Here is a 56,456-nt window from a genome sequence, read left to right on the forward strand (position 1 = left end):
ATTACGGGACAACCTTTAGGACGGCTCATGCCACGAATGATGCCACGAAATGCCATGCCGATGCGGATCATGGCCTGCTGACCTGGCGCCCTCGGCAGGATTCGAACCTGCGACACCTGCTTCCGGAGAGCAGTGCTCTATCCACTGAGCTACGAGGGCTTGCCTGGGTGAGCTTACAGCACGGGGTAGTGCGCTTCCGAAGGGGTTCTTGTTAGGCTAGCCTTAGCAATATTGCACACATGCGCACTTCGCTATATGTTGCTGGTGAACGGAGGTGCGGCTATGGGGCACGGGCATGGCCACGGTGCGGGGATGAGTGCTTCGGGGCAGTATGTCCGGCCGCTCGCGCTTTCGTTCGGGGTGACGGCGGCGTTCATGGTGCTGGAGCTGGTCACGGGTGCGCTGACGGGTTCGCTCGCCCTGATCTCGGATGCGGCGCACATGCTGACGGACGTGGTCGGCGTGGGTATGGCGTTGGCGGCGATCATGCTGGCGAAGCGGGCGCGCCGCTCGGCGACGAAGACGTTCGGCATGTACCGGGCGGAGGTGCTCGCCGCGCTGCTGAACGCGGTGCTGTTGTTCGGGGTCGCCGCTTATGTGACCTATGAGGCGGTGGGGAAGTTCCGCGCGCCGGAGGGGGTGCCAGGTCTTCCGGTCCTGATCGTGGGCTTCGCCGGTCTGTTGGCGAATGTGTTCTCGTTCCTTCTGTTGCGCCGGGGTGCGCAGGAGAGCCTGAATGTGCGCGGGGCGTATCTGGAGGTGCTCTCGGATCTGCTGGGCTCGATCGGTGTGCTGGTCTCGGGGGCGATCACGCTGTGGACGGGCTGGCCGTATGCGGACCCGATCATCGGTGTCGCGATCGGGCTGTTCGTGCTGCCGCGCGCGTGGAGTCTGGGACGCAATGCCTTGCGCATTCTGTTTCAGCATGCGCCCGCGAAGCTCGATGTGGACGGGGTCGCGGCGAGTCTCGGCGAGGTGGCCGGGGTGGGCGAGGTGCACGATATCCACATCTGGACGCTGACCTCGGGGATGGAGGTGGCCTCGGCGCATCTCGCGGTGACCGCGGATGCGGACCCGGGTGTGGTGCTGGCGGCGGCGCAGCGGTTGCTGAAGGCGGAGTACGACATCGACCACGCGACCCTGCAGGTGGAGACGCCGAATGTGCGCTGCGCGGAACTGAGCTGGTAGTGGGTAGTGCGTGACCTGCGGCACATGCCCTGGCGGGCGTCGCCGCGTTCATGGCCAGCGATAGACTCACGCGGGTGACCCCAGCAGCTCTCGCAACCACCGTCCGGGACGCGGCCCTCGAGGTCCTGCGCGCCCGTGAGCTCGACGAATCCGTGCTTCCCGAGCAGGTCGTTGTGGAGCGTCCGCGCAATCCGGAGCACGGCGATTACGCGACGAATCTCGCGCTGCAGATCGGCAAGCGCCTCGGGGTGGCGCCGCGCGAACTGGCGGGCTGGCTCGCCGATGCGCTCGCGCAGAGCGATTCGATCGATTCGGCGGAGATCGCGGGGCCGGGCTTCGTGAATCTGCGGCTCGCCGCGGACGCGCAGGGCGGCATCGTGGCGAAGGTGCTCGAGGAGGGCGCGGGCTACGGGCAGGGCGAGCAGCTTGCGGGTACCCGGATCAACCTGGAGTTCGTCTCGGCGAACCCGACCGGTCCGGTGCACCTCGGCGGGGCGCGCTGGGCCGCGGCGGGCGACGCGCTCGGCAGGGTGCTCGAGGCGCAGGGTGCGGATGTCACGCGGGAGTACTACTTCAACGACGCGGGCGCGCAGATCGACCGGTTCGTGAACTCGCTGATGGCCGCCGCGAAGGGAGAGCCGACTCCGGAGGACGGCTACGGCGGGGCCTACATCGGTGAGGTGGCGAACGCGGTACTGACGCAGCAGCCGGACGCGCTGGAGCGCGAGGATGCGGCCGAGGTGTTCCGGCAGATCGGCGTCGGGCTGATGTTCGACGAGGTCAAGCGCTCGCTGCACGAATTCGGCACGGACTTCGACGTGTTCTTCCACGAGGACTCGCTGCACCAGTCGGGCGCGGTCGGCGAACTGGTCGAGCGGCTGAAGAACTCGGACAACCTGTACTTCTCCGATGGCGCGTGGTGGTTGCGCAGCAAGGAGTTCGGGGATGACAAGGACAGGGTGGTCATCAAGACCGACGGCGCGCCGGCCTACATAGCCGGGGACATCGCGTACTTCGCGGACAAGCGCGCGCGGGGATTCGACCTCTGCATCTACATGCTCGGCGCCGATCATCACGGCTACATCGCGCGGCTGAAGGCGGCCGCCGCGGCGCTCGGCGATGATCCGGCCACGGTCGAGGTGCTGATCGGGCAGATGGTGAACCTGGTCTCGAACGGTGAGCCGGTGCGGATGAGCAAGCGCGCGGGCACCGTGCTCCGGATGGAGGACCTGGTGGACGTGGTCGGCGTGGACGCGGCCCGCTACTCGATGATCCGCTCCTCGATCGATGCGAGCCTGGACATCGACCTCGACCTGTATGCCAAGCGCACCAACGAAAATCCGGTCTTCTACGTGCAGTACGCGCATGCGCGGCTGTGCTCGATCGCGCGCAACGCCGAAGATCTCGGTATCGCCGCGGCCGGTCGGTCCGAACTCGGACTGCTCACGCACGAGCGCGAGGGCGAGCTGATCCGCACCATCGGAGAGTTCCCCGGCGTCGTCAAGGCAAGCGCGGATCTGCGGGAACCGCACCGCATCGCGCGTTACCTGGAATCGCTCGCCGCCGCGTACCACCGCTTCTACGACTCCTGTCGCGTGCTGCCGATGGGCGATGAGCCCGCGACGGAGCTGACGGGCGCGCGGCTCGCCCTGTGCACGGCGGCGCGGCACGTGCTCGCCAACGGACTGCGCCTGCTCGGCGTGGCCGCACCGGAACGGATGTAAGACCACAATGCGCGCTCACCCAGCAGGCCCGAGGCACGCCGATGTGCTCGCACCTGGCGATACCGCGGGACCGCAACCGTCCACACTGGACACCCTGGACGAACTGCCCGCGCTGGTGTGGCCGCGCGGCAGCTCCCGGGGCGAACGCGGATCGGTCGCGTTCGCCGGTGTGGAAGTCGCCGATCTCGTCGAGGAATACGGCACCCCGCTGTTCGTGGTGGACGAGGAGGATTTCCGCTCCCGCTGCCGCGAATACGCCCAGGCCTTCGGATCCGCCACCTCGGTGCACTATGCGGCGAAGGCGTTCCTCTCGGTCAAGGTGGCGCGCTGGGTGGCCGATGAGGGCCTCTCGCTCGACGTGTGCAGCGGTGGCGAGCTCGCCATCGCGTTGCGCGCGGGTTTCCCGGTCGAGCGGATCGCCTTGCACGGCAACAACAAGACCGAGCAGGAGCTGGCCGAGGCAGTCACCGCCGGGGTCGGCACCATCGTGCTCGACTCGTACCTGGAGATCGCGCGGCTGGATCAGATCGCCCGCGAACACGGGGTCGTGCAGCCGGTCATGGTCCGGGTGACCGTCGGCGTCGAGGCGCACACCCACGAATTCATCGCGACCGCGCACGAGGACCAGAAGTTCGGCTTCTCGCTCTCGGCCGGTGGCGCGGAGGAAGCCGTTCGCCGGGTGCTCAACTGCGCGAATCTCCGGTTGATCGGTCTGCACAGCCATATCGGCTCGCAGATCTTCGACACGGCCGGATTCGAGGTCGCCGCGCACCGGGTGATCGATCTGCTGTCGCGGATCAACGAGGAGCACGGTGCCGACCGCCTCGCCGATCTGTCCACAGTGGACCTCGGTGGCGGACTGGGGATCGCCTACACCGAGGGCGATGACCCGATGCCGGTGGACACGCTCGCCGAGGGGCTGCACCGGATCGTGGCCAAGGAATGCGAACAGGCCGGGCTCGCGGTGCCCACGATCGCGGTCGAACCGGGGCGCGCGATCGCCGGTCCGGGAACGGTGACGCTCTACCGGGTCGGCACGGTGAAGCCGATCGAGCTCGATGCGGGCCTGGTGCGCACCTACGTCTCGGTCGACGGCGGGATGAGTGACAACATCCGCACCGCGCTCTACGACTCGGTGTACGACTGTCGGCTCGTCTCCCGGAGGGCCGAGGCCGATTCCGCGCTGTGCCGCATCGTCGGCAAACACTGCGAGTCCGGTGACGTCGTGGTGCGCGATGCCTGGCTGCCCGCCGATATCGCGCCCGGCGACCTGATCGCGGTGGCCGCGACCGGCGCCTACTGCTACTCGATGGCCAGCAACTACAACCGGGTTCCCCGGCCTGCGGTGGTGGCGGTCCGCGACGGTTCCGTGCAACCCTTGCTGCGCAGGGAAACCACCGAGGATCTACTCAGGCTGGAGGCGTGATGAAGGCGTTGCGGGTCGCGCTACTCGGGTGCGGCACGGTCGGCACCGAGGTCGCCAGGCTGCTCACCGAAGAGGGCGCGGAACTCGCCGCCCGGATCGGTGCGCCGCTCGAACTCGCCGGGATTGCGGTACGCCGCCCGGCGCGGCATCCGGAAGTTCCGCAGGATCTGCTCACCACCGACGCCGAAGGCCTGCTGCGCTCGGACATCGACCTGATCGTCGAGGTGATCGGCGGGATCGAGCCCGCGCGCACGCTGCTGCGGGACGCGCTGAGCCGCGGGATCAGCGTGGTCACGGCGAACAAGAATCTACTCGCCGAATGCGGTCCGGAATTGTACGAAGCGGCCGATGAATCGGGTGCGGACATCTATTTCGAGGCCGCGGTTGCCGGGGCTATTCCGCTGCTGCGCCCGATTCGGGAATCGCTTTCCGGGGACCGGATAAACCGGGTCACCGGAATCGTGAACGGCACGACGAACTTCATTCTCTCCGCGATGGACGAGACCGGGGCCGGATACACCGAAACCCTCGAGGAGGCGGGAAGGCTCGGGTACGCCGAGGCGGATCCCAGTTCCGATGTGGACGGTTTCGACGCGGCGGCGAAAGCGGCCATTCTCGCCTCGCTCGCCTTCCATACCCGGGTGGGCGCGCACGATGTGCACCGCGAAGGAATTTCCGAGGTGAGCAGCGCGGATATCGCGGCCGCCAGGGAACTGGGACGCACCGTGAAACTGCTCGCGATCTGCGAAAGGGTGCGCGGGGAATCCGGCGAGGAATCGGTTTCCGCGCGGGTCTACCCGGCGATGATTCCGCGCAGCCATCAGCTGGCCGGGGTCGGCGGTGCGTTCAACGCGGTCTACGTCGAAGCCGATGCCGCAGGTTCGCTGATGTTCTTCGGTCAGGGTGCGGGCGGGGTGCCCACGGCGAGCGCGGTGCTCGGTGATCTGGTCACCGCGGCGCGCAACCGGATCGCGGGCGGCTTCGGCCCGCGGGAGTCCGCGCACGCCGCGCTGCGCGTGCAGCCGATGGGCGAGACTCCGACGCGGTACCACATCAGCCTGGATGTCGCCGATGTCGCCGGGGTTCTGGAACAGGTGGCCGCGGTGTTCGCCAAGCACGAGGTGTCCATCGCCGTCGTCCGCCAGGAAGGGCGCACCGCGGACGCGAACCTCGTGATCGTCACCCATTCCGCGCCGGATCGCGCTTTGCGGGCGACCGTGGACGCCATCGCCGGCCTCGATGTCGTCCATGCGGTGACCAGCGTCATGCGCGTAGAAGGAGAGTCCACATGAGCCACTGGCGCGGGGTCATCGACGCCTATTCCGAGCGGATCGCCATCCCCGAAGGGGCGCGCGTCATCACGCTGCACGAGGGCGGAACTCCGCTGCTCGAGGCGCCCTATCTCAGTGAGCGGACCGGTGCGCGGGTACTGCTCAAGATCGAGGGAGCCAACCCGACCGGTTCGTTCAAGGACCGCGGACTGACCGTGGCGATCACCGACGCGCTGGCCAGCGGTGCGGAAGCGGTGATCTGCGCGTCCACCGGGAACACCTCGGCCTCGGCCGCCGCCTATGCCGCGCGCGCCGGGATGCGCTGCGCGGTTCTGGTGCCCAGCGGGAAGATCGCACTCGGCAAGCTCGCCCAGGCCGTCGCCTACGGTGCCCGGATTCTCCAGGTCGACGGAAATTTCGACGATTGTCTCGAGCTGGCCAGGAAAACCTCCGCCGAATATCCCATCGCATTGGTGAATTCGGTGAACAAGGTGCGCATCGAGGGCCAGAAAACCGCGGCCTTCGAGATCTGCGATGTGCTCGGGCAGGCCCCGGACATTCACCTGCTCCCGGTCGGGAACGCGGGCAATATCACCGCGTACTGGAAGGGGTACCGGGAGTACGCCGAGGACAGGATCATCGAGCGGACCCCGCGAATGTTCGGTGTGCAGGCCGAGGGCGCGGCCCCGCTGGTGCGCGGTGAACCGGTCGCCGAACCGGACACCGTGGCCACCGCCATCCGGATCGGCAGCCCGGCCTCCTGGCGTGGTGCCACCAACGCGGTCGAGCAGTCGGACGGCCAGTTCAGCGCGGTGGACGATGACCGTATCCTCTCCGCGTACCGCCAGCTCGCCGCGCACGAGGGCGTCTTCGTGGAGCCCGCCTCGGCGGCCAGCGTCGCCGGTCTGCTCGGCTGCGCCGAGGAAGGCCGGATCCCGCGCGGATCGCTGGTGGTCTGCACGGTGACCGGGCACGGGCTCAAGGACCCGCAGACCGCGCTCGCCGAGGTCAGCGAGGACGTGGAGGTGCTGCCGGTGGAGCCGACCGCGATCGCGAAGGCACTGGAACTCTCGTGAAGCAGCGGGTACGCATCCGGGTTCCCGGATCCTCGGCCAATCTCGGTCCGGGATTCGACGCGCTCGGGCTCGCCCTCGGCATCCACGACACGCTGGAGGTCAGCCGCGCCGACCGGCTCGAGGTGACGGTTTCCGGAGAGGCCGCGCAGGAGGTGCCGCGCGATGAAGGGCACCTCGTGCTGCGCGCGATGCGGGCCGCCGAGGATCGGCTCGGTGTCCGCATTGGACCGGTAAAACTGAGCTGTGCCAACGAAATCCCGCACGCGCGCGGTCTCGGTTCCTCCGCGGCGGCGATCGTCGCGGGGATTGCCGCGGTCTACGGACTGCTCGATCGCGAGCTCGATGGCCAGGCGCTGCAACTGGCCGCGGAATTCGAGCGGCACGCGGACAACGTCGCGGCCAGCCTGTTCGGCGGGCTGCAGCTGACCTGGGAACGGGACGGTCAGTACCGAGGCGTCGGATTCGCCACACATCCGAAGGTGTGTCCGATCGCACTCGTGCCGGAGCTCCAGTCCTCGACACACGCCACCCGTGGGCTGCTTCCGGAAACGGTGCCGCACGCCGATGCCGCGTTCGCCGCCGGGCACACCGCCCTCGTGGTGCACGCGCTGACCTCGGACCCGGAACTCCTGCTCGAGGCAACCGCGGACCGGCTGCATCAGGAGTACCGCAAATCGGCCTGGCCCTCGAGCCTCGATCTGCTGCATGACCTGCGGGAACAGGGGATCGCGGCGACCATATCCGGCGCCGGTCCCACGGTGCTCGCCTTCGGTGAACCGCCTGCCGGGCTCGTCCCCGAAGGCTTCCGCGCGGTGCCGCTCGCGGTCGACGAACACGGTGTCCGAGTCGAATCCGAGTGACATGCGAGGACGCGCCGGGGGTGGTTGTTGCGTTGCCGAACGGCTGCGGTTACCCTCGGAGGTGTTCAGTCATCGCGCGCTGGGACGCCGGTGCGAAGTTCTCCGGTCTGTCCGGGGTGGCCCCCACTTCTTTGGTGGGACACACAGTGCGTTGATTGACGGTTTCCCGTTGCTTCCAGTCATGGATTTCATGTCAGCCGTCCCGAACAGGATGGGGCACGACGGGGGTTAGAGGACGCATGGATTGGGGTTGTCGCCGACAAGCGGACATCGCCCGTTCCGCGCGGACTCCTGCTGGGTCGTCCGGCGTTTCATCCGGCGACGAGGTCCGCTGGCACGCGGAGGACGCGTTGGCCGGTCAGGAAGGACATGTGTGACCAATACAGAATTGTTGAGCGGTAGCGAAACCGAATCCACCGCTTCACAAGGCGAAGGGGACAAGGCGCGCGCCGCGACCAAGAGCACGACGGCACGCCGCAAGACCGGTGGCCTTTCCGGAATGGTGCTCGCCGAGCTTCGTGAGCTCGCCGGGGAACTGGGGATCACCGGCACCACGGGAATGCGCAAGGGCGACCTGATCGCCGCGATCAAGGAGCGCCAGGGCGGTGGCTCCCAGGCGAGCGCCGCGACGAGCACCGCCTCGGCGGGCACCGCGAAGCGCACCCGCAAGACGACCGGCTCGGACGGCGCGCAGCTCCCGTTCGGTGAGGAACCGGCGCAGGCCGAGAAGCCGCGCGAGTCCGAAGCGGGCAAGAACGGTTCCACCGGCGATGCCGCGCCGAAGGCCGAGAAACCGGAATCGCCGAAGGCCGAATCGCCGAAGTCTGAATCGAAAGCTGAATCGCTGAAGACCGATTCGCCGAAGACCGATTCGAAGGCCGAACCGCAGTCGGCGAACGGAAAACCGGTCGAATCGGCCACGCGTCAGGACGGCGGTGAGCGTTCCGAGGGCGGCGGCCGTCGCAGGCGGCGCTCCGGCCGGGGCGGTGGCGGTGGCGAGGCCACCGGCAACGAAGGCGGCAACCGCGAGAACAACAATCGCGAGAACGGCAACCGCGACAACAACAACCGCGACGGTAACCGGGACAACAACCGGGACAACGGCGGTAATCGCGACAATCGCGACAACAACAAGAACAACAACAACTCCGCGAAGGTCGAGGACGACGAGGACGGCGGCGGTCGCCGCGGTCGCCGGTACCGCGACCGCAGGCGGGGCCGTAACCGCGGCGAGGGCGGCGGCAACCCGGACACCGAGATCCGCGAGGACGACGTGCTGCTCCCGGTCGCCGGGATCCTCGACGTGCTGGACAACTACGCGTTCGTGCGGACCTCCGGCTACCTGCCGGGCCCCAACGACGTGTACGTCTCGCTCTCGCTGGTCCGCCGCTTCGGCATGCGCCGGGGCGACGCGATCACCGGTGTGATCAAGCAGCCGCGTGAGGGCGAGCAGCAGCGCCAGAAGTTCAACCCGCTGGTGCGCGTGGACACGGTCAACGGCGTCGAGCCCGACCAGGCCAAGCGCCGCCCGGAGTTCGGCAAGCTCACCCCGCTGTACCCGAACGAGCGGATCCGGCTCGAGACCGAGCAGAACAAGCTCACCACCCGGGTGATCGACCTGATCATGCCGGTCGGGAAGGGGCAGCGTGCGCTGATCCAGGCGCCGCCGAAGGCAGGAAAGACCACGATCCTGCAGGACATCGCGAACGCGATCGCCACCAACAACCCGGAGTGCTATCTGATGGTCGTGCTCGTCGACGAGCGGCCGGAAGAAGTCACCGATATGCAGCGATCCATCAAGGGCGAGGTCATCGCGTCCACGTTCGACCGTCCGCCGTCCGACCACACCTCGGTCGCGGAACTGTCCATCGAGCGCGCGAAGCGGCTCGTCGAGATGGGCAACGACGTGGTCGTCATGCTCGACTCGATCACCCGGCTCGGGCGTGCGTACAACAACTCCTCCCCGGCGAGCGGGCGCATCCTCTCCGGTGGTGTCGACTCGACCGCGCTGTACCCGCCGAAGCGGTTCCTCGGCGCCGCGCGCAACATCGAGGACGGCGGCTCGCTGACCATCTTCGCGACCGCGATGGTGGAAACCGGGTCCACCGGTGACACGGTGATCTTCGAGGAGTTCAAGGGCACCGGTAACGCCGAGCTCAAGCTGGACCGCAAGATCGCCGAGCGGCGGCTGTTCCCCGCGGTGGACGTCATCCCGTCCGGTACCCGCAAGGACGAACTGCTGCTGTCCCCGGACGAGTACGCGGTGAACCAGAAGCTGCGCCGGGTCCTCGGTGCGCTCGACTCGCAGCAGGCCATCGACACCCTGCTGCACCAGCTGCGCAAGACGCGCAACAACGTCGAGTTCCTGCTCCAGATCTCCAAGACGACACCTGGAATGGACAACGACTGAGGCGGACAGCCAGAAAAGGGCCGGCCGGGAACATTCCCGGCCGGCCCTTTTCGTTGGTTTCAGTACAGCCGGTTCCCGCAGGAAGCCATCCCGAGCCAGGTGTGCGGGTTGCCCGCCCAGCACCAGCCCAGCTTCGGTGCCTTCTGGCTGATCCACAGCGCGGGCACCCGGCGGTCGCCGCAGCGTGAACCGCCGAGCGAGAAGCACTTGTTGCGCTCCAGCAGCTCCGGGTGCGTGGTCAACAGTGCGATTCCCTCGGCGATCGTCAGCGGGGTCCGGCCCCGTTCGGCGACGGTGAGCATGGCCTTGTCCGGCACCCAGCCACAGAACTCCTCGCCCCGCTCTACCGTGCTGACCAGGTAAAACGATGGGAGCTCGCCCACTTCCTCGATCGGGGCGAACTTCTCCACATCGGGCAGCAGCCGGTCCACGAACCCCGGCCGCGAGCCGAGCGCGGTCCTCGGCATCGATTCGCGCGGGGGAACCGGGGTCACCAAGGCGAACCGCGCGCCCGGCCGCTCCGGTTCGGTCACGATCCGCTCCGCGAGCGCGCGCAGGGGTTCGGTGCGCGCCCGGAATTCCGGTTCCGAGTACCCGAGCAGGCTCGGGTACTCCCGTTGTACGAGGACATCCACCTGGCGGTCGAACTCGGTCATGCCACCTCGCTTCTGGTCGTACATTGTACGGAATTCATCGTACAGCGTACGGGCAAGGTTTGCCAGGAAGTTCGTGCGGTAGGTGAACGGCCCGGTCCCGCTGTCTCGCGGGGCCGGGCCGTCACTGCCAGGGGCTTGACTCGTGGTGAGCGATCAGTGGCTCGGCTTGGCTCCCGGGGTCCAGCCGAGGTAGTTGCTGAAGTAGCCGTAGCCACCGCCTGCCTTGGTGACATGGCCGATCTTGCCGCCGACACTGGTCGCCCAGAAGCCGCCCTTGCCGTCCGAGACGCCGACGTGGCCGTACTGCGAGATCTTCCAGTAGACGAAGGCGCCGAGCGGCGGGTTCTTGTCGCCGGAGTGCTTGGGGCTCGCGCCGTTCCAGTGCGCGATCGCCGAGGCCCACACGCCGGTGGTGCCGTAGGCGTTCTCCGCGGCCTTCTCGCAGTAGTGCTCCCATCCGGTGCTCCCAGCGTGGCTGGAGTACCAGGCGACGGCGCCCGCGGGGGACCCGTCGGCTGCGGATCTGACGCTGACCTGCTGCTGCGCCGGGGCGGTATCCGCGAACGAGACCGGGGCACCCACGCCGAGGGCGATGGCGGAGCCGGCGAGAACAGTGAGGACCTTCTTGGTGAATGTACGCATGGCGCTGACGGTATGACCCCGGGTGACGGCGCGATAGGGCCGACTGTCGGGAATGCCTGTTCATGCAGGTGCGTTGAAATACCTGCCAACCGGTCTGGCAAACTATAGGGCTGGACCATCAGGTTCCGGTTCACCCCGCCATCGGGGACCCGGCGACCGTCGATCGAAAGGCGATGCAGTGAAGAGCGGAATTCACCCGGAGTACGTCGAGACCTCGGTTACCTGCAGCTGCGGGAACCAGTTCAACACGAAGAGCACCAAGCAGACGGGGCAGATCAGCGTCGAGGTCTGCTCGAAGTGCCACCCGTTCTACACGGGCAAGCAGAAGATCCTCGACACCGGTGGTCGCGTCGCCCGTTTCGAGGCGCGCTACGGCAAGCGCAACCGCTAGCTGTTCGACCGGCGCCCGTTCCCGACCTGGAAGACCAGGCTCGGGGCGGGCGCCGTTTTCGTGCACGCCAGCTCGAGGATCAGGAGAAGACCGTGGATATCGCCAGCCTTGCCGCGCTCGCCGATGAGCACGCCGAGCTCGAGCGCAAGCTCGCCGATCCCGAGGTGCACTCCGATCCGAGCCTGGCGCGCAAGCTGTCCCGCCGGTACGCCGAGCTCGGCCCGGTGGTCAAGACGCTCAACGAACTGCGTGCGGTGCGCGAGGACCTGGAGACCGCCGAGGAACTCGCCAGTGAGGATGCCGCGTTCGCCGAGGAGGCCGAGGGCCTGCGCGAGCGGGTCCCCGCGCTCGAGGCGAAGCTGACCCACCTGCTGCTGCCGCGCGATCCGCACGATGCCTCCGATGTGCTCATGGAGATCAAGTCCGGTGAGGGCGGCGAGGAATCCGCGCTGTTCGCGGGGGATCTGCTGCGGATGTACACCCGCTACGCGGAGCATCGCGGCTGGCGCGTCACCGTGCTCGGCGGGACCGATTCGGACCTCGGCGGCTACAAGGATGTGACGGTGAGCTTCGCGGGCCGGGGCACCGATCCGGACGACGGGGTCTGGTCCTGGCTGAAGTTCGAGGGCGGGGTGCACCGGGTGCAGCGGGTCCCGGTGACCGAATCGCAGGGCCGGATCCACACCTCCGCGGCCGGGGTACTGGTGTTCCCCGAGGTCGAGGACGATGTCGAGGTCGAGGTGGACGAGAAGGACCTGCGCATCGACGTGTACCGGTCCTCGGGCAAGGGCGGCCAGGGCGTGAACACCACCGACTCGGCGGTGCGCATCACCCACCTGCCGACCGGGATCGTGGTCTCCTGCCAGAACGAGCGCTCGCAGTTGCAGAACAAGGCGCGGGCGATGCAGGTGCTCACCGCGCGGTTGCAGGCGGCAGCCGAGGAGAAGGCCGCGGAACAGGCCTCGGACGCGCGCCGTTCGCAGATCCGCACCGTGGACCGGTCCGAGCGGGTGCGCACCTACAACTACCCGGAGAACCGCATCTCCGATCACCGGGTGAACTTCAAGGCCTACAACCTGGATCACGTGCTCGACGGCGAGCTCAACGCCGTGCTCAGCGCGCTGCGCGAGGCCGACTCGGCCGAGCGGCTCGAGGCGGCGTCCCATGGATGAGCCGATCTTGTGTCTACAGTGATGTCGTGACCCGACAACCCCTGCGGCTTGCCATCCTCGAGGCCGCGCGCATCCTGGCGGACGCCGGTGTGCCGAGCCCGCGCGTGGACGCCGAGGAACTGGCCGCGCATGTGCTCGGGGTGCGCAGGGACCGGCTCGCGCTCACCCCGCTCGCCGACACCGGCGATATCGAGCGGTTGCGCAAACTCGTCGAACAGCGAGCCAAACGTATTCCGCTGCAACACATCCTCGGTACCGCGGCGATGGGCTCGATCGAGGTGGCGGTGGGCAACGGTGTTTTCGTCCCGCGCCCGGAGACCGAGCAGCTGCTCGACTGGGCGCTGCGCAGGATCGCCGAGGTTCCCCAGCCACTGGTGTTCGACCTGTGCACCGGTTCGGGCGCGCTCGCGCTGGCCATCGCGCACGAGCGTCCGGACGCGCGGGTGTGCGCACTCGAACTGGACAAGGTGGCGCTGGCCTGGGCTCGGCACAATGCGGATGCCTGCGCCGCCGCGGGAGACCGCAGGGTGGAACTGTACGCGGGCGATGTGTCCAATCCGCGGTTGTTCACCGAGTTCGAGGGGATGGCGGACCTCGTGGTGTGCAATCCGCCCTACATTCCCGAGGGTGCCGAGCTCGAACCCGAGGTGCGCCACGATCCCACGCAGGCCCTGTTCGCCGGGGCCGACGGGCTCGAGGTGATCCGCTCGGTGGTGCGGGTGGCCGCGCGGCTGCTGCGCGAGGGCGGGGCGCTGGCCATCGAACACGACGACAGCAACGGGGACGGTGTCGCCGGGCTGCTCTCCGCGCGCCGGGTACTCACCGAAGTCACTGGGCACACCGATCTCGCCGGCAAACCCCGGTTCGTGACGGCGATCCGGACCACGAGCACGTAACCTGGCCGGGTGGCACAACCCAGTCTGCTTGCGGTCAGCGATCTGCACATCGGGCACAAGGAGAACCGGCAGCTCTGCGAACAGATTCTCCCGCGCGATCGGAACGACTGGCTCATCGTCGCCGGGGATGTCGGCGAACGGATCTCCGACATCGAATGGGCACTCGGCCTGCTCGCCGATCGGTTCGCCGAGGTGATCTGGGTCCCCGGTAACCATGAGCTGTGGACGCATCCGAGCGAGGAGAGCGAGCTGCGCGGACTCGCCCGGTACGAACGGCTCGTCGAGCTCTGCCGCGGGCTCGGCGTGCACACGCCCGAGGACCCCTTCCTGGTGTTCGAAGGGTGCACCGTCGCGCCGCTGTTCACCCTCTACGACTACAGCTTCCGTCCCCAGGGCGCGCGGGACAGCGAAGAGGGGCTGGCGATCGCACACAAGGCGGGAGTGGTGTGCACCGACGAATATCTGCTGCACCCCGACCCCTATCCGAGCCGCGCGGGGTGGTGCGCCGACCGGATCGAGTACTCCGAAAAACGCCTTGCCGAGATCGACGGCCCCACTGTGCTGGTGAACCACTGGCCGCTGGTGCGCGAACCCACGGATGTGTTGTGGTACCCCGAATTCGCGCAGTGGTGCGGAACAACCGAGAGCCGCGACTGGGCGCGCCGGTTCGATGCCCGCGCGGTGGTTTACGGGCACCTGCACATTCCGCGCACCATCACCGTGGACGGAGTGCCGCACGTCGAGGCCTCGCTCGGGTATCCACGCGAGTGGCGCCGCCACGGGATGCGCCCCGAGCTGTACGTGGACGTGTTCGATCCGGTCCGCCCCAACCTGGAAACGGTGGGCGCCCGGGTTTCCGGTTAGCCACCTCCGCGTGAATGGTCCATTCACGCGGCCGCCTATCTTGATGGTGTCATTAATGGCACCATAATGGTGATGTGTCCAGTGTTGCTTCGAACGTGCGGTTCGCCGACGTGTGGAAGGTGGGCGTGCATTACTTCGGCATGCCGAGGCCGGGTGATCCGCGGGTGAACGTGCAGAACTTCCGCGGCATGGCGAAGCCTTACCAGGTGAAGCAGGTGTTGCGGGCGATCGAGCGATCGGAGGCGCAGGAGTGAGTGAGGTACGGATCGACATCACCCACTACACCTACCGGGTGAGCTGGTCGCCCGAGGACGGCGAGTTCGTCGGAACCTGTGTCGAGCTGCCCTCGCTTTCCTGGCTCGCCGATACGCAGCAGGCGGCGTTGTCCGGAGTCGAGCAGGCGGTGGCCGAGGCGATCGAGGACATGCTCGCCGGCGGTGAGGAGGTGCCGACTCCGCTCGCCGAACGGCGTTATTCGGGCCGGTTCAACGTGCGGGTCCCGGAAAGCCTGCATCGGAGGCTGGCCATGGAGGCGGCCGAGCAGGACATCAGCTTGAACCGGTTGATCAGCGACCGGCTCTCCAAGGCCTGAGTTCTAGGCGGGCATCCAGGACCCGTCGAGCGCGATACCGGCTTCCGCGGCGATCCGATCCCGGGACGCCAGAAGTCGCTCGGACAGCGCGGCCAGGTCGAGGCCGAGCAGTCGTCCGCCCCGTTTGACGGCCTTGCCTGCGATGAAGACGCTGTCCACGAGGCCGGGATGACCGGCGGCGAGGATGGCACCCGCCGGGTTGTTGACCGGGAAGATCGCGGGATCTTCGGCGTCGAGCAGCAGCAGGTCGGCGTCCTTGCCGACGGTGATGCTGCCGGTGCGGGCTTCGCGTCCGCACGCGCGGGCGCCGTCCACGGTGGCGAAGGCGAGGAAGTCCCGCGCGCTGAGCCCGCCGTCGACGCCGCGCTGGATGGCGAAGGCCGTGCGCATCGTGGCGAACATGTCGCCGCCCGCGGAAGCGCAGTCGTCGATGGACAGCGAGGGGCGGATCCCGGCGTCGAGCATGCGCCCGCACTCGGGCCAGCCGAAGCCCATTTTCGCCTCGACATCCGGGCTGATGGAGACCGAACAGCCCGCATCGGCCAGCATCGCCACTTCCTCGTCGGGGATTCCGTTGGCGTGCACGAAAGTGGTGCGCTCGTCGAGCAGCCCGCGCTCGTGCATCCCGGCGACGGGGCAGCGGCCATCGGGCCAGCTGAGGGTGGCGTGCACGTGCACGCTCACCCGCAGCCCGAGTTCCCGCGCCAGCGCGATATCGGCGGCCGTGGTGTCCATTGTGGTCAGTTGTGGCCCGCGCAGGCCGAGCATCATCTCCGCGCCGGGCAATTCCGCGCGCACGCGCCGGATCTCGGGACCGATGTCCGACTCGCCGCCGAGTCCCGCGCCATAACAGAAGATCGAGTGCCCTGGTGCTTCGCGCAGCGCCTGGATCGCGGCATCGGCGTTCTCGGCGGTGTCCGAGCAGTGGAACCAGTCGAGCAAGGTCGTGACGCCCGAGTTGACCGCCTCGATCCGGCCGAGCAGATTGCCCAGGTACACATCCTCGGGCCGGTAAAGCGGGCGCAGCGTGCCGTGCATGCCCGCGCGGTACTGCTCGAAGGTCCAGTCCGCGCCGATGCCCCGGAACGCGGTCTGCCAGGTGTGCCGGTGGGTGTCCACGAAACCGGGCAGCACGATCTTGCCCGCGGCGTCCACGATCTCGGCGTCCGCGGCCTCGATGGCGCCGGAAACCGCCGTGATCCGGCCGTCCTCGATGAGCACGTCACCGCGCGGGAGATCCCCGACGGCCGGATCCATGCTGATGACCGCGCCACCGCGCAGCAGTGTTCTCATCGCGAACCCGCCTTCCCTGGAGTTGACGTATCAACTCTAGGGTCCGCAAAGTTGATGCGTCAACTCGTTACGATCCCGTCATGGCGCAGACCGGCACACTGGGGCCCGAGGAGTGGGAGCTCTGGCAGCTCTGGACGCACGCGTACCACCTGCTCGTCCGGGAGCTCGACCGCGGCCTGCAGCGGGACTGCGGCATTTCGAAGGCCGAGTTCAGTGTGCTGATGGCGCTGTCAAAGGCACCGGGGCGCGAGCTGAACGTCGCCGAGCTCGTCGCCGAGCTCGACTGGGAGAAGAGCCGCGTCTCGCATCAGCTCACCCGGATGGAGAACCGGGGTTTCGTCCAGCGCATCCAGCACGGGGCAACCGGGCGCCGCATCCGGGTCGGGCTGACCAGCACGGGGCAGCGCACCACGCAGAACGCGGTCCGTGCGCACGGCGCCAACATCCGCCGCTGTTTTTTCGACTCGCTCACCCCCGAACAGGCCGCGACGCTGCGGGCGTGGAGCGAACAGGTCGTCGAGGGCATCGAACCGCGCCAGTAGTGGGTACCCGCACGGCCTGGAGCGCGCGGTGCGAGAATTCGGCGCATGAGCGTGGTTTATGACTGCTCCGTCCAAGAGACCAGGGAAGCGGGCATCGCGAGCGCGGCGAGCGTGCTCCGGTCCGGGCGGCTGGTCGTCTTCCCGACCGACACCGTCTACGGCATCGGCGCGGACGCGTTCAATCCGGATGCGGTGCGTTCCCTGCTCTCGGTGAAGGGACGCGGCGGGAACATGCCCGCCTCGGTGCTCGTCGGTTCCTGGACGACCATCGACGGGCTGGTGCTCTCGGTCCCGGACATCGCGCGCTCGCTGATCGAGGCGTTCTGGCCCGGCGCGCTCTCCCTGATCCTGACCGCGGCGCCCTCGCTGGCCTGGGACCTCGGCGACACCCGCGGCACGGTGATGCTGCGCATGCCGCTGCACCCGGTCGCGATCGAGCTGCTGCGCGAGGTCGGCCCGATCGCCCAGTCGAGCGCCAACCGCACCGGTGTCGCACCGGCCGCCGACGTGGAGAACGCCCGCGATCAGCTCGGTGACGCCATCGGTGCCTACCTGGACGGTGGGCCGAGCGGGGAAGCGGTTCCCTCCACCATCATCGACCTCACCGGCGAGGATCCGCTGGTGCTGCGCGAAGGCGCGGTGAGCCTTGCCGAACTCGGCGAGGTGCTCGGTCACGGGGTCTCGGTGGCGCGGTAGCCTCAGGCCGTGAACGCAGGCGGCTTCGGGCTCGGTGTACCCGTCAAGGAGTTCACCCTCGTCGCGCTCACCACCGCGGTCGTCACGCTGCTGCTGACCGGACTCGTCCGGTTGCTCGCGTTCAAGATCGGCGCGGTCGCGGTTCCCCGGGCGCGCGATGTGCACGCCAAGCCGATGCCGCGGATGGGCGGCGTCGCGATGTACGGCGGCGTGTGCGCGGGAATGTTGCTCGCCCACCAGCTTCCGGTACTGCGCCGGGCCTTCGACTACGCACTCGATCCGGAGGCGGTACTGGTCGGCGGCGGGCTGATCGTGCTCGTCGGGATGCTCGACGACCGCTTCGAACTCGATTCGCTCACCAAGGCGGCCGGGCAGATCGCCGCTGCCGGGGTGCTCGTGCTTTTCGGTGTGCAGTGGCTGATGTTCTGGGTTCCCTGGGGCGGGACCGGGCACGGTTCGGTGCTGGTGCTGGACCAGAACATGGGCGGGGTGCTGGTCATCCTGCTGACCTTCGCGCTGGTCAACGCGCTGAACTTCGTGGACGGGCTGGATGGCCTCGCCGCCGGGATCGGGCTGATCGCCGCGGTGGCCACGGGGATGTTCGCCCTGGTGCTGCTCGCCAAGAACGGCGGCGATGTGAGCAGCTACCCGCCCGCGCTGATCGCGGCCACCCTCGCCGGGGCCTGCCTCGGTTTCCTCCCGCACAATTTCCAGCCCGCCAAGATCTTCATGGGTGACTCGGGGTCGATGCTGATCGGCCTGATGCTCGCGGCCGCGGCCACCTCGGCCTCGGGAAGGGTGAATTACCAGAGTTTCGGCGCCGGGGACGCGGTCGGCCTGCTCTCCCCGGTGATCGTGGTCGTCGCGGTGCTGCTCATCCCGCTGCTCGACCTGATCATGGCCGTGATCCGACGGGTGCGGAACGGCACGAGCTGGGCAAAACCCGACAAAATGCACCTGCATCACCGGCTGCTGGAGATCGGCCATTCGCAGCGGCGTGCGGTGCTGTTGATCTATTTGTGGGCGGGCGTGCTCGCGTTCGGCGCGGTCGCGCTCACCGTTTTCGACGTGTTCCTGGTGGCCGGGCTGATGGTGCTGTGCCTGCTCATCGCGCTGCTGGTGTCCGCGATTCCCCGGCTGCGGGCCAGCCGTGGCCGACACTCCGCGTAGACCCGGGTCACTGTGATGGAACCGAAACCGACATACCGGTAACGCTCATCACCATTTTTGCAGGTAGGCAGCTCTAGATAGGGCCACCCGTCGGTGTGATAGCGTCACGGTCATACCCGCCTCGACGCGGGTCACGCCGGCCGTGGCAGCCGTCGATCTCTCTCTTTGATTGCGCTGTCCTCATGACCGACAAAGGAGCCGCACATGAGTGATACCCACTCAGAACCGACCAGGTAGTCCGGCTCCATGGCGTCCTCAGGACCAGGGCTTCGTGAACTGCTCGGGATGGGCAGCACGATAGCCGTGATGGTTGCCGGAGGACTGGGTCTGGGAATGTTTCTGGACGGCCGTGTAGTAACTTCCCCTTTGTTCACGCTTGTCGGTCTCGGTGTCGGCGTACTCGCCGCATCCGTGTACCTGTACTCCATCGCCAAGAAGTACTGGAAAGAGTGAGGTCGAAGCTTTGTCCGCGATTGGCTCCGCAGCACAGAACGTGCCTGCCGCGAAGCTGATCAGCCTGCGCCTGCCGCTGATCATCTGCTCCGTGCTCGCCGCGGGCGGCATCGTCGCGGGCGCACTGCTCGACCACCTCGTGATGGGGATCCTGTTCGCCGTCGGCATGGGGATGGGGCTATATAACGCCCGGCTGATGCAGAAGCAGGTGCTGCGGGTGATTTCCGGGGAGAACCCGACCAAGCGTGCGATCGTCGGCTCCTCCACTCAGCGCCTGATCGTGCTGACGGTCATCGCGCTCGCCCTCGGCTTCTTCATGAAGCCTGACGGGCTCGGCGTGTTCGTCGGTCTTGCCGTGTTCCAGTTGGTCTTTATGGGCAACACGATGTTGCCGGTGATGAAGGAGTACCGCCGCCAGTGATTGATCGCGTCCATCAAGCCATGACTTCGACCCTTGCCGCGGATAGTCAGATCCAGGTCGGCGAGTACGGGCAGACCGAGGTTCTCGGCATCACGCTTAACATGACCACCATCCTCGGCACGCTCGTCGCAGCCGTCATTCTCCTCGCGGTCGGCTTCTTCGTGCGCGCGAAACTCGTGGCGAGCGCGAATTCCGGTGCCAAGGTGCCCGGTGGAACGCAGCTGTTCCTCGAGACGATCGTGAAACACTTCCGCGACCAGATCCAGTCCTTCGTCGGGATCAAGGTCGCACCGTTTCTGGTGCCGGTCTGCCTGGCATTGTTCCTGTTCATTCTCTCGGCCAACTGGCTGACCTTCCTCCCGCTGCACCACTACCTGCCGCCGCCGAGCGCGGACGTGAACTTCGTCTACGCGCTCGCGCTGCTGATGTTCATCTGGTGGCACGCGGCCGGTACCCGCAGGCACAAGGGTGTCGGCAAGCACGCGCTGCACGTGCTCAAGGGGCACTACGCTCCGTTCGCCCCGATGTGGGTCATCGAAGAGGTCGTGCACCTGCTCTCGCTGCCGCTGCGGCTTTTCGGGAACATGCTCGCCGGCGGAATCCTGATCATGCTGCTCGGCCTGCTCCCGGCGTACTTCAACTGGATTCCGATCGCCGGATGGAAGCTGTTCGACATGGCGATCGGACTGCTCCAGGCGTATCTGTTCGTCTTGCTGACGATTTCGTACTTCAGTCAGGCAATGGAGGTTCACGACGAGGAACACTGACCTCTGTTCGCCTGGAAGATCAGAATTCTGATCCAGGATCAGTTACCGAGAAATTCTCCAAACTCCAGTTAGTTCAGTTCGAAGGAGCATCATGGCAGCAGATCAGACAGCCGACGCAATCCGCGCCGCCGGTGCCTACATCGGCGCCGGACTCGCCCTCGGCGGTGGCGCCGCGGGTGCGGCCGTCGCCGACGGTGTCGCCGGTGGTCAGCTCGTCGCGGGCGTGGCGCGTCAGCCTGAGGCGCAGGGCCGCATGTTCAGCCAGTTCATCATTTCGGCCGGTCTCGCGGAGGGGAACTACTTCATCGCGCTGGCACTCGCCGCCGTCATGATGTTCACCATGGCCGGCTGAGACAGATACCTCGCGGAGCAATATGCAGACCGAAACGCTCGCCGCCGGGAACAACATTCTGTTGCCCAATGCGACGTTTTTCGTCGAGCTGGTCATCTTCCTGATCGTTCTGTTGATCGTGTGGAAGGTGATCCTCCCGCCGATCACCAAGGCGCTCAAGCAGCGCGAGGACATGGTCAGCGAGACGGCGGAGAACAACAAGAAGGCAGCAGAGGCGCTCAAGGCGGCCGAGGCCAAGTACACCGAGGCGCTCGCCGAAGCGCGTGCGGAATCCGGGCACATCCGGGAGGAAGCACGCGAGGAGGGCCGCAAGGTGCTCGAGGAGATGCGCGATCGCGCCAACGCCGAGGTCGCGCAGATCAATCAGCGCGGCGTCGAGCAGCTCGAGGCCGCGCGTGCCGAGGTGGTCGCCGAGCTGCGCACCGAGGCGAGTGGTCTCTCCAGCCAGCTGGCGAGCCGGATCCTCGGCGAGCAGCCCGGTGCCGAGCGCAGTGAAGGAGCTCGCTGATGGACGCTGGGCAAATCGGCGAGATCATCGCCTTCGTCGTGATGATCATCGTGATCTGGTGGAAGGTGGTTCCGCCGGTCAAGAAGATGATGACCAAGCAGAAGGAAACCATCGCGCACCAGGCCAGCGAGAGCGAAAAGGCCAAGGAGGCGCTCGCCGAGGCCGAGCGCAAGCACGCGGACGCGGTGAACGAGGCCCGGGTCGAGGCGGCGAAGATCCGGGACAACGCCCGGGCCGACGCCCAGCGCATCACCGAGGAGATGCAGGCACAGGCCGAGTCCGAGGTCGCGCGGATCAAGCAGCGCGGCGAGGAGCAGCTGGCCATGCTGCGCCAGCAGACGCTGCGCCAGCTCCGCGGTGAACTCGGTCTCGACTCGCACCAGGGCGCGGAGCAGCTGGTGCGCGCGCACCTCGCGGACCCGGCGAAACAGCAGGCGAGCGTGGACCGCTTTATCGAGGAGCTCGAAGGCATGGCCAGCAAGCCGGAGCGAGCCAGTGTCGGGGGTGAGGCGTGATGGAAGGTGCCGCGACAAGGGAATCGCTGGCCAGGGTCGGCGACCGGTTCGAGGAGATCGTGGCCGGTTGCGACCAGCCGACGCTCGACCTCCTCGGCTCCGAGCTCTCCGCGGTGGCCGGGTTGCTCGACAACGAGGCGATGCTGCGCAAACACCTGTCCGAGGCGAGCTCGACCGACGAGGCCAAACAGGGTCTCGTCGATCAGCTGTTCTCGAGCAAGGTGAGCGAGCCGACCCTGGAGCTGCTGCGGGCAGCGGTCGGCGAGCGCTGGTCGCGGGTGCGCGATCTGGTGGATGCCATCGAGCGGTTCGCCAGGCTCGCCGTGCTGCACTCGGCCGAGCGCGCCGGTGTCGCCGCCGAAGTCGAGGACGAACTGTTCCGTTTCGGCCGGGTGCTCGCCGGTGAGGGCAGGCTGACCACGCTGCTCTCCGATGAGCAGGCGGACACCGACGCACGGGTGCGGCTGCTCGACGGCCTCATCGGACAGAAGGTCCGCCCGCAGACCGAAGCGCTGCTCGCGCAGGCCGTGCGGGTGCCGCGCGGGCGGATGCTGGACCTGACCGTCGAAGGGCTCGCGGAACTCGCGGCGGCGCGGCGCCAGGAGATCGTCGCGCACGTCATCACCGCCGCCCCGCTCACCGAAGCCCAGCGCGGACGGCTCTCCCAGGTGCTCGCCAGCATCTACGGCCGCGCCGTCTCGCTGCAGGTCGAGGTGGACGAGCACGTCCTCGGCGGCCTTGTGGTCCGCGTCGGGGACGAAGTGATCGACGGAAGCATCGCAAGCAAGCTGGCCCGCGCCAAGCAAGACCTACCACACTGAAAGACAGGAACCCTACTATGGCCGAGCTGACGATCTCCTCGAACGAGATCAAGAGCGCGATCGAGAACTACGTTTCGACTTTCCACACCGCGACCTCGCGCGAAGAGGTCGGCGTCGTCACCAGCACCGGCGACGGCATCGCGAACGTCGAGGGCATCCCTTCGGCGATGACCAACGAACTGCTCGAGTTCGAAGGCGGCGTGCTCGGCCTGGCGCTCAACCTCGAGGAGCGCGGCATCGGCGCGGTCATCCTCGGTGACTACGAGCACATCGAAGAAGGCCAGCAGGTCAAGCGCACCGGCAGGGTGCTTTCGGTTCCGGTCGGGGACAACTTCCTCGGCCGCGTGGTCGACCCGCTGGGCAACCCGGTGGACGGCCTCGGCGACATCCAGTCGGAGACCACTCGCGCGCTCGAGCTCCAGGCCCCCTCGGTCATCCAGCGCCAGCCGGTCAAGGAGCCGCTGCAGACCGGGATCAAGGCGATCGACTCGCAGACCCCGATCGGCCGCGGCCAGCGTCAGCTGATCATCGGTGACCGCAAGACCGGTAAGACCGCGGTCGCGGTGGACACCATCCTCAACCAGAAGCAGTACTGGGCGACCGGTGACCCGGACCAGCAGGTGCGCTGCATCTACGTGGCGATCGGGCAGAAGGGTTCCACGATCGCGAAGGTGCGCCAGACCCTCGAAGAGGCGGGCGCGCTGGAGTACACCACGATCGTCTCCGCGCCCGCATCGGACTCGGCCGGGTTCAAGTACATCGCCCCGTACACCGGTTCGGCGCTCGGCCAGCACTGGATGTACAACGGCAAGCACGTGCTGATCGTGTTCGACGACCTGTCCAAGCAGGCCGAGGCCTACCGCGCGGTCTCGCTGCTGCTGCGTCGCCCGCCGGGCCGTGAGGCGTACCCGGGTGACATCTTCTACCTGCACTCGCGCCTGCTCGAGCGCTGCGCCAAGCTCTCCGACGAGCTCGGCGGCGGTTCGATGACCGGTCTGCCGATCATCGAGACCAAGGCGAACGACATCTCGGCGTACGTGCCCACGAACGTCATCTCGATCACCGACGGACAGTGCTTCCTGGAAACGGAACTGTTCAACCAGGGTGTCCGCCCGGCCATCAACACCGGTGTCTCGGTCTCCCGTGTCGGTGGTTCCGCGCAGACCAGGGCGATGCGCACGGTCGGTGGTTCGCTGCGTCTGGAACTGTCCCAGTACCGCGAACTGCAGGCGTTCTCCGCGTTCGCCTCCGACCTGGACGCCGCATCCAAGGCGCAGCTCGAGCGCGGTTCCCGGCTTGTCGAACTGCTCAAGCAGCCGGAGGCCTCGCCGCTGTCCATGGAAGAGCAGGTCGTGGCGATCTTCCTGGGCACCTACGGGCACCTGGACTCCGTTCCGGCCCCGGATGTGCAGCGCTTCGAGTCGGAGTTCCTCTCCCACCTGCGCGGCACCGAGTCCGGACTGCTCAACGAGATCCGCGAGTCCAAGAAGTTCTCGGACGAGACGGACGAGCGGCTCACCGAGCTGGTCAACGAGTTCAAGAAGGGCTTCGCCGCTTCGGATGGCAGCTCGGTGGTGAACGAGGCCGAGGCCGAGGCGCTGGATGCCGAGGAAGTCGGCCAGGAGTCGGTGAAGGTCAACAAGCCAGCTCCGAAAACGCAGTAGAAGAACTGAGGACACGGGATGCCAGCACAGTTACGCGTCCTGCGGCGAAGGATCCGCAGTGCGGGTTCGATCAAGAAGATCACCAAGGCGCAGGAACTGATCGCCACCTCGCGTATCGCGCGGGCCCAGGCGAACGTGCGCGCGGCGCGGCCGTACGCGGAGGAGATCACCAGGGTCCTCTCCGCGCTCGCCACCGCCTCGGCGCTGAAGCACCCGCTGCTCGTCGAGCGGGAGACTCCGCGGCGGGCGGGGATTCTCGTCGTCACCGCGGACCGCGGGCTCTGCGGCGGGTACAACGCCAACGTCCTCCGGCAGACCGAGGAGCTCATCTCCCTGCTCCGGGAGCAGGGCAAGGAGCCGGTGCTCTACGCGATCGGCCGGCGCGGGGTCAGCTACTTCAACTTCCGTGGCCGTGAACTCGCGGGCCAGTGGACCGGGTTCTCCGAGCAGCCGCGCTACGAGAACGCCTCCGAGGTCGCCGAGACCCTGGTCTCCGCGTTCACCGCGGGAGCGGACGACACGGCGGAAGGACCCGGCGCGGACGGTGTGCTCGGGGTCGACGAGCTGCACATCGTCTACACCGAGTTCAAGTCCATGGTCAGCCAGGTCGCGACCGCGCACCGGATGGCTCCGCTCGAGGTCGAGTACTCCGAGGAGGAGGAACCGGTCGAGAACATCAGCTACGAGTTCGAGCCGGACCCCGAGGAGCTGTTCGACGTACTGCTGCCGAAGTACATCGGCACCCGGATTTTCGCCGCTCTGCTCGAGTCGGCGGCATCCGAGTCGGCCTCCCGTCAGCGCGCCATGAAGGCGGCGACGGACAATGCCGACGAGCTGATCCGTAGCCTGAACTTGCAGGCGAACGGAGCACGACAGGCCCAGATCACCCAGGAGATCAGCGAGATCGTCGGCGGCGTTGACGCGCTCGCCGCTGCAGGAGATGAGTGATAATGAGCGCAACCGCTACGACTACCCCAGAGACGCAGGTGCACGGCCGCGTCGTCCGGGTCACCGGCCCGGTCGTCGACGTGGAGTTCCCGCGTGGCTCCGTCCCTGAGCTGTACAACGCCCTGAACGTGGACATCACGTTCCAGGAGATGGCCAAGACGCTGACCCTCGAGGTCGCGCAGCACCTCGGCGACAACGTCGTGCGCACCATCTCCATGCAGCCCACCGACGGGCTGGTGCGCGGCGTCGACGTGCGGAACACCGGCAAGTCGATCTCGGTCCCGGTCGGGGACGGGGTCAAGGGCCACGTGTTCAACGCGCTCGGCCAGTGCCTCGACTCGCCCGGCTACGGCTCGGACTTCGAGCAGTGGTCGATCCACCGCAAGCCGCCGGCGTTCGACCAGCTCGAGGGCCGCACCGAGATGCTGGAGACCGGCCTCAAGGTCGTCGACCTGCTCACCCCCTACGTGCGTGGTGGCAAGATCGCGCTGTTCGGTGGTGCCGGTGTGGGCAAGACGGTGCTCATCCAGGAGATGATCAACCGTGTCGCCCGCAACTTCGCCGGTACCTCGGTGTTCGCCGGTGTCGGTGAGCGCACCCGTGAGGGCAACGACCTCTGGCTCGAGCTCGAGGACGCGGGCGTGCTCAAGGACACCGCGCTGGTGTTCGGTCAGATGGATGAGCCGCCGGGCACCCGTATGCGCGTGGCGCTGTCCGGGCTGACCATGGCGGAGTACTTCCGTGATGTGAAGCAGCAGGACGTGCTGCTGTTCATCGACAACATCTTCCGGTTCACCCAGGCGGGCCAGGAGGTCTCCACGCTGCTCGGCCGGATGCCGTCCGCGGTGGGGTACCAGCCGACGCTCGCCGACGAAATGGGTGAGCTGCAGGAACGGATCACCTCGACCCGTGGCCGCTCGATCACCTCCATGCAGGCGGTCTACGTGCCCGCGGACGACTACACCGACCCGGCCCCGGCGACCACCTTCGCGCACCTGGACGCCACCACGGAGCTTTCCCGTGCGGTGTTCTCCAAGGGCATCTTCCCCGCGGTGGACCCGCTGGCCTCCTCCTCCACGATCCTGGAGCCCTCGATCGTCGGCGAGGAGCACTACCGGGTCGCCCAGGAGGTCATCCGGATCCTGCAGAAGTACCAGGACCTGCAGGACATCATCGCCATCCTCGGTATCGACGAGCTCGGCGAAGAGGACAAGCAGACGGTGTACCGGGCACGGCGCATCGAGCGGTTCCTCTCGCAGAACATGATGGCCGCGGAGCAGTTCACCGGCCAGCCCGGTTCCTCGGTTCCGCTCAAGGAGACCGTCGAGGCGTTCGACAAGCTCACCAAGGGCGAGTTCGACCACCTTCCGGAGCAGGCGTTCTTCCTCATCGGTGGTCTCGAGGACCTCGAGAAGAAGGCCAAGGAGCTCGGCGTCAAGTTCTGATTCCCTCGGTGGCCGGGCGGTGAATCCTCCGTCCGGCCACCTCAGGGGGTCGCGCACCCGCGAATCCCCTCGATCGCTTAGACTTTTCCGAACATATCGTTGAAGGAGCTCCCATCGTGGCAGAGATGGACGTCCAGCTGGTCGCCGTCGAGCGCAGCGTCTGGTCCGGAAGGGCCACGTCGGTGTTCGCGCGCACGACCGAGGGCGAAATCGGCATTCTGCCCAACCACATCCCGCTGCTCGGCGCGCTCACCGATGTCGAGGTCGTGCGCATCGATTCGGTCGATGAGGGCCAGCTCTTCTTCGTGGTCTACGGCGGGTTCCTCTCGGTAGGCAAGGACGGGGTTTCCGTGCTCGCCGAGAGCGTGGAACTGCGCGACGAGATCGACGTCGACGCGGCGCGTTCGGAACTCGACTCCGCCGACGAACACACCGCGAAGCGTGCCAAAGCGCGGCTTCGCGCCGCTGGACAACCGGTCTAGGCGCGGAGCAGCCAGTGGACCTAACCTCGCTCATCGCGCTCGGTCTGCTGGTAATCCTGCTCGTGCTGCTCGCACTTGCCTGGCGGCGGGTTCGCGTGGTCCGCGAGGGCGGTATCCACGTCGCACTGCGTACCAGGGTGGACGGCACCGGCCGCGGATGGAAACTCGGCATCGGCCACTACCGCGGGGACAGCTTCGAGTGGTATCGCGTGCTCGGGCTCAACTCCAAGCCCGACCGGGTCATCGCCCGCAACGACCTCGAGATCGCCGAGCGCCGCGAACCACTGCTCCCCGAGACCTATGCCATGCCCGCGGGCGCGAGCGTGCTGCGCTGCCATGCGGGTGCCCTCGAGGTGGAACTCGCCATGGGCACCGACGCCATGACCGGGTTCCTTTCCTGGCTGGAGAGCGCACCGCCCTCGCGCAACTTCCCGCATGCCTCGTGAGCGGGAGCAACAGAATCGTCGCCTGCTCCGCGCGCGTGACGCGATGGACCGGGACTACGCCGAACCACTGGACATCCCGGCACTGGCCCGGATAGCCCATGTTTCGCAGGCGCATTTCATCCGCGTCTTCAAGGAAACCTTCGGCGAGACCCCCCATCGCTACCTGCAGCGCAGGCGCGTCGAACGGGCCATGACGATGCTTGTGGACCAGCACAGCGTCACCGAAACCTGTTTCGCGGTCGGATTCGCCAGTCTCGGCACGTTCTCCAGAACCTTCCGGGAGATCGTCGGAGAGCCCCCGAAATCGTTCCGCGAGCACCATCGGACCCGGGCCTTCACCGCGCCGACCTGTTTCGTCAAGGCATGGACCCGCCCACGTTGAGCAGTTTCGGATAAGCACCGCGCCCCGGCGAGCCTCTACCGTCTTTCTCATCAGCGAGACAACGGAAAGGCGGAAGTCATGTACAACGCGATCACCCAGAGCCAGATCTTCGTGCTGGACCAGGACGAGGCGCTCGAGTTCTACGTGGGCAAGCTCGGTTTCGAGGTAGCCATGGACCAGGACCTGGGGTTCATGCGGTGGCTCTCGGTGCAGGTTCCGGGCGACCCGAGCAGGCAGATCATCCTGGAGAGACCGGGCCCGCCCGCGATGGACGAGGTGACCGCGGACCAGGTGCGAGACCTGCTCACCAAGGGGGCCATGGCCGGGTGGCTGTGCGTGTCCGTCGAGGATGCCCACAAGGCTCACCGCACGCTCGTCGAACGGGGCGTCGATATCACCGACGAGCCGAGTGAGAAGCCGTACGGCATCGACTTCGGTATTCGGGACCCGTTCGGCAACCGCATCCGTTTCGGTCAGCTGTTCTGAACGGATTCCCGTCCCTGGGCGGGCAGACTCGGCCATCGGGGCACCGCCGTTGCCGGGCGGGCCGATTCGTACCAGGCGGCCAGTGCGAGCACCCCGGCGTCGTCGAAGCGCCTGCCGGACAGTTGCAGCCCGATCGGCGCGCCGTCCCCGGTGAATCCGCAGTTGAGCGAGATCGCGGGTTGCTCGGACATGTTGTACGGGCAGGTGAACGCGATGTGCTCGAGTGAGGCTTCGACGCGGTTGTCCGGGGCGGCGTGTTCGGCGGGGAACGCGGCGACCGGGGCGACGGGGGAGAGCACGTAGTCGAAGGGCTGGGTGGCGTCCACGGTGGCCCGGCGAATGTCCATGGTGCGATTGAACGCGCGCAGGACGGCGGTACCGGGGACGTCGGCGCCGAGCCGGGACCAGTCGGCGATGAACCCGAGCACGGCGGCCTGTTGCGCACCGGTGTACCGGGAGAACTCCTCCCAGGCGCGCACCCGCCAGAACAGGGTCAGGTCGTCGAGCATGGCGCGGGTGAAGAACGGTTCCAGCGGTTCCACGATCGCGCCCGCCTCGGCGAAGGTCTCGGCGGCTGCGGTCACCGCGCGGGTGATCTCCCCGGGCACGGCGAGCCCGCATCCGGCATCGAGCAGCAGGCCGATCCGCAGTCCGTGCGGATCCACAGCGCCGACCCGTAACGGCTCGTAGGGCAGGCTCATGTGGTCGCGGTGATCGGGCAAGGACAGCACTTCGAGCAGCCGGACGGCATCGGCGAGGGTCCGGCTGATCGGACCGGCGACCCGGCCGGGGTAGGGCGGATCGATGGGCACCCTGCCGAGGCTCGGCTTGTGCCCCACGGTCGCGGTCCATGCGGCGGGCAGCCGGATCGAGCCGCCGATATCGGTGCCCACGTGCGCCGGTCCGTAGCCCGCCGCGGCCGCCGCTGCCGCACCGGAACTGGAACCGCCGGGATTCGTGCGAATGTCCCACGGGTTTCGCGTTGTCGGGTGCACGCTGGAGATGCCCGAGGACAGCATGCCGAAGTCGGGCATGGTGGTCTTGCCGAAGATCACCGCACCGGCCTCCTTCAGCCGCGCGGCCGGGGGTGCGTCCACTGTGGACGGATGTTGTGGGCTGGCCGCGGTGCCACCGGCCATGGGCGCGCCGCGCAGTGCGATGTTGTCCTTCACGGTCGCCGGAACCCCGTCCAGCGGGCCGAGCTGTTCCCCGCGCCGCCAGCGGAGTTCGCTCTCCCGCGCCGCATCGCGCGCGGTGCCGAAATCCTCGTGGTACAGCGCGTGGATGCGCGGCTCGCTCGCCTCGGCCCGTTCGCGTACCGCCTCGAGCGCTTCGACGGGGGAGAGTTCCCCGCCGGAATAGGCGTTGTGCAGTCCTTCGATGCTCAGATCCGCCGGGTGCATGTCAGAGCCTCGGCTCGAACCGGCCGTCGATGGCGGTCCACCCACCCTCGACGTAGTGCAGCCCGCCGGTGACATAGGAACCGGCGTCCGAGGCGAGATAGAGCACGGTGCCCACGATCTCCTCCGGTTTTCCCCAGCGCCGCAACGCGGTCTTGTCCGCGTACGCGGAATACCACTCCGGATCGTCCTTGATCTGTTCGGTGAGCGGGGTTTCGAACGGTCCCGGGGCGACGGCGTTCACCCGCACCCCGCCCGGCCCGAATTCCGCCGCCGCGGCCCTGGCCAGCTGCGCGACCCCGGCCTTGGTCGCCGCGTACACACCCTGGCCCGGTTCGACGAACTGCGCGCGGAAGCTGGAGAACACGATGATGCTGCCCCTTCCGCGTTCGTGCATCCGTGTGCCGAATTCGCGGATCAGCCGGAAAGTGCCGCGCAGATTGACATCGATGACCCGGTCGAACTCCTCGTCCGTGGTGTCGGCGAGCCGCTTGCGCACATTGATTCCCGGTGTCACGACAAGGATTTCGGCTTCGGCCTCGGCTTCCGCGGCCCGGGCGATGTCCTCGGCCGAACCCACATCGAGCGACCGGGCACGGGCCCCGAGCTCGGTGGCCGTGCTTTCCGCCCCGGCAAGGTCCTTGTCCGCGATCACGACCTCGGCACCGTGGGCGGCGAGCCCGGCAGCGCTCGCGCGCCCGAGCCCGCTTGCGCCACCGACCACTACGGCCAGCCTTCCGTCCACAGTGAACAGACGACTCAGATCCGTTGCCATGCCTGCCTCCTTGTCACTGTTTCAAGGTCACGGTCTCCGGTTGGGCGAGCAGTTCGGGCGGGGTGTTCGCGGGCCGGATCGCGGTCACCGCGAGCACCACGAGCAGGTTCGCGGCCAGGCCGAGCAGTCCGGCATTGATCCCGGCGATCGGGTCGTTCCCGGTGAACACGAGCACGCAGGTGAACACGACTCCGACGGTGAGCCCGGAAACCGCTGCGGCGGCGGACATCCGGCGCCACAGCAGGGCGAGCAGCACCGCGGGAAGCAATTGCGCGAGCCCTTCGTAGGACACGACGGACAGCCGCACGAGCGCATTCGGCCAGATGTAGGTGAGCAGCAGCGCGATGGCTCCGGCGAGGAAAGCGACCAGCTGGGCGAGCGGGCGCTGCCGGTTCGCGGTCCTCGGGTGTGCGCCGAGAATCGAGCGGCCCCACATGGTCCCGATCACCAGCATGAACACCGCCATCGGCACGATCGCGGAGAGTGTTCCGGCCACCCCGAGCAGGCCGAGTAGCCAGGAGGGCAGCACATCGGCGGCCATCCGGAACAGTGACAGGTCGGAGTTGCCCAGTCCGGGAACGGCGAGGCTGGCGGCGAAGCCGAGCAGGATCGGGATGAACAGCAGTATCTGGTAGAACGGCATGAAGATGGCATTGCGCCGGACCACCTGCGGGTTCGCCGCGGCAAGCGAACCGGCGACGGTGGTCGGGAAGATCGCGATCACCACGCCGTTGAGCACGCTGGTGGAGACGAACCAGCCGATGCCGAGGCCGGTGTCTCCGTGTCCGGGCAGGGTCAGCCACTGCGCCCGGTGTTCGGTGATCTTGGCGAACATCTGCCCGTAGCCGTCGAAGAAGTGCAGCGGCACGATCACGAAGATCACCACCATCAGCACGACCACGAGCAGGTCCTTGAGCACCGAGACCCATGCGCTGCCACGGAGTCCGCTCACTACGAGGAATGCCTCGGTGATCAGGAAAGCGAGGAAGTAGGCGAGTCCGAGCCCGATCGCGCCGTAGCTGACCTCGGCGACGACCACGCCCATCCCGGTGATCTGCACCTGAATGTAGGGAAGGAGGAAAACCGTTGCCAGCACGGCGATTCCGGCGCCGAGCGCGGGGCTGGCGAAGCGGTGCGCCACGATATCGCTGATGTTGTGCAGCCCGTGGCGATGCGCGTAGGTCCACAACAGCGGTCCCACGACGTAGCCGACCGCGAACCCGATCGCCAGATAGGCCACCAGGTAGAAGATCGGGACACCCTTGTCGTAACTCCAGCCCGCGGCGCCGAGGAAACTGAAACTCGTATACGTCTCCCCGGCCATCAGCACCCAGACGAACACGGTGCCGAAGCTGCGCCCGCCGACCGACCACTCGGTGAGTGCCTTCCGGTCCCGCCCGCGCGCCGAGTACAGACCGAGCGCGACCGCGAGAACCAGGAAGGCGGCGAGGATCCCGATCGAGACCGCGGCGTTCACGGGCGCTGCTTCCGGTTCGCCCGCCATACCGGATCGCCGCGCGCGGCCAGCCAGATGAACAGCGGCGTGGCCACGGTCGAGAGCAGCATCCAGAACATCAGGAACGGCATGCCGAGCACCAGCGGATGGATCCGGTTCACGAACGGCAGCGCGCCGAGGTAGAGCACCGCGGGACCGAGCAGCCACCACAGTGAGGCCCTGCCGCGAAACACAGCGGTCACCTCCTCGCTCTGGTCTGCTGGTCCGACCAGCTCGGTGTCGACAGGTATCGTGGCACCGTGGGTGAACGCGGTCAAGGGGCCCGATTCGCGCCGATCGAGCGCAGGCGCGCCTATGAGCAGGTGGTCGAGCGCATCGAACAGGCGGTGTTCTCTGGTGCGCTCACGCCCGGGGACCGGCTGCCGAGCGAACGGGAGCTGATGGGCCAGTTCGCGGTGAGCCGGTCCACCGTGCGCGAGGCGCTTCGCGTGCTGGAGAGCAACGGAATGGTGCGCTCGAGCCCGCGCGATCCGCGGGGGCCGGTGATCCTGCCGTTCGCCCCTGCGCATTTGCACAAGTCCGTGACCCGGCTGGCCTCGGTGACCGAGCTGAGCCTCGCCGAACTGCTGCAGTTCCGCATGATGCTCGAGGGCTCGGCCGGTTTCCTCGCGGCGCACCGGCTCGCGACCGGACAGGCGGACGCCGAACAGCTGGCCGAGATCGAGGCCGCGATGGACGATATGCGCGCGGCGCAGCAGCGGATCGAGTTCGGGCGCGCCGATCTCGCCTTTCACGACGCGGTCGCGCGCGCCAGCGGGAACTCACTGATCCAGGTGTGCACGCATGCCGTGCACACGGTGGTGCTCGGAATCATCGAGGACAAGCTCGACAAGGCCGAGGACTACGCGCGGATCGCCGAACGCACCCTCGGACATCACGAGCAGTTGATCGAGGCGATCCGCTCCGGTCAGGGCGGCGCGGCGAGCCGGATCGCGCGCGCCAGCCTCTGCGACTACTACGCCGAATACCTGCCGGAGTCCGAGCAGGAGCTGCTGCGGAGCTTCGCGCAGGGCAGTTGATCCGCTATTTCACGCAGGGCACGCCACCGCCGTTGAGCGAATCCGCGGAATCGGCCGCCGAACCACCGGAATCGTTCGACTTGCCCTTCGCCGGTGCACCGTCATCGGCCTGCAGACCGCTCGGGATCTGGAACGCGGTGCCGAGCACGGCGCGCAGCTGGCCCGCGGGCACGCTCGAATCCTGTTTGGTCTTCGCCCCGCCGAGGGTGTCGGCGAGCTGCTCGGCCGCATCGGACTGGCCGGACGGGTATTCCACGACCGTGCTGGTGTGCTTGCTCGTGGAGTTGGTCGCGTCCCCGCGCTGATACCCCTTCGTGCTGAGCGCTTGCCCGATCGTCGCGGCGAGCCCGGTGCGCCCGTTGGCGTTGACCACATCCACGCTCGGCTTGGGGGCCGGGGCCTGCTGTTTCTGTTGCGGTTCGGTCGGTTCCGGCGGCTTCGGGCTGAGCAGTTCCTTGGTCATCGCCTGGATCTTGTCCTGGTCGACGAAGTTGACCGCGTCCCCGTTCGGGGCTTTGCCGAAGTGGTCGATGGGCAGCGTGACGAACTTGATCTTGCCGCTGCTGAGGTTGGTCGCCTGGCTCGCGAGGCTGGCCAGGTCCAGGCCCGAGTCGATGGCGATGTTCTGCTTGGCCACGTTGATCAGGCCCTGCAGCTTCGACGGGTTGGTCATCGTGCCCGACTGGTTGAGCTGGTGCGAGAGCGAGGAGATGAACGCCTGCTGGCGCCGCTCCCGGTCCAGATCGGTGAAGTTCAGCGAGGGATGCACATTGTCGCGGCGCTGCCGGACGAAGGCCACGGCCTGCTTGGCGTTGATCTGCTGCACGCCCTTGCGGAAGTCGGCGCCGGAGTAGCTGTCCTGGGTCGGCTGCTTCACGCACACCGTGATCGGCTGCACGACCTGCGCCACCTGGAAGAACGAGGCCAGGGTCACTTCCACGAAGTGGTCGACCGGAACCCCGCCGAGGAACTGGCGCACCGTGTCGATCTCCGCCTTGCGGCCGGCGTCCCTGCTGCGCTGTTCCAGGTCGGCCTTGTCGGTGACCCCCTGCTTGACCAGTTTCTTGTGTTCCTGGTCGAAGGCGAGCCCGTAGGCCTGCTTGATCTTGCCGGAGCACTGCTCGTCCGGGCAGCCGGGGAACTTCACGTAGTCATCGCGGGGAATCGAGATCGAGGTCGCCTGGCTCCCGTCGGCGGGCACGTGCAGCAGCATCAGCACGTTCGAGTTGTACCCGCCGTTGTCCTGGTCGCCCGCGTGCAGCGCGGCGTACATGCTCTTCGGCAGCGGGTTGCCCTGCTCGTCCAGCCTGCTGTCCAGGCCCATGAGCAGGATGTTCATGTCCCCGTCCAGTGAGGTCTGCTCGCCGCTGAGCGCACCGGACCGGTTGAGTCCCTGCAGCTGGGCCCACGCGTATCCGGTGACCGCGAGTACCACAACCGAGAGCACGATCACGGCCGTCCGCGTCGCCAGCACAGCTCGACGCACCCCGAAACCTCCTCATCGCATGCTTCCCCGCCACTTGAAAGACGTGTAAGGGTGCATCCGGGTTGCCAAAATAGAACGATGACTGTAATCGCGGCGTGACATGAGCCTTCGCTCGCCCCGCTGGTACCGAGTTTTCTCTGCAGAGAAAGTTCTGCAGAGAAAACTCGGCGAACTCATCCGCGCTCGCCGCCCGGCTTCCAGAGCACGTCCCCGCCCGGGTTCGCCATCCGGCAGAAGATGAACAGCAGATCGGAAAGGCGGTTCAGGTACTTGGCGGTCAGCACGTTGGTGCGCTCCGGGTCGGCGTCGAGCACCGCCCAGGCGCTGCGCTCGGCACGGCGGGTGACGGTGCGCGCGACGTGCAACAGGGCCGCGGCCGGGGTACCACCGGGCAGGATGAACGAGTCCAGCTTGCCGAGCTCCGGGTTGAACTCATCGCACCACGCTTCGAGGCGGTCGATGTACTCCTCGGTCACCCGTAGCCGGGAGACGCCGCTCTCCTCGATGATCGGGGCGGAGAGATCCGCGCCGAGATCGAACATGTCGTTCTGGATGTAGCGCAGTACCGCGGCGATGCGTTCCTCCGGCGCGCCGAGGCTGAGCACCACGCCGATCGCGGCGTTCGCCTCCTCGGTGTCGGCGTAGGCGGCAAGCCGTACGTCGGTTTTCGGCACCCGGGAGAAGTCACCGAGCCCGCTGGTACCGTCGTCGCCGGTTCGCGTATAAATCTTGGTCAGGTGTACGGCCATGCCGTCAACCTTACGGTCGCGTCACGCGTCTCACCAATGGTCGGGATTTGCCAGGAACAGGAGCGACGGACATCGTGAGTGAACATTTCCGGGTACGTGGCGGCGCCCGGCTGCGGGGTGCGGTCGATGTGGTCGGTGCGAAGAACAGCGTGCTGAAACTCATGGCGGCCGCGCTGCTCGCCGAGGGAACGACGACGCTGACCAACTGCCCGGAAATCCTCGACGTGCCCTACATGGCCGATGTGTTGCGCAGTCTCGGCTGCACGGTGGACATCGACGGGGGCACCATCGCGATCACCACCCCGACCGAACTCTCGCATCGCCCGGACGCCGAATCCATGCGCAAACTCCGCGCCTCGGTGTGCGTGCTCGGCCCGCTCGTCGGCCGTTGCAAGCGCGCGGTCGTCGCGCTGCCCGGTGGGGACGCCATCGGTTCGCGCCCGCTGGACATGCACCAGAGCGGGTTGCGCCAGCTCGGCGCGCACAGCGATATCGAGCACGGTTGCGTCGTCGCCGAGGCGGAGAACCTGCACGGCGCCCAGATCTGGCTGGATTTCCCGAGCATGGGCGCCACGGAGAACATCCTCATGGCCGCGGTGCTCGCCGAAGGCACCACGGTGATCGACAATGCCGCGCGGGAACCCGAGATCAGCGATCTGTGCACGCTGCTGACCCAGATGGGCGCGAAGATCGAGGGCGCGGGCACCTCCACGCTCACCGTGCACGGCGTCGAAGCGCTCGTTCCGGCCGAACACGAGGTCATCGGCGACCGTATCGTCGGTGCCACCTGGGCCTTCGCCGCGGCGACCACCCGGGGGGACATCACCGTGCGCGGGGTGGACCCGCATCACCTCGACCTGGTGCTGGAGAAACTGCGCCTCGCGGGTGCCGAGGTCACCTTCGGGGAGCGGGAATTCCGGGTCGTGCAGCCGGAACGGCCCAAGGCGGTCGACTTCGTCACGCTGCCCTATCCCGGATTCGCCACCGACCTGCAGCCCTTCGCGATCACGCTCGCCGCGGTTGCCGAGGGCACCTCGATGATCACCGAGAACCTCTTCGAATCCCGGTTCCGGTTCATCGAGGAGATGATGCGGCTCGGCGCCGATGCGCGCACCGATGGGCATCACGCCGTCATCCGCGGCATCGGGCAACTGTCCAGCGCGCCCGTCTGGGCCTCCGACATCCGCGCGGGAGTCGGGCTCGTGCTCGCCGGGCTCTGCGCCGACGGGGACACCGAGGTGTGGGACGTGTTCCACATCGACCGCGGGTACCCGAAATTCGTGGAGAACATGACCGCGCTCGGTGCGGATGTCGCGCGGGTGACGGACTAGCCCGTCTCGGTCAACGGGGAATGATGGCGGTGAACTGCGCGCCACCGAGATCCGCCTCGGCGGCCGGGGATTCGGCGCGCAGCGTGCCACCGTGCGCCTCGGCGATCTCCCGCGCGATGGCCAGTCCGAGTCCGGTGCCGCCCGCCTCGGTGTTGCGCGCCGTGTCCAGCCGGGCGAACCGTTCGAAGATGCGTTCCCGCTGATCCTCCGGGATTCCGGGACCGTCGTCGAGCACGTCCAGCCGTACGTCGTGCTCCGAGGCCGCCACCCGGACCCGCACGGTGCTCGCGGCGTGCGCGCGGGCATTGTCGAGCAGGTTCGCCAGTAGCCGGGCGAGATGCCGGGGGTGCCCCTCGAGCACCGCATCGTCGGCCGCTTCGAACCGCCAGTCGAGGCCGCTCTCCGGTTGTGCGCCGATCGCGTCCGCGGCGATCACGGCGAGGTCCACCGGTTCCGGGCTCATCGGTGAGGAATCGATCCGCGCGAGGATGAGCAGGTCCGCGCTGAGCCGTTCCAGCCGGTCCAGGTCTTCGAGCGCGCCATCGGCAACGTCCGGCCAGTGCACCAGTTCCGGATGGGCCTGCGCCACCTCGAGCGGGGTGCGCATGGTGGCAAGCGGACTGCGCAGCTCGTGCGAGGCGTCCGCGATGAACCGCTGCTGGCGCCGCACGGACCGGTCCAGGCGCTCGAGGGTTTCGTTGAGGGTCTCGGCGAGTCTGGTGATCTCGTCCCGTCCCGAGGGCACCGGCATCCTCGCGGACAGTTCGTGTGCCGAGAGCCGCGCGAACTCGTGCCGGATCGCCTCGACCGGCCGCAGTGCCCTGCCGGTTCCGAACCAGGTGAGCGCGCCGACCAGCACGAGCAGGATCGGACCGCCGATCAGCAGCGCCCCGGTCGCCGCGCTCGTCGCCTGGGCGACGGGTTCGGTCGAAGCACTGGCCACCACGGTTTTCACGCCTTCCCCGGTCGGTACCGCCGTGCTGGCCACCTTCGTATCGCTGCGCTTGACCGCGCGAACGGGTCCGGCACGCTGCAGCTCGGCGGCCGGTTTCCCCGGGACGACCCGTACGTCGACCGCATCGGTGCGGACCGGAAGGGTTCTGCCGTACTGCAAGGCTTCCGCGGATTTGGCCAGCTGCAGGTGCACCGAGGAGTCGAGCTCGGTGGACAGCCGGTTGTGCATGTAGCCGATCAGCAGCCAGCCGACCGCGGCGAGGGCGGCGGCGACCACGGTCGTGGCTACCGCGGTGGTACGGGCCCGGACCGAGAGCCTGCTACGCATCCGCGGCCCCGTCCGCGAGCAGCTGGTAACCGTGCCCGCGCACGGTGCGGATGCTGTTGCGGCCGAACGGGGTATCGATCTTGCGGCGCAGTGCGCTGATGTGCACCTCGATCAGATTGGCCGCGCCGTCGAAGGCGAAATCCCAGCCGCCGTCGAGCAACCGCTGCTTGGAGAGCACCTGCCCCGGACTGCGGGCGAGCAGTTCGAGCACGGCGAATTCCTTCGCGGTCAGGTTGATATCGGTACCCGCGCGCGAACACCGCCTCGTCGCCGGGTCGAGCACCAGATCCCCGGCGTGCAGCAGCGAGGGACGGGCGACCGGGCTGCGCCGCAGCACCGTGCGCAACCGGGCGAGCAGCACCACATAGGAGAACGGTTTGGTGATGTAGTCGTCCGCGCCCGCGTCGAGTGCCTCCGCCTCGTCGTACTCGCCGTCCTTCGCGGTGAGCATGATGATCGGGGTCCAGTCACCGGCGGCGCGCAGCCGGGAACAGACCCGGTACCCGTTGAGCCCGGGGATCATGATGTCGAGCAGGATCGCGTCGTAGTCATGGGATCCGGCAAGCCACAGCGCCTCCGTGCCGTCGCCGGTCACATCCACCGCCCAGCCCTCCGCCTGAAGCCCCGTCCGCAGGGCAGCGGCGAGACGCTGCTCGTCCTCGACGACCAGTACACGCATGCGGACAAGGATCACACGCCAACCTGAAGACGCCTTCAGGTTCGTTCAGCTTCCCTTCAGCGGGCCACCGGCACAGTCGGTCCTGCCATGGCAGAGCACGGATAAACCGACGAACTGGAGTGAACATGCGAATCAATCGCGCGGTCCGCCGCACCGTCCTGATCCTCGGCTGCACCGCGGCGGTCGGCGTCGCCACGGCCAGCGCCGCCTCGGCCGCCACCGATCCCGGGAGCACCACCAAGAACCCCGCGCAGACCGTGAAGGCACCGGCCGATGCGGCGCACATTCCCGGGCACAAGATCGGCGACGCCCCGCACCGGGTCATCGTCCTGCCATCGGGCCAGGTCATCGTCCTGCCTCCGGGAACGAGCCTGCCGACCAAGCCAGGGCACCCGGTACAGCCCGCGCACCCGACCCACCCGGGAGAACCCGGGCAGACCCTGCCGACCAAGCCCGTCGAACCGGCCACCCCGAGGAAGTAGCCACGCCAGGCCCGGGCGCCGTTCATCCACGGCGCCCGGCTACGGGGGTACCCCCCGATGACAGTTTATCGAGGTCAGAGGGGTTCGCGTGGGCTTGTGCACAATCTGTGGATAACTCCTTGGGTTGTGGATAACTCGGTGTACAACCGGATCGGGGTGCTGGTGACCCTGATGGCCCTGGTGTCCGGCGACACCATGCGGTAGAACACAGCGCATGCTCGCCAAGCCCGCCGCGGCCCTCGTCACCGTCCTCGCTTTGGTTGCCACGCCCGGGATGTCGGCCGCGGCGCCTCCTCCGCACAAGAATCCGGTGGCCACCGGAACAGGGGGAGCGGTCGTCTCGGACACCGCGGAGAGCACGGCAGCGGGCATGCGAGTGCTCAGGGAAGGCGGCACCGCGGCGGATGCGGCGGTCGCGGTCGGCGCGACGCTCGGGGTCACCGATCCCTACGTCGCGGGCCTCGGCGGCGGTGGGTACGTGGTGTACTACGACGCGCGTACGAAGAAGGTCTCCACCATCGACGGCCGGGAGAAGGCGCCGTACTCCGCGGACAAGGACCGGTTCATCGACAAGCGCACCGGAAAACCCATGGACCGGGACACCGCCATCAACAACGGGATCTCGGTCGGGGTGCCCGGAATGCTCGCCACCTGGCAGCGTTTGCTCGAGCGCTGGGGCAAGTTCGACCTGAACAAGACGCTGGCGCCCGCGCAGTCGGTCGCGGCCAAGGGGTTCACCGTGGACCAGGTGTTCGCCGACCAGACCGCGCAGAACCAGAAGCGGTTCGGGCAGTTCGCCCCGACCGCGAAACTGTTCCTGCCCGGAGGGAAACCGCCCCAGGTCGGTTCCACCTTCAAGAACCCGGATCTGGCCCGCACCTACGCCCAGATCCGTGCACACGGCACGAATGCCTTCTACCGCGGGAAAATCGGCCGCGATCTGCGCAAGGCGGTGAACGATCCGCCGACCGCGCCTGGTGCGAACATCCAGCCCGGTTCCGGTGGCATGTCTCCCGCCGATCTCGCCACCTACCGCACCGCGGATCAACGCCCCGCGCATTCGCGCTACCGCGGCCTCGACGTGTACGGGATGGCGCCGTCCTCCTCGGGCGGGGTCACCGTCGCCGAGGCGCTGAACATCCTGGAAACCAAGGATCTCGCCACGATGGACCGGGCCGAGGCGCTGCACTACTACCTGGAGGCGAGCAGGCTGGCCTACGCCGACCGGGACCGGTACCTCGGTGATCCGCGCTACACCCCGGTTCCGCAGCAGGAACTGCTCTCCCAGCGCTACGCGGACGCCCGCGCCTGCCTGATCGACCCGGACCACGCGGGCAAGAGCCCCGTCGCGCCCGGCGATCCCTACCGCCCGGACACGGGCTGTACCGCGAAGGCCGGGGCGCCCGCGCAGGACAAGGGCAGGCACACCAACCATTTCGTGATCACCGACAAGTGGGGCAACGTCGCCTCCTACACCAACACCATCGAACAGCTCGGCGGCAGCGCGATCACCGTGCCCGGGCGCGGCTTCCTGCTGAACAACGAACTCACCGACTTCGACTTCGCGCCGAGTGCCGCGGGAGTGCCCGACCCGAACCTGCCCGCCCCCGGCAAGCGCCCGCGGTCCTCGATGTCCCCGACGATCGTGGCCAAGGACGGTAAGCCGTTCCTGGCGGTCGGTTCCCCCGGTGGTTCCACGATCATCACCACGGTGCTGCAGATCCTGGTCAACCGCATCGATTTCGGGATGGGCCTGCCGGAGGCGATCGCGGCCCCGCGCGCCTCGCAGCGCAACACCGCCGAGACCCAGGTCGAACCGGCCTTCCTCGCTTCACCGGAGGCGAAGAAACTCGAAAAGCTCGGGCAGAAGTTCTACGTGGAGTCGACCGCGGACCAGCCGGGCGCCAAACCGACCATCGGGGTCGCCGACGGCCTGGAGTTCCGCACGGACGGTTCGGTGGTCGCCGCGGGTGAACCGGAACGGCGTGGTGGCTCGGCCGCGGCCGTGATGCACTCGGTCGACTGAACGCTTGACCGGTACATGTGATCGGATCCACCGTGCGAATGGGTTACCGGCCAGTATCATGGGTTAGCGTCGGTTAACCCTGCTCTGGAGGTCACGGTGCCATACCCGAACGATGGTGAGCGCGATCGTCCGTGGGTCATGCGGACCTATGCCGGTCACTCCTCGGCCGCTGCCTCGAACGAGCTCTACCGGCGAAACCTCGCCAAGGGCCAGACCGGGCTCTCGGTCGCCTTCGATCTGCCCACCCAGACCGGCTACGACCCCGATGACGAACTGTCCACCGGTGAGGTCGGCAAGGTCGGTGTCCCGGTCAGCCACATCGGCGATATGCGGGCCCTGTTCGACGGGATCCCGCTCGGCGAGGCGAACACCTCGATGACCATCAACGCCCCGGCGATGTGGCTGCTCTCCCTCTACGTCACCGTGGCGCAGGAACAGGCCGAGGCCGAGGGCAAGGACTGGAAAGAGGTCGTCGCCAAGCTCGCGGGGACCACGCAGAACGACATCATCAAGGAATACCTTTCCCGCGGCACCTACGTGTTCCCGCCGGCGCCCTCGTTGCGGCTGATCACCGACATGGTCGCCTACACGGTCAACAATGTGCCGAAGTGGAACCCGATCAACATCTGCAGTTATCACCTGCAGGAGGCGGGCGCGACCCCGACGCAGGAGGTCGCCTACGCGCTGTGCACCGCGATCGCCGTGCTGGATGCGGTGCGCGATTCCGGCCAGATCGCGCCCGAGGACATGGGCCGCGTCGTCGGGCGCATCTCGTTCTTCGTCAACGCCGGGGTGCGGTTCGTCGAGGAAATGTGCAAGATGCGCGCGTTCACCGAGCTGTGGGACGAACTCACCAGGGAACGCTATGGGGTCACGGACGCGAAGGCGCGCCGGTTCCGGTACGGCGTGCAGGTGAACTCGCTCGGGCTCACCGAGGCGCAGCCGGAGAACAACGTCCAGCGAATCGTGCTGGAAATGCTGGCGGTCACGCTTTCCCGCAATGCGCGCGCCCGCGCGGTGCAGCTGCCCGCGTGGAACGAAGCGCTCGGCCTGCCCCGCCCCTGGGATCAGCAGTGGGCGCTGCGCATGCAGCAGGTGCTCGCCTACGAGACGGATCTGCTCGACTACGGCGACCTGTTCGACGGTTCCACCGTGGTGGAGGCCAAGGTCGCGTCCATTGTGGAGGGTGCACGGGCCGAGATCGACCGGGTACAGGGCATGGGCGGTGCGGTGGCCGCGGTGGAGAGCGGGTACATGAAGTCCCAGCTCGTCTCCTCCCTCGCGGAACGGCGCAGGCGCATGGAATCCGGTGAGGACGTCATCGTCGGGGTGAACAAGTTCGAGAGCACCGAGCCCTCTCCGCTGCAGAGCGGGGATGTGGACGCGATCGAGACCGTCGACCCGCAGGTGGAAAAGGAAGCGATCGAGGCCATCCGGAAATGGCGCGCCGAGCGGGGCAACACCGCGGTCGCCGAGGCCCTCGAAGGATTGCGCGCCGCAGCGAAGACCGAGGCGAACCTGGTCGAGGCCACCCTGCGGTGCTGCCGGGCCGGGGTCACGACCGGGGAGTGGTCGCAGGCGCTGCGCGAGGAGTTCGGCGAATACCGCGCACCGACCGGGGTTTCCGGTGCTTCGGCGGCGGGCGAGGCCGGTGCGGAGATCGCCAGGGTGCGCGGCCGGGTGCAGGCCGCCGGTGAACGCATCGGCGAGCGGCTGCGCATGCTGGTCGGCAAGCCGGGACTCGATGGGCATTCCAACGGCGCCGAACAGGTCGCGGTGCGCGCCAGGGACACCGGATTCGAAGTGGTGTATCAGGGAATCCGGCTCACCCCCTCGCAGATCGTCGCCGCCGCCGTGCAGGAAGGCGTGCACGTGGTCGGGCTTTCCGTGCTCTCCGGTTCGCACATGGAGGTCGTGCCCGCTGTGGTCGAAGGACTGCGGGCCAGTGGTGCCGAGGACATCCCGGTGATCGTCGGCGGGATCATCCCGCCCGAGGACGCGGCCGCTCTGCGCGCGCACGGTGTCGCGCGGGTGTTCACGCCCAAGGACTACGAGCTCACCGAGATCATGGACGGCATCGTGGACGTGATCTGCGAGCAGCACGAGATCGACCCTGCCTCGGTGACCGGCTGAACAGCCGCGCGGACTCGCCGGTCGCGTGACTTGCGTTGACCGGCACGCTGCCGAACACTGTGCGCACCCGAGTCGACCGAGCAGGGATCGCGCATGTCCGAGAGCACCATCGACCGCAGTTCGGTCGACCGTAAGTCGCTGGTCAAGGCATTCGCGGCCAGTCTTTCCGGCACCACGCTGGAGTACTACGACTTCGCCGCCTATTCGGTGGCCAGCGCGACGATCTTCGGGCCGTTGTTCTTTCCCGGCGACGATCCGCTGGCTTCCACGATGCTGGCCTTTTCCACGTATGCCGTGGGATATGCCGCGCGCCCGCTCGGCGGGTTCGTCTTCGGCCGCCTCGGCGATGTGCTGGGGCGCAAACGGGTGCTCGTCCTGACCCTGGTGCTCGTCGGCATCGCCACCTTCCTGATCGGTGTGTTGCCCACCTACGCCACGATCGGCGGCGCCGCACCGATTCTGCTCGTGGTGCTGCGGTTCGCCCAGGGAGTCGGCATCGGCGGCGAATGGGGCGGGGCGGTGCTGCTGTCCAGTGAGTTCGGCGATCCGCGAAAACGGGGGTTCTGGGCATCAGCGGCGCAGGTCGGCCCGCCCGCGGGAACCTTGCTCGCGAACGGGGTGCTCGCCCTGGTCAGCGCGCTCGTGACGACCGAGCAGTTCAACAACTGGGGCTGGCGGGTTGCCTTCCTGCTTTCCGCGCTGCTCGTGGCTTTCGGGCTGTGGATCCGGGTCAAACTCGAGGAAACACCGGTGTTCAAGGCGATCCAGGCCAAGGGGGAACGGTCCGCCGCTCCGCTGCGCGATGTGTTCCGGTACGAATGGCGGCCACTGCTCGCCGGTATTCTCTCCCGGATCTGCCCGGATGTGCAGTACTCCCTGTTCACCGCGTTCATCCTCACCTATCTGACCCAGCAGCTCGGCCTTTCCCGTTCGGTCGGGCTCACCGCGATGCTCATCGCCTCCGGGGTGGAGCTGTTCCTGATCCCGGCCTTCGGTGCGCTCTCCGATCGGATGAATCGCCGGTTGCTGTACCTGATCGGGGCGATCGCCGCCGCGGCCCTGCCGTTCGCCTTCTTCCCGCTGATCCAGGGGCGCTCGATCGCCTGGCTGATCATCGGCATGATCGTCGCGCTCGCCATTCACGCCTCGATGTACGGACCGCAGGCGGCCTTCGTCACCGAGCAGTTCTCCGCGCGGCTGCGTTATACGGGCAGTTCGCTCGCCTACACGATCGCGGGCGTACTCGGGGGCGCCATCGCACCGTTGATCTTCACCGCGCTGCTCTCCGCGACCGGGAGCTGGCTGGCGATCGCGCTGTACCTGGCCGGGACCGCGGTGCTCACCGTGGTCGGGCTCGCGCTCGGCCGAACCCCCGATCCGGCCGAGGCCGACGCCTGAGGACCGGCGATCGGGCGTCCTGACAACACCGCGCCGAGCCGGTACCGTCTGCGAATATGGCCGAGTACGAACACATTCTGGTCGAGTCCGACGACGAGACCGTGCGCATCACCATGAACGAACCGAAGCGCCGCAACGCACTCTCCGAGGAACACCTTTCCGAACTGCTCGGCGCGTTCGTCGCGGCAGGGGAAAGCGATGCGAGCGGGATCATCCTCGCGGGCAACGGGCCCGTGTTCTCCGCGGGGCACGACTTCGCCGATGTCGCCCAGCGGGACCTGCTCGGGGTGCGTGAACTGCTGAATGTGTGCACCGAGCTGATGACCACTATCCAATCGGTGCCCCAGGTCGTGATCGCCCGCGTGCACGGACTGGCCACGGCCGCCGGATGCCAGCTCGTCGCCAGCTGCGACCTTGCGATCGCTGCTGCCTCTGCCGGATTCGCACTGCCCGGTGGGAAAGGCGGATGGTTCTGCCATACGCCCGCGGTTCCCGTCGCGCGCAGCATCGGCCGCAAACGGCTGATGGAGATGGCGCTCACCGGAGACATCGTCGATCCGGTGACCGCCGCGGAATGGGGACTGATCAACACCGCGGTGCCCGACGAAGAGCTGGACAAGTCCGTCGAGCACCTGCTCGCCCGCGCCACACGAGGGGACCGGTCCTCGAAAGCCCTCGGCAAACAGGCCCTCTACGCACAGCTCGACCGGCCCGAGTCCGAGGCCTACTCGCACGCCATCGAGGTCATGGCCGCCGCATCGCAGTTGGAGGGCGCGCGCGAGGGGATGTCCGCGTTCCTGGAGAAGCGCCCGCCGGTCTGGCCGAACTGATCTGGCCGAACTGAACGGAACAGTGCTCACCCGTGTGAACACTGTTCTCGCCGGTGAACGGGGTTCTCCGTGGTGATCAGCGTTCTCCGCCCCGACCATGACTCGCTACGGTGATCGCTGCTCTCGACCGTGAACGCGGTCCGTGACCGTAAGCGCCGTTCGTGACTGTGAACGCCGTCTTCGGTCGTGAACGCTGTTCTTGATGATGAACGCTGCTCTCGACCGGGAGTGCCGCCCTCGATTGTGAACGCCGCTCTCGACCGGGAGTGCCGCGAGTGCCGCCCTCGACTGTGAACGCTGTTCTCGGATGAGAACGCTGCTCGCGACAGGGGAGGGGGTGCCGCCTCCGCCGTGAACACCGTTCCGGACCGCGGCACCTGTTCTCGGCCAAGAACAGTGTTCTCGGTTGCTGTGGTCCTCGGTTGTGGCGCCTGTTCCGCGAAGTGATCAGTGTTCCCGGCCAGGTTCCCGGCCAGCGTTCGCGGAACCTTCGTGCAGCAACAGCCGGAGGTAGGCCGCAAGCGTTTGCGCATCCGCGATCGTGCCGGATCGGATCATCGTCTCCAGTTCGGCGCGGGAGAACCAGGCCGAGTTCATGTCCTGTTCCTCGAGTTCCCGGGAAGGTTCTCCCCTGGTCAGCTCAGTTGCCAGGAACACGGTGCCTTGTTGGGAGGACAGCCCGGGTGCCACGTCGAGGGTGCCGAGTTCGGTCATCTGCCCGGCCCGCAGTCCGGTTTCCTCGGCGAGTTCCCGCGCGGCCAGGGTCGCTGCCGGCACCTCGGCCCGTTCCGGTGCGGTGCCCTGTGGGAATTCCCAGCGGCGTGCGGAGAGCGGGTAGCGGAACTGCTCCACGAGGTGGAAGTGTTCGTCCTCGTAGGGGATGACCAGGGCGTAGTGGGGTTTGTCCACGACCCCGTAGATGCCGTTGGAGCCGTCCGGGCGTTCGATGCGGTCCTCGCGGACGGTCATCCAGGAGTTCGCGTACACCTGGGTGGAACCGAGCTGTTTCATGGCACCTATCATGGCCCGCGTGCGTCTCGTGATCGCTCGCTGCCAGGTCGACTACGCGGGGCGGGTGACCGCGCACCTGCCGATGGCCACGCGTCTGTTGCTCGTCAAGGCCGACGGTTCGGTGTCGGTGCATTCCGACGACCGTGCCTACAAGCCGCTCAACTGGATGAGCCCGCCGTGCTGGGTCACCGAGGAGCCGGATACCTGGACGGTGCAGAACAAGACGGGCGAGAAACTCGTCATCGCCATCGAGGAAGTGCTGCACGATTCCCAGCACGAGATGGGCGCCGAGCCGGGGCTCGTCAAGGACGGCGTCGAGGCGCACCTGCAAGAACTGCTCGCCGAGCACATCGGCACCCTCGGCACCGGATACAGCCTCGTACGCCGGGAATACCCCACCGCGATCGGGCCGGTCGACATCCTCGCGCGTGACGAGGGCGGGTCGACGGTCGCCGTGGAGATCAAACGCCGTGGCGAGATCGACGGTGTCGAGCAGCTGACCCGCTACCTCGAACTGCTCAACCGCGATCCGCTCCTCGCACCGGTGCAAGGCGTGTTCGCCGCGCAGCAGATCAAACCCCAGGCGCGCACGCTCGCCGAGGATCGGGGTATCCGCTGCCTGACCCTCGACTACGACGCGCTGCGCGGGATCGAACCGGACGAATTCCGCCTGTTCTGAGCTCGCCCTGGGGACTCATTCCGGAGTGTGATCGAGCCACTACGTCCGAATGACGCAATGTTGACATTCGGATGTTCGGCCGATGTTCCACGCTGTGCTGCCCTGATTACGGGTCGACAGCTCGGTTGCTGGGTGATCGACCGATCGGGTCACTCGATTCCAAATCGTTTTCTTTGGGGCCGTTCCGGTGGGTTGTTACAGGGAGTAGGGTTCCTCCCGGACCCACTGGTGTGGACTGTTGTTGGTTCTTGTTGGCTCAACGAGGAGGTGGCCGGTGCACGTACTCGCGGATGCGAACCTCCGGCTCGATGCGAGTGCGATTGACTATGTGTTGGTCGCTGTTTATTTCGTTTTGGTGCTGGGGATCGGGTTCCTTGCGCAGCGGTCGGTGAACAACAGCCTGGATTTCTTCCTCTCCGGAAGGTCCATGCCCGCATGGGTCACCGGGCTGGCGTTCATGTCGGCGAACCTGGGGGCGGTCGAGCTCGTCGGTATGACGGCGAACGGCGCGCAGTACGGCGTCCCCACGGTGCATTTCTACTGGATCGGCGCGGTGCCGGCGATGGTGTTCGTCGGACTGGTGATGATGCCGTTCTACTACGGCGCGAAGGTGCGAAGTCTGCCGCAGTTCCTGCTGCGCCGATTCGGCAAGTTCGCGCATCTGGTGAACAGCATCAGTTTCGCGCTCGCTCAGGTGGCGCAGGCGGGTATCAACCTGTTCCTGCTGGCGACGGTGGTCGAGGCGCTGCTGGGGTGGAATCTGTGGCTCTCGGTCGCGGTCGCGGCGGTGATCGTGCTGGCGTACACCACGCTCGGCGGTCTTTCCGCGGCGATCTACACGGAGGTGCTGCAGTTCTTCGTGATCGTGGCGATGCTGGTGCCGCTGACGATCGTCGGCCTGCACCGGGTGGGCGGCTGGTCCGGCCTGGTGGACAAGATCCAGGGCTCCTCGACGGCGAACGATGCCGCCGCGCAGCTTTCCTCCTGGCCGGGCAGCAACCTGACCTCGATCGGCAACAGCACGCTCTCGGTGCTCGGCATCGTGTTCGGTCTCGGGTTCGTGCTCTCCTTCGGGTACTGGACGACGAACTTCGCCGAGATCCAGCGCGCGCTCTCGGCGAAGTCGGTCTCGGCGGCGCGGCGTACTCCGCTGATCGCGGCCTACCCGAAGACGCTGATCGTCCTGGTGATCTTCATTCCCGGGATGATCGCCGCGGTGCTTTCCGGGCCGTTCGCCAAGTGCAAGGCGGAGCTCGTCGCGGGGGCGGCGAAGTGTTCCAACGGATACGAGCCCAATGACGCGATCCAGTTGCTGATCAAGGATGTGCTGCCGAACGGCATGCTCGGGGTCGCCATCGCCGGGCTGATCGCCTCGTTCATGGCGGGTATGGCGGCCAACGTGTCCAGCTTCAACACGGTGTTCACCTACGACATCTGGCAGTCGTACGTGCGCAAGGGCCGCCCGGACGGCTACTACCTGCGGATCGGCCGGATCGTCACGATCGTCGGTTGTGTGCTGGCCATCGGTGGTGCCGCGATCGCCATGGGCTTCAACAACATCATGACGTATCTGCAGGACCTGTTCAGCTTCTTCAACGCCCCGCTGTTCGCGACCTTCATCCTCGGGTTGTTCTGGAAGCGGATGACCGCGGCCGCGGCCGGATGGAGCCTGATCGCGGGTACCTTGTCCGCGGTGATCGTGAACATCCTCGGCAAGGTCGGGGTGCTTCCGATCAGCGGGCAGGGGCTGTCGTTCGTCTCCGCGCTGGCCGCGTTCGTGATCGACATCGCCGTTGCCGTCGCCGTGACCGCGGTGACCAGGCCGCGCCCGGACTCGGAGCTGACCGGGCTTGTCTGGTCGCTGACCGATCGCAAGGCGCTGCGGCGCTCCGAGGCGAGCGACGATCGGGGTTGGTACCGCAAACCGGTCGTGGTCGGCATGGGTGCGCTGGTGCTCGCCGTCGCGCTGAACATCATCTTCTGGTGAGGTGGAGAAATGACCGAGGAAGCCAAGACGCGGCGTACCGCGGGCCTGTTCGATTTGCGCTACATCATCGCCACACTGTTCGGCGTGTTCGGCATCGTGTTGTTGATCATGGGCCTGGTGGACTTCACCGATGCCGCCGCGGCGAAGACCGGAGGGATCAACATCAACCTCTGGGTCGGCATCGTGATGATCGTGGTCGCCGCGCTGTTCGGGATCTGGGCCTGGCTGCGGCCGGTGGTCATCGAGGCGCAGGCGCGCCCGGAGGACATGCTCACTCCGGGGGAGCAGCGGTAGCCGAGCGCGTTGCCCGGGGCCGTTTCGAGTAGGGCGCCCCGGGCAACGCGGGCCCGTCTCAGCGCAGGTGGCGCGGCGGGTTCAGGGTCTCGAGGGTCCAGTCGTCGACGCGGCGGGCGATGCTGCTCAGCCGGGTCCGGGCGCGGGAACGCGAACCGCGCATCGTGGGGTGGTTGTCGCCGACGACACGGTCCATACGTGGAGCGATTCGGCTCACGAACATCGGTAGTCCTTCCATCGGTTCGGGGTGATCGGTGTCGGCACTGACATGGGTATCAACGCGGGAACCATCTTGATCGTTTCCGAAACCGTGCGTGAACCTGGTCACTCGGGGCTTTTCGTGCTGTTCGGACAGGGCGGACGCGGACTCGGCTAGGGTGCTGCCGTGTCCCGTCGTGTATCGGCCGTCCTCGGTCTCGCCGCGCTGTTGCTGCTCAGCGCCTGCGGACCGGATCTGAGCAAGAAGACCTTCGCGCGTACGACCGTGCCCGAGGCGAGCAGTCCCGATGCGGCGACCGATCCGAAGCTGGCTGCGGACCGGATGCGCAAGATCGATCCCTGCGCACTGCTCACCAAGCTCGGCCTGGACCGCTACGGCGAGGTCGACGGGAAACCGGCCGTGGGCACCGACTTCGCCGAGTGCCGCCAGCCGCTGAAGAGCAAGACGGCGGGCGGGAAATCGGTCTCGATCGACCTCGGGACCTCGGTCAGCCCCAGCTTCAGCAAGCTCACCGACAAGATCGGCGGTCTGCCCGCGCACGAGCAGTCGCTCACCGACTGCAGCGAGAAGGTGCTGACCGACAGCCGTGAGCACAAGGGTTTCCAGCTGTCCTACAGCGATGATCCGGAGCCCGAGCAGAGCAGGTGCGCCGCCGCGCGGGCCCTGTCCAAGACGGTGATCGAGGTGCTGCGCACGGATCCGCCGCCGCGCACTGACACCAACTCGCTCGCCCTCGTCGAGCCCTGCGACCTCGTCGACGGCGGAACGGTGCGCGGGATCGTCGGCAGCTCGCCGGACGCCTCGCACATCGGGCTCACCCAGTGCAAGTGGACCAATGCCGCCTTCGATCTCACCGTCTCACTCGATATCGGCGACTCGAGCTTCGTGTCCAAGGACAAGGATGTGGACCTGGGCAACGGGGTGAAAGCCGGTCAGTCCGGCATGTCCGGCGTCCAGGGCTGTGCGATCGAGTGGCTGCACAAGCCGGACACCGGCGAACGCGAACCGGGCCTCGGCCGCAAGGACGAGATGGTGAAGGTCTCGGTCGAGGACAAGAAGAACTCGCACGCGGATGTCTGCGGGAAGGCGATCGGCGCGGCCAAGGTCGTGCTGCCCAAGCTTCCGCAGCGTTAAGCCAGCGCACACCGCCTGCGTCCACTAGTGTGTCGACGTGCCCCGTCGAGTACTCCGGCCGTTCGGGTTCGCCACCCTCGGCTGTGCCGCCGTGCTGCTGCTCACCGCGTGCGGCGGAGTGGACACCGCCAAGCGGACCTTCCCGCGCACCACGATTCCCGGTGCGACCGAGCCGGACGCCGCGATCGATCCCCGGCTGGCCGCCGATCGGCTGCGCCTCGCCGATCCGTGCGCGCTGCTCGGCAAGCTCGCACTGGACCGCTTCGGCGGGGCGCACGGCAAGCCCTCGATTCCGGTCGATCCGGGGGACTGCGATCAGGATCTGGGCGACGGTAAGCAGATCGGGCACTACGTCGAGGTACAGCTGGGCACCGAGATCGATCCGGAGTACACCAAACTCAGTTCACACGTGGAAGGCCTGCCCGCCAGCGAATCGAATTCGGGTGAGTGCAGCGAGAAGATCCTCACCGACTCGCACGCCAAGCGGGGTATCTGGCTGCGCTATGTGGACGGGCGGAACGTGAACTGCCCGGCGGCGCGCACCCTGGCCGCCGAGGTGATCCGGACACTGCGCCAGAACCCGCCACAGCGCGCCGGAACCGGTTCGGTCACCGCGGCGCGGGCCTGCGAGACGGTGGACGGCGGGACCCTGAAGGCGGTGCTCGGTGAGACCCCGGCAGGAAAGGGGACCGGGCTGTTCGACTGCACATGGCGGGGCGGCTCGTTCGGGCTCGAGCTGGCCTTTCAGATCGGCGAGGCACAGTCGCCGGGTGACAAGGACAAGGTGGACCTCGGCAACGGGATCGCCGCCAAGAAACAGGCACCGCCCGGGGCGGCCGGTTGCGAGCTCACCTGGGCGCACAAACCGCTCGCGGACGGGCAGAGCGAACTGGTCACCGTGAGCCTCACCGATGAACTGCGTTCCGCCGGGGATATCTGTCCAAAAGCCGCACAGGTCGCCAAACTCGTGGTGGGCAAGCTACCCAAACCGTGAGCGCGATTGGAGCACGCCGATGAAAAAGGTCATGGGTGACCCGGAACAGGTAGTCGGTGACGCCTTGCTCGGCATGTCCGCCGCGTATCCGGAGCTGCTCACCGTGCGGCAGGATCCGGCCGTCGTCCTGCGCGCGGGTGGACCGCGGGTAGGCGAGGTCGCGGTGATCTCCGGTGGCGGATCGGGACATGAACCGCTGCACGCGGGATTCGTCGGGGACGGGATGCTCGCCGCCGCCTGCCCGGGTCCGGTGTTCACCTCGCCGACCCCGGACCAGATGGCAGCGGCCATCGAGGCGAGCGACAGTGGCGCGGGGGTACTGCTGATCGTGAAGAACTACACCGGGGACGTACTGAACTTCGAGACGGCGGCGGAACTCGCGGAGGCCGAGGGGCACCGGGTACGCACCGTGGTGATCGACGACGATGTCGCGGTCACCGATTCCACGCACACCGCGGGCCGCAGGGGAGTCGGCGGAACGGTGCTGCTGGAGAAGATCGCCGGTGCCGCGGCGGCGGAGGGGACCGATCTGGACGGCTGCGCCGCGCTCGCCGAAGGGGTGATCGCCGCGGTGCGTTCGATGGGCCTCGCCCTTTCCGCACCGACCGTGCCACACGTCGGGGAACCGAGTTTCACGCTCGCCGAGGACGAGATGGAGCTCGGCATCGGCATCCACGGCGAACCCGGGCGCGAACGGGTCCCGTTCACCGACGCCGAGCACATGGTGGGTTCGCTGCTCGATCCGATCCTCGCCGATCTGCCGTTCGCCGCGGGGGACGAGGTGCTGCTGTTCACCGATTCGCTCGGCGCCACCCCGCAACTGGAGCTGTTCATCGCGCACGGGATCGCGGAACGCCTGCTCGCCGAGCGGGACATCCGGGTGACCCGGCGGCTGGTGGGGCCGTACATCACGAGCCTGGACATGTCGGGGATCAGCTTCACCGTGCTGCGCATGGACGGCGAACGCACGCGCTACTGGGACGCGCCGGTGCACACCCCCGCGCTGCGGTGGGGCCGGTAATCGAGAAGGAGGCGAAGTAATGGCTTGCACGGGCGAGGATGTGCGCGCGGCGGTGCACCGGGTGGTGGAGACCGTCCGGGAACACCGCGACGAGCTCGTCGAACTCGACCGGGTGATCGGCGACGGCGACCACGGGGAGAATCTGCGGCGCGGGTTCGAAGCCTGGGCTGCCGCGCCGACCGGGGAGAGCCCGGCCGAGGTGCTGAAGCAGCTGGCGACCACGCTGATCTCGAAGGTCGGCGGTGCCGCGGGCCCGTTGTACGGCACCGCTTTTCTGCGCGCCTCGACCGCGGTGAAAGACCTCGCGGAGCTCGACACGGCCGCGGTGGTCACGGCACTGCGCGCCGGACTGGACGGGGTCGTCGCGCGCGGCAAGGCCGAGCAAGGGGACAAGACCATGGTCGACGCGCTCGCCCCCGCCGTGACGGCCGCCGAATCCGCGGCGACGGTGCGCGAAGCGCTCGAAGCCGCGGCGGGTGCCGCGGCAGAAGGAGCGGAAGCGACCCGGGATCTGGTGGCACGTAAGGGAAGGGCCTCCTATCTCGGGGAGCGCAGCGTCGGGCACATCGATCCGGGTGCCCGGTCCACCGCGCTGATCCTGCGGGCCCTGCTCCCGTGACCGCACTCGTGCTGGTCTCGCACAGCGCCCGGCTCGCGGAGGGCCTTGCCGAGCTCGCCGGGCAGATGGCCCCGGATGTGGCGATCACGGGCGTCGGCGGGATCGAGGGTGAGCTCGGTACCGATTTCGCGGCGGTGCACGCCGCGCTCGAAGCCTGTGCGGGCGAGGTCGCCGTGCTATATGACCTCGGCAGCGCGCGGATGACCGCGGAGCTCGCCATCGAATCGCTTGCCGAACCGGATCGCGTGGCGCTGGTGGAGGCTCCCTTCGTGGAGGGCGCGGTGGCCGCCGCGGTCGCCGCGCAGGGCGGGGCGGGGCTGCGCGCGGTGCTCGATGCCGCGGTCGGCGCGGGCACCCAGGAGGAGAGCGCGGCGCCCGCCGGGAACTGTGGTTCCGTCGAAAGAGCCGGGTTCACCGCGGAACTGGTCAACGAGATCGGCCTGCACGCCCGGCCCGCCGCTGCGGTGGCCCGCGCGGTCGCCGGGCTGGACGCGCACGTCACCGTGACCAAGGGTGCGCAGCGGGCCGATGCGGCGAGCGTGCTCGGCCTGCTCGGGCTGGACGCACGCAAGGGCGATTCGCTCACGGTGACCGCGGACGGGGCCGATGCCACGCGTGCGCTCGAGGCGGTGCGCGGCCTCATCGAGAGTGGTTTCGGAGAGTCCTGAACCGATTGCGTGGCGAGTTTCACGCCGTGAGCAGGGCGTTCCATGGCACGATGGCCGATATTACCCGGAGGTAACCAAGCGGAGGTAATGCCGTGGCACGTGAATTCGGTTCGGTCGGCGTGATCGGCCTGGGCACCATGGGGTCGGGGATCGCGGAGGTGCTCGCGCGCAGCGGGATCGCCGTGGTCGCCGTCGAGGTCGACGCGGAGGGGATCGAACGTGGCCGCGAGCATCTGAACCGCTCCACGCAGCGTGCGGTGGACAAGGAGAAGATCGACGCGCAGGGCAGGGAGGCGCTGCTCGGGCGGATCACCTGGACCGAATCGCTCGCCGATCTGGCCGGGGTGGACCTGGTCATCGAGGCGGTCCCGGAGAACCTGGAGCTGAAGTCCCGCATCTTCGCCGAGGTGGACGAGATCGTCGGCGCGGAGACCATCATCTGCTCGAACACCTCCTCGCTCTCGGTCACCGAGATCGGCGTGCACACCAAACGGCCCGGCAAGGTCGTCGGGATGCACTTCTTCAATCCGGCTCCGGTGCAGAAGCTCGTGGAGATCGTGCGCACCGTCGTCACCGAACCGGCGGTCATCGACGAGGTGGTCGCGTTCGCCGAGAAGCTGGGCAAGACCCCGGTCGTCGTCGGGGACCGCGCCGGATTCATCGCGAACGCGCTGCTTTTCGGGTACCTCAACCACGCGGTGACCATGTACGAGCAGAGCTACGCCAGCCGCGAGGATCTGGACGCGGCCATGCGGTACGGCTGCAACTACCCGATGGGTCCGCTGCAGCTGCTCGATCTCATCGGGCTGGACACCGCGTACGAGATCCTCGAATCGATGTACCGCCAGTCCCGCAACCGCTTGCACGCCCCGGCCCCGCTGCTCAAGCAGATGATCACCGCGGGTCTGTGCGGGCGCAAGACCGGGCGCGGTTTCTACAGCTATGACGGGCCGGATTCGCCGAACGTGGTCGCGGACGCCGAATCCGCGGCAGCCGCGATCGATACCGCGACCGCGCGCCCGATCCAGTCGGCGGGCGTGGTCGGCACCGGAACCATGGCCACCGGAATCGTCGAGGTGCTGGCGAAATCCGGGTACCCGGTGGTGCTTCGCGCGCGCAGCACGGAGAAGGCCGAGGCCGCGCGCGCGAAGGTGCGCAAATCCCTGGACAAGCAGGTGTCCAAGGGAAAGCTGGAGGAATCCGCGGCCGAGGAGATCATCGGCCGGATCACCCCCGCGGCGGAATTCTCCGCACTGTCGCAAGTGGACATCGTGATCGAGGCCGTCGCCGAGGAACTGCCGATCAAACAGGAAGTGTTCGCCGAGCTCGACAAGGTCGCCAAACCGGGCGCCATCCTCGCGACCACGACCTCCTCGCTTCCGGTCGTGGAGTGCGCCGCGGCGACCTCCCGGCCCGCGGATGTCATCGGCATGCACTTCTTCAACCCGGCCCCGGTGATGAAGCTCGTGGAGGTGGTGCGCACCATCGCCACCGACAGCGATGTGGTCGCGACCGTGCACGCCCTTTCCGAGAAGGTCCGCAAGCACCCGGTGCACTGCGCCGACCGGGCCGGGTTCATCACCAACGCGCTGCTTTTCCCGTATCTCAACGATGCGGTGAACATGCTCGAGGCGCACTACGCGACCGCGGACGACATCGACACCGCGATGAAGGTCGGTTGCGGGCTGCCGATGGGCCCGTTCGAACTGCTCGACGTGGTCGGGCTCGATGTCTCGCTGGCCATCGAGCGCACCCTGTACAACGAGTTCCGTGAGGCCGGATACTCCCCGGCCCCGCTGCTCGAGCACCTGGTCACCGCGGGCCGCCTCGGCCGTAAGACCGGAAACGGATTCCGTGCGTACTAAGGAAACTCCCGCCGTCCCGGTCGCCGAAGCGGTGGCCGGGATGGCGAAACGGTTCACCGAACTCGCGTTGTCCGCGCCGGACAAGGACGCCGCGGTGGCGGCGACCCCGGACTGGTCGGTGACCGATGTCCTCGGGCACGTCGCGATGGAGCCCGCGCGCTACCGCGCACTCGCCCTCGGCGGGGGCGAATGGCCTTCGCGGGTCGCGGATCTGCCCGCGTTCAACGCCGAGCAGGTGCGGACCCTGCCGACCAGGGACCGTGCCGACCTCGCCGGGATCCTGCGCGCGGACACCGATG

The 56,456-nt window shown here is 67.6% G+C and carries 60 protein-coding genes and 1 tRNA gene (1 of these 61 running past the window's edge); 47 read left to right on the plus strand and 14 right to left on the minus strand.

Going from position 1 to position 56,456, the window contains the following annotated elements; genetic code table 11:
- Positions 1-83: 83 nt before the first annotated feature.
- Positions 84-159, minus strand: a tRNA-Arg gene (locus AD72_RS01835).
- A gap of 123 nt (positions 160-282) precedes the next feature.
- On the opposite strand from AD72_RS01835, the gene AD72_RS01840 reads away from it, so the two are divergent.
- The 7 genes from AD72_RS01840 to rho all read left to right on the plus strand — a co-directional run bounded on the left by AD72_RS01840 (position 283) and on the right by rho (position 9,955).
- Positions 283-1,188, plus strand: a complete 906-nt coding sequence (locus AD72_RS01840; protein WP_031464578.1) for a cation diffusion facilitator family transporter — start codon at positions 283-285, stop codon at positions 1,186-1,188.
- A gap of 74 nt (positions 1,189-1,262) precedes the next feature.
- A complete protein-coding gene (gene argS / locus AD72_RS01845; RefSeq protein ID WP_031464579.1) occupies positions 1,263-2,912 on the plus strand; it encodes an arginine--tRNA ligase in 1,650 nt (549 codons plus the stop codon).
- Between the two features lie 7 nt (positions 2,913-2,919).
- Entirely contained in the window at positions 2,920-4,338 is a 1,419-nt protein-coding gene (gene lysA / locus AD72_RS01850; protein WP_031464580.1) for a diaminopimelate decarboxylase, read from the plus strand.
- Entirely contained in the window at positions 4,338-5,630 is a 1,293-nt protein-coding gene (locus tag AD72_RS01855) for a homoserine dehydrogenase (RefSeq protein WP_031464581.1), read from the plus strand. The genes lysA and AD72_RS01855 overlap by 1 nt, the downstream gene beginning before the upstream one ends.
- Positions 5,627-6,685, plus strand: a complete 1,059-nt coding sequence (gene thrC / locus AD72_RS01860) for a threonine synthase (RefSeq protein ID WP_031464582.1) — start codon at positions 5,627-5,629, stop codon at positions 6,683-6,685. Before AD72_RS01855 ends, thrC begins: the two co-directional genes overlap by 4 nt.
- Positions 6,682-7,545, plus strand: coding sequence for a homoserine kinase (gene thrB, locus AD72_RS01865; RefSeq protein ID WP_031464583.1), 864 nt, complete (start codon positions 6,682-6,684; stop codon positions 7,543-7,545). Before thrC ends, thrB begins: the two co-directional genes overlap by 4 nt.
- A gap of 373 nt (positions 7,546-7,918) precedes the next feature.
- Positions 7,919-9,955 carry a transcription termination factor Rho gene (gene rho, locus AD72_RS01870; RefSeq protein ID WP_031464584.1) on the plus strand — a complete coding sequence of 679 codons (2,037 nt, stop codon included), beginning with the start codon at positions 7,919-7,921 and terminating at the stop codon, positions 9,953-9,955.
- A gap of 59 nt (positions 9,956-10,014) precedes the next feature.
- Here rho and AD72_RS01875 read toward each other — a convergent pair whose 3' ends face one another.
- Together AD72_RS01875 and AD72_RS01880 are read right to left on the minus strand one after the other, a co-directional pair.
- Positions 10,015-10,611, minus strand: a complete 597-nt coding sequence (locus tag AD72_RS01875) for a DUF5701 family protein (RefSeq protein WP_031464585.1) — start codon at positions 10,609-10,611, stop codon at positions 10,015-10,017.
- 153 nt (positions 10,612-10,764) lie between these two features.
- Entirely contained in the window at positions 10,765-11,253 is a 489-nt protein-coding gene (locus AD72_RS01880; protein ID WP_031464586.1) for a hypothetical protein, read from the minus strand.
- 178 nt (positions 11,254-11,431) lie between these two features.
- Between AD72_RS01880 and rpmE the strand changes: the two genes are divergently transcribed.
- The 6 genes from rpmE to AD72_RS01910 all read left to right on the plus strand — a co-directional run bounded on the left by rpmE (position 11,432) and on the right by AD72_RS01910 (position 15,168).
- Positions 11,432-11,644, plus strand: coding sequence for a 50S ribosomal protein L31 (gene rpmE / locus AD72_RS01885; RefSeq protein ID WP_031464587.1), 213 nt, complete (start codon positions 11,432-11,434; stop codon positions 11,642-11,644).
- Between the two features lie 92 nt (positions 11,645-11,736).
- Positions 11,737-12,816, plus strand: a complete 1,080-nt coding sequence (gene prfA / locus AD72_RS01890; RefSeq protein ID WP_031464588.1) for a peptide chain release factor 1 — start codon at positions 11,737-11,739, stop codon at positions 12,814-12,816.
- A gap of 26 nt (positions 12,817-12,842) precedes the next feature.
- Positions 12,843-13,712: a peptide chain release factor N(5)-glutamine methyltransferase gene (prmC, locus tag AD72_RS01895; protein ID WP_031464589.1), complete on the plus strand. Its 870-nt coding sequence runs from the start codon at positions 12,843-12,845 to the stop codon at positions 13,710-13,712.
- 9 nt (positions 13,713-13,721) lie between these two features.
- Positions 13,722-14,576 carry a metallophosphoesterase family protein gene (locus AD72_RS01900; RefSeq protein WP_031464590.1) on the plus strand — a complete coding sequence of 285 codons (855 nt, stop codon included), beginning with the start codon at positions 13,722-13,724 and terminating at the stop codon, positions 14,574-14,576.
- Between the two features lie 74 nt (positions 14,577-14,650).
- On the plus strand, positions 14,651-14,830 hold the full coding sequence (locus tag AD72_RS01905) for a hypothetical protein (protein ID WP_031464591.1): 180 nt from the start codon (positions 14,651-14,653) through the stop codon (positions 14,828-14,830).
- Complete coding sequence (locus AD72_RS01910) at positions 14,827-15,168, plus strand: type II toxin-antitoxin system HicB family antitoxin (protein ID WP_037344602.1); 342 nt, start codon at positions 14,827-14,829, stop codon at positions 15,166-15,168. Before AD72_RS01905 ends, AD72_RS01910 begins: the two co-directional genes overlap by 4 nt.
- A 3-nt stretch (positions 15,169-15,171) precedes the next feature.
- Here AD72_RS01910 and AD72_RS01915 read toward each other — a convergent pair whose 3' ends face one another.
- Complete coding sequence (locus AD72_RS01915; RefSeq protein ID WP_031464593.1) at positions 15,172-16,461, minus strand: amidohydrolase family protein; 1,290 nt, start codon at positions 16,459-16,461, stop codon at positions 15,172-15,174.
- Between the two features lie 80 nt (positions 16,462-16,541).
- Here AD72_RS01915 and AD72_RS01920 point away from each other — a divergent pair, with 80 nt between their 5' ends.
- The 17 genes from AD72_RS01920 (at position 16,542) to AD72_RS01995 (ending at position 28,559) form a co-directional block, all read left to right on the plus strand.
- The gene (locus AD72_RS01920) at positions 16,542-17,003 is read left to right on the plus strand and encodes a MarR family winged helix-turn-helix transcriptional regulator (RefSeq protein ID WP_031464594.1); all 462 of its coding nucleotides are present in this window, start codon (positions 16,542-16,544) and stop codon (positions 17,001-17,003) included.
- Positions 17,004-17,048: 45 nt separating this feature from the next.
- Positions 17,049-17,699, plus strand: coding sequence for an L-threonylcarbamoyladenylate synthase (locus tag AD72_RS01925; protein ID WP_031464595.1), 651 nt, complete (start codon positions 17,049-17,051; stop codon positions 17,697-17,699).
- 9 nt (positions 17,700-17,708) lie between these two features.
- Positions 17,709-18,869, plus strand: a complete 1,161-nt coding sequence (locus AD72_RS01930; RefSeq protein WP_031464596.1) for a glycosyltransferase family 4 protein — start codon at positions 17,709-17,711, stop codon at positions 18,867-18,869.
- 285 nt (positions 18,870-19,154) lie between these two features.
- The gene (locus AD72_RS35360; protein ID WP_197284858.1) at positions 19,155-19,322 is read left to right on the plus strand and encodes an AtpZ/AtpI family protein; all 168 of its coding nucleotides are present in this window, start codon (positions 19,155-19,157) and stop codon (positions 19,320-19,322) included.
- A gap of 10 nt (positions 19,323-19,332) precedes the next feature.
- A complete protein-coding gene (locus tag AD72_RS01935; protein WP_156365009.1) occupies positions 19,333-19,743 on the plus strand; it encodes a hypothetical protein in 411 nt (136 codons plus the stop codon).
- A gap of 20 nt (positions 19,744-19,763) precedes the next feature.
- Positions 19,764-20,510 (plus strand): FoF1 ATP synthase subunit A, encoded by a 747-nt coding sequence (locus tag AD72_RS01940; protein ID WP_031464598.1) that lies wholly within the window; start codon positions 19,764-19,766, stop codon positions 20,508-20,510.
- Positions 20,511-20,601: 91 nt separating this feature from the next.
- On the plus strand, positions 20,602-20,862 hold the full coding sequence (locus tag AD72_RS01945) for an ATP synthase subunit c family protein (protein ID WP_020502268.1): 261 nt from the start codon (positions 20,602-20,604) through the stop codon (positions 20,860-20,862).
- 22 nt (positions 20,863-20,884) lie between these two features.
- Positions 20,885-21,370: a F0F1 ATP synthase subunit B gene (locus AD72_RS01950; RefSeq protein ID WP_031464599.1), complete on the plus strand. Its 486-nt coding sequence runs from the start codon at positions 20,885-20,887 to the stop codon at positions 21,368-21,370.
- A complete protein-coding gene (locus AD72_RS35365) occupies positions 21,370-21,885 on the plus strand; it encodes a F0F1 ATP synthase subunit B family protein (RefSeq protein WP_031464600.1) in 516 nt (171 codons plus the stop codon). Before AD72_RS01950 ends, AD72_RS35365 begins: the two co-directional genes overlap by 1 nt.
- A complete protein-coding gene (locus tag AD72_RS35370) occupies positions 21,885-22,706 on the plus strand; it encodes a F0F1 ATP synthase subunit delta (RefSeq protein ID WP_031464601.1) in 822 nt (273 codons plus the stop codon). Before AD72_RS35365 ends, AD72_RS35370 begins: the two co-directional genes overlap by 1 nt.
- A 17-nt stretch (positions 22,707-22,723) precedes the next feature.
- Complete coding sequence (gene atpA / locus AD72_RS01965; protein ID WP_031464602.1) at positions 22,724-24,370, plus strand: F0F1 ATP synthase subunit alpha; 1,647 nt, start codon at positions 22,724-22,726, stop codon at positions 24,368-24,370.
- A gap of 18 nt (positions 24,371-24,388) precedes the next feature.
- Positions 24,389-25,318 carry a F0F1 ATP synthase subunit gamma gene (locus AD72_RS01970; protein ID WP_031464603.1) on the plus strand — a complete coding sequence of 310 codons (930 nt, stop codon included), beginning with the start codon at positions 24,389-24,391 and terminating at the stop codon, positions 25,316-25,318.
- Positions 25,319-25,320: 2 nt separating this feature from the next.
- Positions 25,321-26,763 (plus strand): F0F1 ATP synthase subunit beta, encoded by a 1,443-nt coding sequence (gene atpD, locus AD72_RS01975; protein ID WP_031464604.1) that lies wholly within the window; start codon positions 25,321-25,323, stop codon positions 26,761-26,763.
- Between the two features lie 116 nt (positions 26,764-26,879).
- Positions 26,880-27,245, plus strand: coding sequence for a F0F1 ATP synthase subunit epsilon (locus tag AD72_RS01980; RefSeq protein WP_031464605.1), 366 nt, complete (start codon positions 26,880-26,882; stop codon positions 27,243-27,245).
- 14 nt (positions 27,246-27,259) lie between these two features.
- Positions 27,260-27,691, plus strand: a complete 432-nt coding sequence (locus AD72_RS01985; protein WP_020502262.1) for a DUF2550 domain-containing protein — start codon at positions 27,260-27,262, stop codon at positions 27,689-27,691.
- Positions 27,681-28,073, plus strand: a complete 393-nt coding sequence (locus AD72_RS01990) for a helix-turn-helix domain-containing protein (RefSeq protein ID WP_031464606.1) — start codon at positions 27,681-27,683, stop codon at positions 28,071-28,073. The genes AD72_RS01985 and AD72_RS01990 overlap by 11 nt, the downstream gene beginning before the upstream one ends.
- A gap of 78 nt (positions 28,074-28,151) precedes the next feature.
- Positions 28,152-28,559: a VOC family protein gene (locus tag AD72_RS01995; RefSeq protein WP_031464607.1), complete on the plus strand. Its 408-nt coding sequence runs from the start codon at positions 28,152-28,154 to the stop codon at positions 28,557-28,559.
- Here the strand turns inward: AD72_RS01995 and AD72_RS02000 are convergent.
- Genes AD72_RS02000 through AD72_RS02015 form a run of 4 tightly spaced genes read right to left on the minus strand, consistent with a single transcriptional unit; the run spans position 28,547 to position 32,432 of the window.
- Positions 28,547-29,962, minus strand: coding sequence for an amidase (locus AD72_RS02000; protein WP_051897733.1), 1,416 nt, complete (start codon positions 29,960-29,962; stop codon positions 28,547-28,549). The two genes, AD72_RS01995 and AD72_RS02000, sit on opposite strands and share 13 nt — an antisense overlap.
- A 1-nt stretch (position 29,963) precedes the next feature.
- Positions 29,964-30,734 carry an SDR family NAD(P)-dependent oxidoreductase gene (locus AD72_RS02005; RefSeq protein ID WP_031464609.1) on the minus strand — a complete coding sequence of 257 codons (771 nt, stop codon included), beginning with the start codon at positions 30,732-30,734 and terminating at the stop codon, positions 29,964-29,966.
- Between the two features lie 13 nt (positions 30,735-30,747).
- Complete coding sequence (locus tag AD72_RS02010; protein WP_031464610.1) at positions 30,748-32,211, minus strand: sodium:solute symporter family protein; 1,464 nt, start codon at positions 32,209-32,211, stop codon at positions 30,748-30,750.
- Positions 32,208-32,432, minus strand: coding sequence for a DUF3311 domain-containing protein (locus tag AD72_RS02015; RefSeq protein ID WP_031464611.1), 225 nt, complete (start codon positions 32,430-32,432; stop codon positions 32,208-32,210). Before AD72_RS02015 ends, AD72_RS02010 begins: the two co-directional genes overlap by 4 nt.
- Before the next feature lie 120 nt (positions 32,433-32,552).
- Here AD72_RS02015 and AD72_RS02020 point away from each other — a divergent pair, with 120 nt between their 5' ends.
- Positions 32,553-33,269: a FadR/GntR family transcriptional regulator gene (locus AD72_RS02020; protein ID WP_082468722.1), complete on the plus strand. Its 717-nt coding sequence runs from the start codon at positions 32,553-32,555 to the stop codon at positions 33,267-33,269.
- A 4-nt stretch (positions 33,270-33,273) separates the two neighbouring features.
- Here AD72_RS02020 and AD72_RS02025 read toward each other — a convergent pair whose 3' ends face one another.
- A complete protein-coding gene (locus tag AD72_RS02025) occupies positions 33,274-34,755 on the minus strand; it encodes an LCP family protein (protein ID WP_231644707.1) in 1,482 nt (493 codons plus the stop codon).
- A 173-nt stretch (positions 34,756-34,928) separates the two neighbouring features.
- Complete coding sequence (locus AD72_RS02030; protein ID WP_031464614.1) at positions 34,929-35,504, minus strand: cob(I)yrinic acid a,c-diamide adenosyltransferase; 576 nt, start codon at positions 35,502-35,504, stop codon at positions 34,929-34,931.
- Between the two features lie 74 nt (positions 35,505-35,578).
- On the opposite strand from AD72_RS02030, the gene murA reads away from it, so the two are divergent.
- Entirely contained in the window at positions 35,579-36,835 is a 1,257-nt protein-coding gene (gene murA / locus AD72_RS02035; RefSeq protein WP_031464615.1) for a UDP-N-acetylglucosamine 1-carboxyvinyltransferase, read from the plus strand.
- A 10-nt stretch (positions 36,836-36,845) separates the two neighbouring features.
- Here murA and AD72_RS02040 read toward each other — a convergent pair whose 3' ends face one another.
- Together AD72_RS02040 and AD72_RS02045 are read right to left on the minus strand one after the other, a co-directional pair.
- Entirely contained in the window at positions 36,846-38,117 is a 1,272-nt protein-coding gene (locus tag AD72_RS02040; RefSeq protein ID WP_082468723.1) for a sensor histidine kinase, read from the minus strand.
- Positions 38,110-38,796 carry a response regulator transcription factor gene (locus AD72_RS02045; RefSeq protein ID WP_031464617.1) on the minus strand — a complete coding sequence of 229 codons (687 nt, stop codon included), beginning with the start codon at positions 38,794-38,796 and terminating at the stop codon, positions 38,110-38,112. The genes AD72_RS02040 and AD72_RS02045 overlap by 8 nt, the downstream gene beginning before the upstream one ends.
- A 125-nt stretch (positions 38,797-38,921) precedes the next feature.
- Between AD72_RS02045 and AD72_RS02050 the strand changes: the two genes are divergently transcribed.
- The 5 genes from AD72_RS02050 (at position 38,922) to AD72_RS02070 (ending at position 45,665) form a co-directional block, all read left to right on the plus strand.
- Complete coding sequence (locus AD72_RS02050) at positions 38,922-39,278, plus strand: hypothetical protein (protein ID WP_156365011.1); 357 nt, start codon at positions 38,922-38,924, stop codon at positions 39,276-39,278.
- Between the two features lie 214 nt (positions 39,279-39,492).
- Positions 39,493-41,304 (plus strand): gamma-glutamyltransferase, encoded by a 1,812-nt coding sequence (ggt, locus tag AD72_RS02055; RefSeq protein ID WP_031464619.1) that lies wholly within the window; start codon positions 39,493-39,495, stop codon positions 41,302-41,304.
- A 96-nt stretch (positions 41,305-41,400) separates the two neighbouring features.
- Positions 41,401-43,437: a protein meaA gene (locus AD72_RS02060; protein ID WP_082468724.1), complete on the plus strand. Its 2,037-nt coding sequence runs from the start codon at positions 41,401-41,403 to the stop codon at positions 43,435-43,437.
- 93 nt (positions 43,438-43,530) lie between these two features.
- A complete protein-coding gene (locus AD72_RS02065; RefSeq protein ID WP_031464621.1) occupies positions 43,531-44,835 on the plus strand; it encodes an MFS transporter in 1,305 nt (434 codons plus the stop codon).
- Between the two features lie 56 nt (positions 44,836-44,891).
- Complete coding sequence (locus tag AD72_RS02070; protein WP_031464622.1) at positions 44,892-45,665, plus strand: enoyl-CoA hydratase-related protein; 774 nt, start codon at positions 44,892-44,894, stop codon at positions 45,663-45,665.
- A 447-nt stretch (positions 45,666-46,112) separates the two neighbouring features.
- On the opposite strand, the gene AD72_RS02075 is transcribed toward AD72_RS02070, so the two are convergent.
- Entirely contained in the window at positions 46,113-46,676 is a 564-nt protein-coding gene (locus AD72_RS02075; RefSeq protein ID WP_031464623.1) for an NUDIX domain-containing protein, read from the minus strand.
- A gap of 19 nt (positions 46,677-46,695) precedes the next feature.
- Here AD72_RS02075 and nucS point away from each other — a divergent pair, with 19 nt between their 5' ends.
- From nucS to AD72_RS02090, 3 genes are all read left to right on the plus strand, one after another.
- Positions 46,696-47,355, plus strand: coding sequence for an endonuclease NucS (gene nucS, locus AD72_RS02080; RefSeq protein ID WP_031464624.1), 660 nt, complete (start codon positions 46,696-46,698; stop codon positions 47,353-47,355).
- A 274-nt stretch (positions 47,356-47,629) separates the two neighbouring features.
- Positions 47,630-49,342 (plus strand): sodium:solute symporter family protein, encoded by a 1,713-nt coding sequence (locus tag AD72_RS02085; protein WP_031464625.1) that lies wholly within the window; start codon positions 47,630-47,632, stop codon positions 49,340-49,342.
- Positions 49,343-49,351: 9 nt separating this feature from the next.
- Positions 49,352-49,636: a hypothetical protein gene (locus tag AD72_RS02090; RefSeq protein WP_031464626.1), complete on the plus strand. Its 285-nt coding sequence runs from the start codon at positions 49,352-49,354 to the stop codon at positions 49,634-49,636.
- A gap of 58 nt (positions 49,637-49,694) precedes the next feature.
- Here the strand turns inward: AD72_RS02090 and AD72_RS36320 are convergent, their stop codons facing one another.
- Complete coding sequence (locus AD72_RS36320; RefSeq protein ID WP_156365012.1) at positions 49,695-49,853, minus strand: hypothetical protein; 159 nt, start codon at positions 49,851-49,853, stop codon at positions 49,695-49,697.
- A gap of 168 nt (positions 49,854-50,021) precedes the next feature.
- Here AD72_RS36320 and AD72_RS02095 point away from each other — a divergent pair, with 168 nt between their 5' ends.
- From AD72_RS02095 to AD72_RS02125, 7 genes are all read left to right on the plus strand, one after another.
- Positions 50,022-50,990, plus strand: a complete 969-nt coding sequence (locus AD72_RS02095; RefSeq protein ID WP_031464627.1) for a hypothetical protein — start codon at positions 50,022-50,024, stop codon at positions 50,988-50,990.
- Between the two features lie 37 nt (positions 50,991-51,027).
- Positions 51,028-51,984 carry a DUF3558 domain-containing protein gene (locus AD72_RS02100; protein ID WP_156365013.1) on the plus strand — a complete coding sequence of 319 codons (957 nt, stop codon included), beginning with the start codon at positions 51,028-51,030 and terminating at the stop codon, positions 51,982-51,984.
- A 19-nt stretch (positions 51,985-52,003) separates the two neighbouring features.
- Positions 52,004-53,005 carry a dihydroxyacetone kinase subunit DhaK gene (dhaK, locus tag AD72_RS02105; protein ID WP_031464629.1) on the plus strand — a complete coding sequence of 334 codons (1,002 nt, stop codon included), beginning with the start codon at positions 52,004-52,006 and terminating at the stop codon, positions 53,003-53,005.
- 19 nt (positions 53,006-53,024) lie between these two features.
- The gene (gene dhaL, locus AD72_RS02110; protein ID WP_031464630.1) at positions 53,025-53,624 is read left to right on the plus strand and encodes a dihydroxyacetone kinase subunit DhaL; all 600 of its coding nucleotides are present in this window, start codon (positions 53,025-53,027) and stop codon (positions 53,622-53,624) included.
- A complete protein-coding gene (dhaM, locus tag AD72_RS02115; RefSeq protein ID WP_031464631.1) occupies positions 53,621-54,292 on the plus strand; it encodes a dihydroxyacetone kinase phosphoryl donor subunit DhaM in 672 nt (223 codons plus the stop codon). Before dhaL ends, dhaM begins: the two co-directional genes overlap by 4 nt.
- 92 nt (positions 54,293-54,384) lie before the next feature.
- The gene (locus tag AD72_RS02120) at positions 54,385-56,157 is read left to right on the plus strand and encodes a 3-hydroxyacyl-CoA dehydrogenase family protein (protein WP_031464632.1); all 1,773 of its coding nucleotides are present in this window, start codon (positions 54,385-54,387) and stop codon (positions 56,155-56,157) included.
- Positions 56,147-56,456, plus strand: partial view of a maleylpyruvate isomerase N-terminal domain-containing protein gene (locus tag AD72_RS02125; protein ID WP_231644708.1) — the beginning only. It continues 488 nt past the right edge of the window; the window shows 310 of its 798 coding nt (coding positions 1-310); it begins with the start codon at positions 56,147-56,149; its stop codon lies beyond the right edge, outside the window. The genes AD72_RS02120 and AD72_RS02125 overlap by 11 nt, the downstream gene beginning before the upstream one ends.

This window comes from Sciscionella sediminilitoris (genome assembly GCF_000737195.2).
In the GTDB taxonomy this organism is placed as follows: Bacteria; Actinomycetota; Actinomycetes; order Mycobacteriales; family Pseudonocardiaceae; genus Sciscionella; species Sciscionella sediminilitoris.

Excerpts from the sequence above, each read along its gene's own strand:
- AD72_RS01840 (WP_031464578.1), top strand. The coding sequence starts at position 283 with ATGGGGCACGGGCATGGCCACGGTGCGGGGATGAGTGCTTCGGGGCAG.
- lysA (WP_031464580.1), top strand. The coding sequence starts at position 2,920 with ATGCGCGCTCACCCAGCAGGCCCGAGGCACGCCGATGTGCTCGCACCT.
- AD72_RS01855 (WP_031464581.1), top strand. The coding sequence starts at position 4,338 with ATGAAGGCGTTGCGGGTCGCGCTACTCGGGTGCGGCACGGTCGGCACC.
- thrC (WP_031464582.1), top strand. The coding sequence starts at position 5,627 with ATGAGCCACTGGCGCGGGGTCATCGACGCCTATTCCGAGCGGATCGCC.
- AD72_RS01875 (WP_031464585.1), bottom strand. The coding sequence starts at position 10,611 with ATGACCGAGTTCGACCGCCAGGTGGATGTCCTCGTACAACGGGAGTAC.
- AD72_RS01880 (WP_031464586.1), bottom strand. The coding sequence starts at position 11,253 with ATGCGTACATTCACCAAGAAGGTCCTCACTGTTCTCGCCGGCTCCGCC.
- AD72_RS01915 (WP_031464593.1), bottom strand. The coding sequence starts at position 16,461 with ATGAGAACACTGCTGCGCGGTGGCGCGGTCATCAGCATGGATCCGGCC.
- AD72_RS01920 (WP_031464594.1), top strand. The coding sequence starts at position 16,542 with ATGGCGCAGACCGGCACACTGGGGCCCGAGGAGTGGGAGCTCTGGCAG.
- AD72_RS01925 (WP_031464595.1), top strand. The coding sequence starts at position 17,049 with ATGAGCGTGGTTTATGACTGCTCCGTCCAAGAGACCAGGGAAGCGGGC.
- AD72_RS35360 (WP_197284858.1), top strand. The coding sequence starts at position 19,155 with ATGGGCAGCACGATAGCCGTGATGGTTGCCGGAGGACTGGGTCTGGGA.
- AD72_RS01940 (WP_031464598.1), top strand. The coding sequence starts at position 19,764 with ATGACTTCGACCCTTGCCGCGGATAGTCAGATCCAGGTCGGCGAGTAC.
- AD72_RS01945 (WP_020502268.1), top strand. The coding sequence starts at position 20,602 with ATGGCAGCAGATCAGACAGCCGACGCAATCCGCGCCGCCGGTGCCTAC.
- AD72_RS01950 (WP_031464599.1), top strand. The coding sequence starts at position 20,885 with ATGCAGACCGAAACGCTCGCCGCCGGGAACAACATTCTGTTGCCCAAT.
- AD72_RS35365 (WP_031464600.1), top strand. The coding sequence starts at position 21,370 with ATGGACGCTGGGCAAATCGGCGAGATCATCGCCTTCGTCGTGATGATC.
- AD72_RS35370 (WP_031464601.1), top strand. The coding sequence starts at position 21,885 with ATGGAAGGTGCCGCGACAAGGGAATCGCTGGCCAGGGTCGGCGACCGG.
- atpA (WP_031464602.1), top strand. The coding sequence starts at position 22,724 with ATGGCCGAGCTGACGATCTCCTCGAACGAGATCAAGAGCGCGATCGAG.
- AD72_RS01970 (WP_031464603.1), top strand. The coding sequence starts at position 24,389 with ATGCCAGCACAGTTACGCGTCCTGCGGCGAAGGATCCGCAGTGCGGGT.
- atpD (WP_031464604.1), top strand. The coding sequence starts at position 25,321 with ATGAGCGCAACCGCTACGACTACCCCAGAGACGCAGGTGCACGGCCGC.
- AD72_RS01990 (WP_031464606.1), top strand. The coding sequence starts at position 27,681 with ATGCCTCGTGAGCGGGAGCAACAGAATCGTCGCCTGCTCCGCGCGCGT.
- AD72_RS01995 (WP_031464607.1), top strand. The coding sequence starts at position 28,152 with ATGTACAACGCGATCACCCAGAGCCAGATCTTCGTGCTGGACCAGGAC.
- AD72_RS02000 (WP_051897733.1), bottom strand. The coding sequence starts at position 29,962 with ATGCACCCGGCGGATCTGAGCATCGAAGGACTGCACAACGCCTATTCC.
- AD72_RS02005 (WP_031464609.1), bottom strand. The coding sequence starts at position 30,734 with ATGGCAACGGATCTGAGTCGTCTGTTCACTGTGGACGGAAGGCTGGCC.
- AD72_RS02030 (WP_031464614.1), bottom strand. The coding sequence starts at position 35,504 with ATGGCCGTACACCTGACCAAGATTTATACGCGAACCGGCGACGACGGT.
- AD72_RS02040 (WP_082468723.1), bottom strand. The coding sequence starts at position 38,117 with ATGCGTAGCAGGCTCTCGGTCCGGGCCCGTACCACCGCGGTAGCCACG.
- AD72_RS02045 (WP_031464617.1), bottom strand. The coding sequence starts at position 38,796 with ATGCGTGTACTGGTCGTCGAGGACGAGCAGCGTCTCGCCGCTGCCCTG.
- AD72_RS02050 (WP_156365011.1), top strand. The coding sequence starts at position 38,922 with ATGCGAATCAATCGCGCGGTCCGCCGCACCGTCCTGATCCTCGGCTGC.
- ggt (WP_031464619.1), top strand. The coding sequence starts at position 39,493 with ATGCTCGCCAAGCCCGCCGCGGCCCTCGTCACCGTCCTCGCTTTGGTT.
- AD72_RS02065 (WP_031464621.1), top strand. The coding sequence starts at position 43,531 with ATGTCCGAGAGCACCATCGACCGCAGTTCGGTCGACCGTAAGTCGCTG.
- AD72_RS02070 (WP_031464622.1), top strand. The coding sequence starts at position 44,892 with ATGGCCGAGTACGAACACATTCTGGTCGAGTCCGACGACGAGACCGTG.
- AD72_RS02075 (WP_031464623.1), bottom strand. The coding sequence starts at position 46,676 with ATGAAACAGCTCGGTTCCACCCAGGTGTACGCGAACTCCTGGATGACC.
- AD72_RS02090 (WP_031464626.1), top strand. The coding sequence starts at position 49,352 with ATGACCGAGGAAGCCAAGACGCGGCGTACCGCGGGCCTGTTCGATTTG.
- dhaK (WP_031464629.1), top strand. The coding sequence starts at position 52,004 with ATGAAAAAGGTCATGGGTGACCCGGAACAGGTAGTCGGTGACGCCTTG.
- dhaL (WP_031464630.1), top strand. The coding sequence starts at position 53,025 with ATGGCTTGCACGGGCGAGGATGTGCGCGCGGCGGTGCACCGGGTGGTG.